Origin of the sequence: Streptomyces sp. NPDC058001 (genome assembly GCF_042886315.1) — a bacterium.
GTDB lineage: Bacteria > Actinomycetota > Actinomycetes > Streptomycetales > Streptomycetaceae > Streptomyces.
This window is the reverse complement of sequence record NZ_JBHVQT010000004.1, coordinates 1-56789: the sequence shown is the minus strand read 5'-3', so window position 1 is coordinate 56789 and position 56789 is coordinate 1. Positions and strand designations below refer to the sequence as shown.

Below are 56789 nucleotides of genomic sequence, written 5' to 3'. Positions count from 1 at the left end.
GCGACTGCACGGACCGAGCCATCCGCTGCCCGCGGAGGTCCAGCGGACACTGCACTGGCTGGGGCAGGTACGGGGGTAGGTGTGCGGTCCGGTACGGGATGCTGTGGGGGGCTGTGTCGGGCGTGCCCCGGATCGTCCCGCCTCGTTGGTGGGGTCAGTGTCGAAACTGTGCTGCCGAATCAGTGGCCGAGATCGCGGCCACTGCCTACCATCGATCACCGCAAGACTTTGTGCACCGACGCACAATCTCGCCGCCGGGAGGCTCCTTTGCACCGCCGCCGTCGCACCGCAGTCACCGTCTCCGCCGTCGCGCTGATCGCGGGGGCCCCACTGCTGACCGCCTGCGGCGGCGACGCGCATCCGGGCGCGGCGGCCGTCGTCGGCGGGCAGCGCATCACGGTCGCGCAGTTGGAGAGCCGCGTGGACGAGGTGCGGACCGCGCAGCGAAACGTCACGGCGAACCAGGAGCAGTACGACCAGGTGGTCGCCAAGTCCGGCGGGCTGACCCGGTCCACGCTGCACACGATGGTCCTCGACCAGGTGCTGGACCGCGCCGCCAAGGACGCAGGCGTCAGCGTCTCGCGCAAGGAGATCCAGGCGGTGCGCGGCAACCTGGAGAAGCAGGCGGGCGGCCTCAAGGCCCTGCAAACGGCCTGGTTGCAGCAGTACAACGTGCCGCCGTCGCGACTGGACGACAACCTGCGCACCGAGGTCGAGGCCCAGAAGCTCGCCCAGGCGCTCGGCATCGACATGAACACCACCGAGGGCCAGGCGGTCTTCTGGAACGCCCTGAGCAAGGCGTCCAAGCAACTCTCGATCGACCTGAACCCCCGCTACGGAGCGTGGGACGTCAAGAAGAGCGGCCGGGTGGACACGAAGACGCCATGGCTCCACGAGGTGACTGCGTCGCAGCCGACACAAGCGTGACGCCGGGGGCGCCCTGACCGGTTCCCCGGTCCGGGTGGGCTTGGCACCGCCGGTATGCCACGCGGTGGCTTGGCGCCGCCGCGGCGGATGTGAAGGGCGGGCCCTTCACACAACCCACCCGCAGGGGTCGTCCGTGGTGGTGGGTTGTACGTTCGAGCTGTGAATGTATCTGGTGCTGTTGGTCCCGGTGGGCGGGTTGTTCTGTTGACCACCAGTCATCGGGTTGCCCCCGGGCTGCTCTCCTGGGACGCCTGGCAGGTGTTGCACGGTGCCGATCAGGTGCTGTGTCGGGATCCCGGGCATCCTCAGCTTCCGTACCTTCGCGAGGCGGGCGTCACCGTCGACCTGGTCTCGCCGTCCGCGCAGGACCTCGCCGACATCGGCCCCCGGACCGTCGTCGTCCTGGCCGGTGCCGACGGTGAGTCCCGGCTCACCGATGGACTCGCCCGGCTCGCCGGTTCGGGGCGGGTCGCGATGCCCGATCTGGAGCTGCTGCCCGCCTCGTACGACCTGCCGGGCGCCCGGCTCCTCGACCTGGTCCAGGTCATGGACCGGATCCGCACCGAGTGCCCCTGGTCCTCGCGGCAGACGCACGAGGGCCTGGCGAAGTACGGGATCGAGGAGGCGTACGAACTGGTCGAGGCCATCGAGGACGGCGACCGCGACGAACTGCGCGAGGAACTGGGGGACGTCCTGCTCCAGGTCGTCTTCCACGCGCGGATCGCCGAGGAGGGCGGCCCGGACGAGGGCGACGAGCCCTTTTCCATCGACGACGTCGCCGCCGGTATCGTCGCCAAGCTGATCCACCGCCACCCGCACGTCTTCGGCGACGCCACCGCCGAGACCCCCGAGGACGTCAAGGAACACTGGCTGCGCACCAAGGCCGAGGAGAAGCAGCGCGACTCGGTGACCGACGGGGTGCCGCTGGGACAGCCAGGGCTCGCACTCGCCGCGAAGCTGGCGTCCCGCGTCCGTACCGCGGGCCTGGAGGTACCGGCGCCGGCCGGTGAGGGCATCGGGTACGACCTGCTCGCCATGGCGGTCCGCGCGGAGGCGGACGGCGTCGACCCCGAGGCCGCGCTGCGGGCCGCCGCCCGTGCCTACCGCGACGCGATCCGCGCCGCCGAGATCCCCCGGTGACCGACGCCGCACCGGAACTCTTCAGCTGGGAGTTCGCCACCGACCCGTACCCGGCGTACGCCTGGCTCAGGGAACACTCGCCCGTGCACCGCACCCGACTGCCCAGCGGAGTCGACGCGTGGCTCGTCACGCGGTACGCGGACGCCAGACAGGCGCTCGCGGACCAGCGGCTGTCGAAGAATCCCGTGCACCACGCCGAGGACGCCCCGGGCAAGAGCAGGACCGGCATCCCCGGTGAGCGCAGCGCCAATCTCATGACGCATCTGCTCAACATCGACCCGCCGGACCACACCCGGCTGCGGCGCCTGGTGTCGAAGGCGTTCACGCCGCGCCGGGTCGCCGAGTTCGCGCCCCGGGTACGGGAGTTGACGGATCAGCTGATCGACGGCTTCGCGGAGCGGGGCAGCGCCGACCTCATCCACGAGTTCGCCTTCCCGCTCCCCATCTACGCCATCTGCGATCTGCTCGGCGTCCCCCGCGAGGACCAGGACGACTTCCGCGACTGGGCGGGCATGATGATCCGTCACGGCGGCGGCCCGCGCGGCGGTGTCGCCCGGTCCGTGAAGAAGATGCGCGGCTATCTCGCCGACCTCATCCACCGCAAGCGGGAAGACCTGGGCGAGCAGGGCGACGACGACCTCATCTCCGGGCTCATCCGCGCCTCGGACCACGGCGAGCACCTCACCGAGGACGAGGCGGCGGCCCTGTGTTTCGTGCTGCTCTTCGCCGGTTTCGAAACGACGATCAACCTGATCGGCAACGGGGTCCATGCCCTGCTGCGCAACCCCCCGCAGAGGGCGCTGCTCCAGGAAAGCCTCGCGCACGGTGACACGGGACTCCTGGAGACCGGGATCGAGGAACTCCTGCGCTACGACGGGGCGGTGGAACTCGCCACCTGGCGGTACGCCACGCAGAGCCTGCGGATCGGGGGACAGGAGATTCCGCAGGGCGATCCCGTCCTGGTCGTCCTCGCGGCGGCCGACCGCGACCCCGAGCGCTTCGACGCACCGGACACCCTCGACCTCGCCCGCCGCGACAACCCGCACCTCGGATACGGGCACGGCATCCACTACTGTGTCGGCGCCCCGCTGGCCCGTCTGGAGGGCCGTACCGCCCTCGCGACCCTGCTGCGCCGCCTGCCCGATCTGCAACTCGCCGTGGAACCGGCCGACCTGAGATGGCGTGGGGGACTCATCATGCGCGGATTGCGTACCTTGCCCGTACATTTCACGCCCCGCGCGCCGGAACCCCCAGTGATCCCGTGAACCCACAGTGATCCCCGTGAACCCACCGTGAACTGACGATCCGTCACGTCTGTGACTTTCATGTGATCTGCGCTGCATCGACTTGTGACCAGCGTTCGAATCCGGCTACGTTCACGTCGACTCGGCGGTCCCCATGTGCCGCAGTCGGCCCAGTTGTCCCACGAAAGGCCACCGCATGCTCTCCGGGAACGGTCGTCACCGTCGCCCCCGCCAGGCGCCTGCCCTGGTCGTCGCGGCCGGAGTGACAGGCTCCGCCCTCGCCATCCCGCTGCTCGGCGCGACCGGCGCGCACGCCGCCGACGGCGCCGCCTGGGACCGGCTCGCGGAGTGCGAGAGCGGCGGCTCCTGGAGCGCCGATCACGGTAACGGGTACTACGGAGGATTCCAGTTCGCGCAGGAGACCTGGGAGGACTTCGGCGGTCTCGATTACGCGCCCCGCGCGGACCTGGCCAGCCGCTCCCAGCAGATCGCGGTCGCCGAGCGCGTCCTCGCGGTGCAGGGTCCGGACGCCTGGGTGAGCTGCGCCCCGATCGCCGGGCTCACCAAGGGCGGTGCGAAGGCGGACGTCGACCCGGGTGCGGCTCCCTCGGGGGCGCCGGGCAAGAGTTCCGGTTCGGCGAACGGCACCACGAAGCCGGGCAACTCGTCAGATGCGAAGAAATCGCCGGTTCCCTCCACCTCGCCCGATTCGTCCCCCACGTCCGACGGCTCCACTCCTTCCAAGGGGAAGAACCAGGACTCCACCGGCAAGACGGACAAGTCGACCGACCCCACCACCAACCCCACCAAGTTGGATGAAAACGCGGCCAGTTCCGGCAGTGGCGCGTCCGGCGACTCCTCGGCCACCGGCCGCCATCGCGGCGACGAGGCCGACGAGGGCACCGAGGACGCTGCCGCATCCCGCGCCGACGACTCCGCCGGCCGGCACGCCTCACGCGGCGAGGGTGAGCGCGGCGCGGCGGACGGCACCTACACCGTGCGGCCCGGCGACAGCCTCTGGGGCATCGCCGACAGCCATGACCTCAAGGGTGGATGGTCCGCTCTCTACGCCGGCAACAAGTCGACCGTCGGCACCGACCCGGACCTGATCCTGCCAGGCCAGAGCCTTGAACTTCTTCCCGAATCGGACACCGCACAGCGGTAGTTCGGGCCTAATGTCCGATTTGGCGAGAGTGAGAGATGGGTCTCACCGGCCTCGATCGGCTTTGAAAAAGGGCCGTTCGCATGTCTACCGTCAGGATCGCTCGCCACAGCGGGCACCGAGGGCCGTCACGCCGAATCCTGCCGACGGCCGTTCGGGAACAGTCGTCGCGTCAAGCGCCGTAGGCAGGAGCGGGGGACCCAAGGTAAGTGCCGGGCGAGGCCGCCGGCGGAGTCGCAGCAGCACCGCGACTCCGTGAGAGCGACCGCCGACCGGCTAGGGGTGAAGTCGTGCGCCAGGGGCGCACGGCCGGGCAACTCACACGGCCCGAACCCGACAGCTCACCTCGCAGGCGTCGGTGAGGGGATCTCTCATGCTGTTTTCCGGCAAGGGCAAGCACCGTCGCCCGACCACTCTCGACCGCACCACCCGTGCCGTCACGCTCGCCGGTGTCGCCGGCGCGGCCGTCGCCGCCCCGCTGATCGCGTCCGGCACCGCCTCCGCCGCCACGGCCTCCGAGTGGGACGCCGTCGCCCAGTGCGAGTCCGGCGGCAACTGGTCCATCAACACCGGCAACGGCTACTACGGCGGCGTCCAGTTCTCGGCCTCCACCTGGGCCGCGTACGGCGGCACCGCCTACGCGTCGACCGCCAACCTGGCGTCCAAGGCCCAGCAGATCGAGATAGCCGAGAAGGTACTCGCCGGACAGGGCAAGGGTGCCTGGCCGACCTGTGGCGTGGGCCTCTCCAACACCTCGTACAACGGCGGTTCGGGCAGCACGCAGCCCGCCCAGCCGGCAAAGCCCGCCCAGCCGTCGCAGGAGCAGAGCGCCCCGGCGCAGAGCCAGAGCGACCGCGCGTCCCGCTCGCAGGAGCGCACCGCCCCGAAGACCGTCGAGACCCCGACCGGCAAGACGGTCAAGAAGGGCAACGGCGAGTACAAGGTGAAGAAGGGCGACACGCTCAGCGGCATCGCCCAGGCGCACGGCGTCAAGGGCGGCTGGCAGGCGCTGTTCAAGGCGAACGACGACATCATCGACGACGCCGACCTGATCTACCCGGGCCAGCAGCTCCACCTGAGCTGACCCGAGACCGTACGGACCTCAAGGTCACACAGACCCGAGGTTCCGAGGTCCCTCACCGAAACCGCCCTCTCTCCCAGGGCCGCCCCGTTCCGGCGCGTGTACCCCCGTACGCGCCGGGGCGGGGCTCCGGTTTGTTTCGTTCAGAAACAATTTGCTCTCGGTTCTGTCCAGGAGGTGGGCGGCGGACTGGCCGATGCCCCCGGGCCCGTTAGGCTCATGTCCGCGAGGCCACGCGGCCCCGTGTACCCGCGTCACATCGTGTACCCGCGTCACATCCCATAAAAGGAGATGCTCGTGCCGTCCATCGACGTCGTCGTAGCCCGGGAAATCCTGGACTCCCGAGGCAATCCCACGGTCGAGGTCGAGGTCGGCCTCGACGACCTCAGCACGGGTCGTGCCGCCGTCCCCTCCGGTGCGTCGACCGGAGCGTTCGAGGCCCTGGAGCTTCGCGACGGAGACGCCAACCGCTACGGCGGCAAGGGTGTCGAGAAGGCCGTACTCGCCGTCATCGAGCAGATCGGCCCGGAGCTGGTCGGGTACGACGCCACCGAGCAGCGCCTCATCGACCAGGCGATGCTCGACCTGGACGCCACGCCGGACAAGTCCTCGCTCGGCGCCAACGCCATCCTCGGTGTCTCGCTCGCCGTCGCGCACGCCGCCGCCGAGGCGTCCGACCTGCCGCTCTTCCGCTACCTGGGCGGCCCCAACGCGCACCTGCTGCCGGTGCCGATGATGAACATCCTGAACGGCGGCTCGCACGCCGACTCCAATGTGGACATCCAGGAGTTCATGATCGCGCCGATCGGCGCGGAGTCCTTCTCGGAGGCGCTGCGCTGGGGCACCGAGGTCTACCACACCCTCAAGAAGGTGCTGAAGACCAAGGGCCTGGCCACCGGACTCGGCGACGAGGGCGGCTTCGCGCCGAACCTCGGCTCCAACCGTGAGGCGCTCGACCTCATCCTGGAAGCGATCAAGGAGGCCGGTTACGTACCCGGCCAGCAGATCGCCCTCGCGCTCGACGTCGCCGCCTCCGAGTTCTACAAGGAGGGCAAGTACCTCTTCGAGGGCAAGGAGCGCTCCGCCGCCGAGATGACGGAGTACTACGAGGAGCTGGTCGCGGCCTACCCGCTCATCTCCATCGAGGACCCGCTGTTCGAGGACGACTGGGCCGGCTGGCACGTCATCACCGAGAAGCTCGGCGACAAGGTGCAGCTCGTCGGCGACGACCTGTTCGTCACCAACCCGGAGCGCCTCGCCCGTGGCATCGAGGAGAACTCCGCGAACGCCTTGCTGGTCAAGGTCAACCAGATCGGTTCGCTGACCGAGACCCTGGACGCCGTCGAACTGGCCCAGCGCAGCGGCTTCAAGTGCATGATGTCGCACCGCTCCGGCGAGACCGAGGACGTCACCATCGCCGACCTCGCCGTCGCCACCAACTGCGGCCAGATCAAGACCGGCGCCCCGGCCCGCTCCGAGCGCGTCGCCAAGTACAACCAGCTCCTGCGCATCGAGGAGATCCTCGACGACGCGGCCGTGTACGCGGGCCGCAGCGCCTTCCCGCGCTACAAGGGCTGACCAAGGGCTGATCAGGGGCCGGCCCTCCTCCGGGCGCTGCTTCCCCGGTTGCTCACCCCGGCCTCCGTACGTCCCCGCACCCGGTCCCGTACCGTGTGCGGGGACGTACGTACATGACGGGGAGGCGGGACACGATGGCCGTCAAGGACCGGGACCGGTTCTCCACCGCGACCAGGCTGCGGCTGCTCGGTGAGCAGACCGCCGCGCGCGTGTACCGCTCCCAGACCAAGCGGCAGGCCCGCCGCTCCCGGCTCACCGGCCGGGCCGCGCTGCTCGCCCTGGTCCTGTGCTCCCTCGTGGTCGCGCTCGCGTACCCGATGCGGCAGTACGTGTCCCAGCGCGCCGAGATCGCCGATGTGCGGCGGCAGAAGGAGCAGGCCCGTGAGCGCGTCGAGCAGTTGCGCGACGCCAAGGCCCGCTGGCAGGACGACGCCTACGCCGAGCACCGCATCCGTGAGCGGCTGCATTATGTGATGCCCGGCGAGACCGGTTACACGGTGGTCGACCCGAGCGCCGCGGGACAGAAGCGCACCGACCGGGCCGCGGCCGACCGCCCCTGGTACACGAACGTCTGGGAGGGCGTCGACAAGGCGGACCGAACCCGCCGCTGACCGTCCGTCCCGCACTCCGAACCGATGGAAAGATCAAGACTTCAGGCATGGAAACGCCCCCGCCGACCACTCCGCGTACCGAGCCGACCGACGCCGATGTCGCGGCGTTCAGGGAACAGCTCGGCCGACCTCCGCGCGGGCTGCGGGCCATCGCGCACCGCTGCCCCTGCGGACAGCCGGACGTCGTGGAGACCGCGCCCCGGCTGCCCGACGGCACGCCCTTCCCGACGCTGTACTACCTGACCTGCCCGCGCGCCGCGTCCGCGATCGGCACGCTTGAGGCGGGCGGTGTCATGAAGGAGATGACGCAGCGCCTTGCCACCGATCCGGAGCTGGCCGCCGCGTACCGGGCGGCGCACGAGGACTACATCCGGCGCCGCGACACCATCGAGGAACTCACCGGGTTCCCCAGCGCCGGTGGAATGCCGGACCGGGTGAAATGCCTGCACGTCCTGGTCGCGCACTCGCTGGCCGCCGGGCCCGGGGTCAACCCGCTCGGTGACGAGGCCCTGGCGATGCTCCCCGAGTGGTGGGCGAAGGGCCCCTGCGTGACGGTCGAGGCCGGCGCGTGCGCGGCCGGGGAGAGCGGCCGGTGACCCGGGTCGCCGCCATCGACTGCGGTACGAACTCCATCCGGCTGCTCGTCGCCGACGCGGACCCCGTGACCGGTGAACTCACCGATCTGGACCGGCGGATGCGGATCGTCCGGCTCGGCCAGGGCGTCGACCGCACCGGACGGCTCGCCCCCGAGGCGCTGGAACGGACCTTCGCGGCCTGCCGTGAGTACGCGGACCTCATCAAGCAACACGGTGCGCGGCGGGTCCGCTTCGTCGCCACCTCCGCCTCGCGCGACGCCGAGAACCGCGATGTGTTCACGCGCGGCGTCCTCGACACGCTGGGGGTGGAGCCCGAGGTGATCTCGGGGGACCAGGAGGCCGCGTTCTCCTTCCACGGCGCGACCCGGGAACTGACCGGCCGCCAGGACCTGGCGACGCCCTATCTCGTCGTGGACATCGGCGGCGGCTCCACCGAGTTCGTGGTCGGCGACGGCGAGGTACGCGCCGCGCGGTCCGTCGACATCGGCTGCGTACGGATGACCGAGCGGCACCTCGTGCACGACGGTGTCGCGTCCGACCCGCCGACCGACGCCGAGATCGACGCCATACGCGCGGACGTCGAAGCGGCGCTCGACCTCGCCGAACGCAGGGTCCCGCTGCGCGAGGCCCACACCCTGGTCGGCCTGGCGGGCTCGGTCACCACGATCGCGGCCATCGCCCTGGACCTCACCGCGTACGACTCGACGGCGATCCACCACGCCCGTATCCCGTTCGCCAAGGTCCGCGAGATCACCACCCGCCTGCTCACCTCGACCCACGACGAACGCACGACGATCCCGGTCCTGCACCCTGGCCGGGTCGACGTCATCGCGGCAGGCGCCCTGATCCTCCAGTCCCTCATGGAACGCGTGAACGCCCAGGAGGTCGTGGTCAGCGAACACGACATCTTGGACGGCATCGCGTGGTCGATCACGTGACGGGGCCGGAGGAGGACCGGGACGCGACGCCCGTACTCGACCGGCTCGCGGCGGAAGGCCAAGTCAGGGCCGCGGCGCACCCTGGCCACCGGCCGCGGATGCGAGTCGGTGACGGCAGCGACCGGCTGGGCGACGCGCTGACCGCACTGCGCGCGGAAGAGCCCTGGTGAGCGTCCGCGCCGGCGGGATCAGAGGTTGCGGTACACCTCACGACGGTCGCCGATCTTGACGACCAGGACCAGGAGTTCGCCGTCATCGACCTGGTAGGCGATGCGGTAGGGGCCGACCCGGAGACGGTAGAGCCCGGACGGTCCGCTGAGCTTCTTGATGTCGGCGTCCTCCCGGTACGGGTCGTCGCCGAGCGCGGTCAGCGCCGTCAGGACGCGCATGGCCGCCGGGCGGTCGATGGCCCGCAGTTGGCGCTGCGCCGCCGTGGTGAAGCGGAACGCGTACTTCACGCCGCGCCCTCGGCGTGGTCCTCGCGCTCGGTGAACAGGTCCGCCAGCAACTCGGCCATCGTCACCGTCGGGCCACCGTCGGCCAGAACCGCCTCGGCCTCACGCGCCAGCAGTTCGTCGGCTGCTTCCTCCAGCGCGTCGAAGTCCGCAATGGGCACCAGGGCGGCCACCGGCTCCCCATTGCGCGTGATGACGGTCGCGGTGCCCTGCTCGGCACGGTTGATGTGGTCCGCGAGGTGCGCGCGGGCTTCGCGGACGGTCACGGGGTTCTCTGCCATACGGGCAGTGTACGCGCCCTTGTGTACACGCGTCAGGGGTCGCCTGAGCAGGCCCCCCGTCGTCCGAGCGGGCCTTTCGGGGGGTTCCTCGATCGGGCGGGGGTGCGTCGGCGGGAAAGTTCGTGAAGTTCTTCACAAGGAATTCGGTCCTCTTGGGCGAGGTTCCGTGGGGAAGGGTTCCTCGCCGGGGTTTCGCGGGGGGTTCCGGGGTGTGCGCGGGGGGTTCCGGGAGTGTTACGCCGGGGTGAATCAGGGGGTGGTCCACCCACCTGAATGACCCGGACGAGCAGCTCACAGGGGTGGTGCAACGTCCCGTTGACCGCTGTGGTTCCCGCCGTGAGACATGAACTGTGTCACCTGGGTCGCGCAGGGTAGCACAGGCCCGGAATGTGCTTGTGAAGGGGCGCACGAACGACCCCCCTGAGGCAGTGGATACTCGTTGCCATGAGCACCACGGAGCGTCCCAGGATCCTCGTAGTAGGCGGTGGGTACGTAGGTCTTTACGCGGCGCGTCGCATTCTGAAGAAGATGCGGTACGGCGAGGCGACCGTCACGGTCGTCGACCCGCGCTCGTACATGACGTACCAGCCCTTCCTCCCCGAAGCCGCCGCCGGCAGCATCTCGCCCCGGCATGTCGTCGTCCCGCTGCGACGCGTGCTGCCCAAGGCGGAGGTGCTCACCGGCCGGGTCACCACCATCGACCAGGACCGCAAGGTCGCCACCGTCGCGCCGCTCGTCGGCGAGGCGTACGAGCTGCCCTTCGACTACCTGATCGTCGCCCTCGGCGCCGTCTCGCGTACCTTCCCGATCCCCGGCCTCGCCGAGCAGGGCATCGGCATGAAGGGCATCGAGGAGGCCATCGGCCTGCGCAACCACGTGCTGGAGCAGCTCGACAAGGCCGACTCGACCACCGACGAGGACGTCCGGCGCCGCGCGCTCACCTTCGTCTTCGTCGGCGGCGGCTTCGCCGGCGCGGAGACCATCGGCGAGGTCGAGGACATGGCCCGGGACGCGGCCAAGTACTACAACAACGTGTCGCGCGAGGACATGCGCTTCGTCCTCGTGGACGCCGCGGACAAGATCCTCCCCGAGGTCGGCCCCAAGCTCGGCCAGTACGGCCGCGAGCACCTGGAGGGCCGCGGGGTCGAGGTCTACCTCTCCACCTCGCTCGACTCCTGCGTCGACGGCCATGTGGTGCTCAAGAACGGCCTGGAGGTCGACTCCAACACCATCGTGTGGACCGCCGGTGTGAAGCCGAACCCGGTCCTCGCCCGCTACGGCCTCCCGCTGGGCCCCCGCGGTCACGTCGACACCCGCACCACGCTCCAGGTGCAGGGCTCCGACTACATCTGGGCCGCCGGCGACAACGCCCAGGTGCCGGACCTCATCGGCCGCAAGGCGGGCAACCCGAACGCCTGGTGCCCGCCCAACGCCCAGCACGCGCTGCGTCAGGCGAAGACCCTCGGCGACAACGTCATCTCCGGCCTGCGGGGCTTCCCGCAGCGGGAGTACAGCCACGCCAACAAGGGTGCGGTCGCCGGGCTCGGCCTGCACAAGGGCGTCGCGATGATCGTCATGGGCAAGATGAAGATCAAGCTCAAGGGCCGGCTCGCGTGGTACATGCACCGCGGGTACCACGGTCTGGCGATGCCGACCTGGAACCGCAAGATCCGGGTGTTCGCGGACTGGACCCTCGCGATGTTCCTCAAGCGTGAGGTGGTCTCGCTCGGCGCGATGGAGACCCCGCGCGAGGAGTTCTACGAGGCCGCCCGGCCGACACCCGTACCGGTGGCCGCCGGTGCCGCGCCCGAGCAGGCCGCCGCCAAGGCCCCCGCCAGGACCGAGGAGAAGGCCAAGGCTCAGGCTCAGGCGTCCTGACCTCCGGTACCCCGTCACACCGAAGGGGCCGTCCGCCATCCGTGGTGCGGACGGCCCCTTCGGCGTTCCCGGGCGGCCCAATGTATGGCTCCTGCACGTATTTTGCGGAGTCGTAACGGGAAAACGGGACTGTGCGGCCGACCCGTTGGTGTTGACGAGGTGTTGGACCGTCACGGGATCTGTGATCACGGATCTGCCATCACGGAGGTGTGTGCCATGCAGGACGCCGCACTGCGGCTGAAGACCCTCGCCGAGCAACTCATGGGAGTCCGGCTCCCGGTGCGTATCCGCGCCTGGGACGGTTCGGAGGCGGGCCCTCCGGACGCTCCGACGCTGGTCGTACGCCACCGCCGGGCGCTGCGGCGGCTGTTGTGGAAGCCCGGCGAGCTGGGCCTGGCCCGCGCCTGGGTCGCCGGTGACCTCGACGTCGACGGGGATCTGTACGAGGCCCTCGACCTGATGTCCTCGCTGATCTGGGACCGGGGCGAGGACGCCCGAACCCTGCGCCAGGCCCTGCGCGACCCCGAGGTACGCGCCGCCGCCCGCTCGCTCGCCGTCCTCGCCGGCCCCTTCCCACCGCCGGCCCCGCCCCGCGAGGAGACGCGCCGCACCGGCCGCCTCCATCTGCACACCAAACGCACCGACAGACGCGCCATCAGCCACCACTACGACGTCGGCAACGACTTCTACGCCCTCGTCCTCGGCCCTTCGATGGTCTATTCGTGCGCCTATTGGGACACCCCGGACTCCACCCTGGAGGACGCCCAGCGCGACAAGCTCGACCTCATCAGCCGCAAGTTGGACCTGAAGCCCGGCATGCGGCTGCTCGATGTCGGGTGCGGCTGGGGCTCCATGGCGATCCACGCGGCCCGCGAGTACGGCGTCCGCGTCGTCGGCGTCACCCTCTCGCAGGAGCAGGCGGCCTTCGCCCGCAAGCGCGTCGCCGAGGAGGGCCTCACCGACAGGGTCGAGATCCGCGTCCAGGACTACCGGGACGTCGCCGACGGCCCGTACGACGCGATCTCCTCGATCGGGATGGCCGAGCACGTCGGATCGACCCGCTATCTGGAGTACGCCCAGGACCTGTACGCCCTGCTGAAGCCGGGCGGACGGCTGCTCAACCACCAGATCGCGCGCCGCCCTCGGGGCGACGAAGACGGCTACCAGGTCGACGAGTTCATCGACGCGTACGTCTTCCCGGACGGCGAGCTGGCACCCGTCGGCACCACCGTCGAGCTGCTCGAACAGGCCGGGTTCGAGGTCCGTGACCTGGAGGCCATCCGGGAGCACTACGGGCTCACGCTGCGCCGCTGGGTCGCCAACCTGGAGAAGCACTGGGCGAAGGCCGTCCGGCTGACCAGCCCCGGCCGGGCCCGTGTCTGGCGCCTCTACATGGCCGCGTCGGCCCTGTCCTTCGAGCGCAACCGCATCGGCGTGAACCAGGTCCTCGCGGTACGCGCCCCCGACGCGGGCACCTCGGGGATGGCGCTGCGGGCACGCGCCTGGGGCTGACGCCCCGGCACGCGCGTCCCGGCGCACGGAAGGGCCCGTACGGCGGAGTGTCGCCGTACGGGCCCTTCCGTGGGAGGCCGCGGCTACTCCGACTTGATCGCCGCGAGCATGTTCAGCCGCGCCGCGCGCCGCGCCGGCCAGAGCGCCGCGAGGATGCCGACCATGCCTGCGAGCAGCAGGAACAGCGCCATCCGGCCCCACGGCAGGACCAGCGAGTACGTCGCCATCCGGGCGCCGATCAGCTCACCGGCCGCCCAGCCGAAGAAGACGCCGAGCCCGAGCCCGAGCACCCCGCCGAACAGTGAGATCACCAGCGATTCGAGCCGGACCATCCGCTTGGTGCCCTTGCGGTCGAGGCCGATCGCGCGGAGCATCCCGATCTCCTGCTGGCGCTCGAAGACGGACATCGCCAGGGTGTTGATGACACCGAGCACCGCGACGATCACCGCCATGGCGAGCAGCCCGTACAGCATGTTCAGCATCAGCGTGAACAGCTGCGCGATCTCGTTGGACAGGTCCTTCTTGTCCTGGACCTTGATCGCCGGGTTGTCGCCGAGCGCCTTCTCCAGCTTGTCCTTCGTCGCCGCCGAAGTGCCGTCGGACGTCTTGACCATGACCTGCATGTCGGTGGTGTCCCGCTGGTGCGGCGCCAGCGTGTTCATGTCCATGATGATCCCGCGGATCATCTCGTTGCCCACATAGACCCCGGCGACGGTCAGCGTCTGCTTCTTGCCGTCCTCGTACGACGTGGCGAACCGCGAACCGACCTTCCAGCCGTGTTGCTTGGCGGTCTTGTCGTCCACGACGACATCGGTGCCGGCGACCTTGAACGTGCCGTTGTCGACCGGGAGATCGGTCAGCTCGCCGATCGTGGAGCCGTCGACACCGGTCAGATACTCGGTCTTCCCACCGATACGGGACTCCGCGTTGCGCAGCGGGCTGGTCGCGGTGACGCCCCCGACGTCCTTGAGCTTCTTCTCCACCTCGGGCGAGAGCGTCTTGAAGTTCGCCATGCTGACCGTGTAGTCGGCCTTGATGGCGGAGGTCGCCATCTTGTCGATCGCGTTCTGGAAGCTGCCCGCGATGACCGTCATACCGGTGATCAGGGTCAGCCCGATCATCAGCGCGGACGCGGTCGCGGCGGTACGGCGCGGGTTGCGCACCGAGTTCTGCCGGGCCAGCTTGCCCGAGACACCGAAGACCCGCAGGAGCGGGCCGGACGCGGCGATCAGCGGCCGGGACAGCAGCGGCGTCAGCACGAACACGCCGATGACCAGCAGACCCGCGCCCACACTCATCGGGACGTTGCCGTCCGAACCGCTCATTCCGGTGGCGGCCAGGACCAGCGCGGCACCGGCGGCGGCGAACACGGCGCCGATCGAGTTCCGTACCACCAGGGACTTCGTCGTCGCGGCGGCGTGCACGCTGCTCATCGCGGCGACCGGCGGGATCTTCGCGGCGCGGCGGCCGGGCAGCCAGGCGGCGAGCATGGTGATCACGACGCCGACGATCAGGGCGGTCAGGACGGTGCCCGAGGTGACGATCACCGGACCGGCCGGGACGGTGACGTCCAGCATGCCCATCAGGCCGCGCAGACCGACGCCGATCCCGATACCGGCGGCGAGACCGGTGATGGCGGCGACCGCGCCGACGAAGAACGCCTCAAGCAGCACGGAACGGGTCACCTGGCGGCGCGAGGCACCGACGGCCCGCATCAGCGCCAGCTCCTTGGTGCGCTGCGCGACGAGCATCGTGAACGTGTTGGCGATGATGAACACACCGACGAACAGGGAGATCCCGGCGAAGGCGAGCATGCCCGTCTTCATGCCGCTCATCCTGGCCTCGATGCTCTTGGCCTGGTCGGCTGCCAGCTTCTGACCGGTGGTGGTCTCCGTACGGTCGCCGGGCAGGATCTTGTCGAGTTCCGCCTTCAGCGCGGCCTGCGTGGTGCCGGGGGCGGCCTTCACGTCGATCTGGTCGTACTCGCCGACCTTGTTGTACAGCCGCTGCGCGGTCGCCGTGTCGAAGAGGGCGAGGCTGCCGCCCGCGGCGACATTGCCGTCGTCGGTGGTGAAGATGCCGGCGATGGTCGGCTTCAGGATGGGGCCGTCGATGGACATCCGGATGGTGTCGCCGACCTTGTAGCCGCCGCGCTCCGCGGTCCGCGCGTCGATGGCGATCTGGTCCTTGCCCTGCGGGGCCTTGCCCTCCTTCAGCGGGTAGCGGGGGTCCTTCGCGCCCCAGTAGTTGCCGCCCGCGGAGTCGAAGCCGCCGCCGATGAGCTTGCCGTCCTTGTCGGCGAGCGCGCTGAATCCTCCGACCACACCGATCGCGGACCCGGTGCCCGGAGCCTTGGTCACCGCGTCGAGCGTCGACCGCGTCAGCGGCTGCACCTTGGCGACGGTGTCGCCCTTGCTCTCGGGCGTCTTCGACTGGACGGCGACGTCGACCTGGTCGAAGCCCTTGGACGAACTCTTCTGGAGGGCGTCGGAGATGGTGTTGGTGAAGACCAGCGTGCCGGAGACAAACGCGACGCCAAGCATGACGGCGAGCACGGTCATCAACAACCGGGCCTTATGCGCAAAAACGTTGCGCAGGGCGGTACGGAACATGTGGGTGCGTCCTGGTGAGGAGGAGTATTGGGCCCCGTCAGGGGCGCGGGGAACTGCGCGACCAGCCACGGACGGCCGGCAGTTGGGCGACGTCCGGTCGACCCCCGATTAGGGGCGCGAGGAACTGCGCAATCAGCTGGTGCGTCCCTTGGCGTCGAACCGCTTCATCAGGTCCAGCACGGCATCCGCGGTAGGCGAGTACAACTCATCGACGATCCGCCCATCGGCGAGGAACACCACGCGATCGGCATACGCGGCGGCCACCGGATCATGCGTGACCATGACGACGGTCTGCCCCAACTCCCGTACCGAGTTCCGCAGGAACCCCAGCACCTCGGCGCCGGCCCGCGAGTCGAGGTTTCCGGTCGGCTCGTCACCGAAGATGATGTCGGGCCGGGCGGCGAGCGCGCGGGCCACGGCGACACGCTGCTGCTGACCGCCGGAGAGCTGCGCGGGACGGTGCTTGAGGCGGTCGCCGAGACCGACCATGCGGATCACGGTGTCCAGCCACTGCTGGTCCGGCTTGCGGCCCGCGATGTCCATCGGGAGGGTGATGTTCTCCAGCGCGTTCAGCGTCGGCAGCAGGTTGAACGCCTGGAAGATGAAGCCGATCTTGTCCCGGCGGAGCTTGGTGAGCTGCTTGTCCTTGAGGGACCCCAGTTCGACGTCGCCGATCCGGACGGAACCGCTGCTGAAGGAGTCGAGCCCGGCGACGCAGTGCATCAGCGTCGACTTGCCGGAGCCGGACGGGCCCATGATCGCGGTGAACTCGGCCTGCCGGAAGTCGATGGAGACCCGGTCCAGGGCGACCACCTTGGTCTCTCCCTGACCGTAGACCTTGCTCAGCTCAGTGGCTCGGGCGGCGGCCACGGTGGTGCTCGGGGCGAAGGGAGTGGTGGTCACGGGAGGGTGCTCCTGTCGGTGCGACGGATGAGGGCGACAAATGAGGGTGCCTACGGCTGCGGGCGCCATGCCCTCTCGAAGACATCTCCATCGTCGCGGCCGATTCGGGCCCTGGAGTCAACCGCTGTTCCGGTTCCGGGGGCAGCCTTCGGTCGGACCGAGAGGGCCGCTGTCATACCTGGGGATGACGTCCGACCCCGAGATGGGGATGACATGGGGTGTCCGTACGGGGCCGCGGGGGAGCGGGCGTCGGGACACCGTCTGGTTTTTGCCGTTGACGGTGAAATTCCGTCATTCCGCGTTCGTCGCGAGAGGCCCCGAGAAAGGTGATTTGCGGGTCTGAACGGCCCGGGACCTGGGCTGATGCTCCCTCAGACGGCAATAAAATAAGACAACATCGGACTGTCGTTCCGCTGTCCGGGGGACCGGTCCCGATAGGCTCGGACCCTCGTCGCGGAGCCCATGGCCTGCCCGGATGGTGGAATGCAGACACGGCGAGCTTAAACCTCGCTGCCCTTCTCGGGGCGTACCGGTTCAAGTCCGGTTCCGGGCACTACCGCTCACTCTGCGCTGCCGAGCGGTGACACGAGGTGTGCGAACCGAGATTTTACCGGGCCTTGAATCCCATCCGAGCGGGGTCGCTCTTAAGTTCTGCGAATTCCGCTAACCCCGTAACTCCGAGATCGCGCTCATGCGTGGCGACGATGTCCGAGAGGCGGTCGGGACAGCGGTGCCCTTCCTCCAGCCGTATGCCGTGCGGGACCGGTCGCCGGAATCGTCGGAATCGCCGGATTCGGGGCGCCCGTACCGTTTTGTTTTCTCCCTCGGAGAAGTCACCGTCATTGCGGCAAAGGGCTGTTCACCCATCAGATCGACGTGATGCTCCAGCGGTTACGCCCGCCGGCCGGGGTCCGGTTCGGTCAGGGACGTGAGTTCGGCGTCGAAGAGGAGTGCCGGGTTGAAGGTCATCCCCGTGAAGTGGCCCGCGAGTTCCAGTGAGAGGACGCCGTGCAGCCGGGTCCAGAAGGTCAGGGCGCGGTGGAGGACGGCGGGTGGGGCGGGGTGGTCGTTCGCCCACGCCCGGTGGTCCGTGAGGTGCGCCTCGAACGGTGTCTCGGGGCCGCCTCGCGCGGGCGTCGCCATGAAGGTGTCGAGCAGCGTCGCCATGATCTCGGACGAGATCGCGGTGATGTCGTCGGGCGCGTGGTAGCCGGGTACGGGTGTGCCGTAGATGAGGAAGTACCGCTGCGGGTCCTCCAGTGCCCAGCCGCGTAGGGCATGGGCCAGCGCGGGCAGGTCGGCGCCGGACTCCGCGGCGGTGTGGAAGGTGTCGGCCAGGCTTCGGTACGCGTCCCTGATGAGCGCGGTGATCAGCTCGTCGCGGCCGGCGAAGTACCGGTAGAGCGCGGGTCCGCTCATGCCCATCTGCTTGGCGATCGCGTTGAGGGAGAGCGCGGACGCGCCCGCCGTGGCGATCTGCTCCCAGGCACGCTCCTTGATCTCCTCGCGCACCTGGGCGCGGTAGCGCTCGCGTGGGGTCCTTGTGCCCGTCTCCGCCATCCGCCTGCCGCCTTCCGTCTCTGCAAAGCGATACTTTCAAGATTTAGTTAGAGGCTATCACGAAACCTCTTGACGCTTACCGCTCGCGGGAGTTACAACTTATAACGAACGCCAAGCCATCTAGGTAGGGGAAGTCTCATGACCACCTCCACGACCACCTCCACGTCATCGTCCACGTCATCCGAATCGCCCGCCCCCGCCCCCGCCGCCACCCGGCGCATCCCCCTCCCCCTGACCATCTCCGCCTGGGCGGTCCCGATCATGGTGCTCGCCCAGTTCGCCCTGGTGGCGATCGTGCCGGTCGTGATCGCGCTGGTCACCGGTCTCGGCCGCGTCCGTGACCGGGCGGTACGCCTGGCGGCCTCGCTTCTCGCCGTCGCGTTCGCGATCCCGCTCACCGTCTGGCTGGTGCGGCCCGATGGCGCGCCGAGCCTGTCCAAGGACATCCACCCCGCGTTCGTGGCACTGATCGTCGCCGCGTCCGCCGCGCTCCTCCTGACCCTGCGCCGCGCCCGCCGACTCCCCACGGCCGGATAGGTTCGTCGTAGTGAACGACCCGGTACGAGGGGGCGACGGTGAGGGAGATGCGGGCGGTTCCGCTGGTCGGTGGGCCGGTGGAGGTACGGGGCGCGCTGGCCCTGGAGACCACGCGCGCGGGGGTGATGCCGCGCCGGCTGCCCGCATGGACCAAGGAGCAGTACCAGGACCCGTCGGTCGAGGCATCCACCGTGATGCCCTCGGGGGTGCGCCTGGTGTTCCGTACCGACGCGCGTGAGCTGGAGTTCGACGTGCTGACCTCCACCGGGCAGTTGCCCGGCGACCCCGAGCCGCGCCCGACCGGGACGCTGGAACTCCTGGTGGACGGCGCCCCGGCCGGACGCGAACGGGCGCCGCTGGGTCAGGTGCTGCGGATGGCGCGGCCCGGGTCCGCGCAGCGGCTGATTCCGGGGGAGCCGGGGACCGTACGGTTCGCCGGGCTGGCGGCCGGAATGAAGACCGTCGAGTTGTGGCTCCCGCAGCAGACCCCCACGGAACTGGTCGCGCTGCGTGCCGACGGCGAGGTGCTGGCGCCGCTGCCGGACGGCCGCCGCCGCTGGGTGCACCACGGCAGTTCCATCAGCCACTGCATCGACGCCGACGGCCCCACCGGCACCTGGCCGGTGGTCGCCGCCGCGCTCGGGGGCGTCGAGGTGATCAACCTCAGCCAGGCAGGCAACGCGCTGCTCGACCCGTACGTCGCCCGGACGATCCGGGACCTGCCCGCCGATCTGATCAGCCTGAAGGTGGGCATCAACATCGTGGCGCTGGCCGCGTTCCGGCTGCGGACGTTCGGCCCGGCGGTGCACGGGTTCCTGGACACCGTCCGGGACGGGCACCCGGACACCCCGCTGTTGCTGGTGTCCCCGGTGAGCTGTCCGGCGGTCGAGGAGACCCCGGGCCCGGCCGCGGTGGGCCCGGACGGGATGGTCGCCGCGCTGGGTGACCCGGCCGATGTGGCCGCCGGGGCGCTGACGCTGGCCGTGGTCCGTGCCGAGTTGGCCCGGATCGTCGCGGCCCGGGGGGCGCGCGACCCCCATCTGCACTACCTCGACGGACGCGCGCTCCTCGGCCCGGACGAGGTGGACGACCTGCCCGACGGCCTCCACCCGGGCGCCGCCGCGTACCGCCGTATGGGCAAGCGCTTCGCCGCCCACGCCTTCGCGGACGACGGTCCCTTCGCATCCGACGAGGTGATCGAGGCCGTCAGGACACCCCGAACTCACTGAAGCGGGACGCCGTGTGCACGTCGTGCTCGATGGCGGCGGCCGTCCGCCGCAGCGCCGGGAGCAGCCGGTCCCGGGTCGTCGCCAGAGGTGTCGTACCGGAGTGCTGGGCGACGTTCAGGGCCGCGACGACCCGGCCCCGGGCGTCCCGCAGCGGTACCGCGACCGAGCGCAGCCCCTCCTCCAACTCCTCGTCGATCGTGGCGTATCCCTGCCGCGCCGTGGTCTCGACGGTCCGCGCCAGGGCCTCGGGCGAGGTGACCGTGTGCCGGGTCAGCGGCCGGGGATCGCTCGCCGCGAGCAGCGCCGCCCGCCGCTCATCGGGCAGGCCCGCCAGGAGTACGCGGCCCATCGCGGTCGCGTACGCGGGGAAGCGGGTGCCGGGCGCGATGTGCACGCTCATGACCCGTACGGTCGGCACGCGCGCCACGTACCGGATGTCCGTACCGTCCAGGACCGTCACCGACGCCGACTCGTGGACCTCCTCGACCAGGTCCCGCAGATGCGGCTCGGCCAATTCGGCGAAGGAGAGCCGGGAGAGGCGGGCGTAGCCCAGTTCCAGGACCCGGGGGAGCGGCCGGAAGAGCCGGCCCGTGTGGGTCGCGTACCCCTCCTGTTCGAGCGTCAGCAGACAGCGCCGCGCCGTCGCACGCGGCAGCCCGGTCGCCTCGGCGAGCGCGGTGAGCGGCACACCGTCGCCCCGGGCGGCCCCCAGCGCCCGCAGTACGGCGAGCCCACGCGCGAGCGACTGGAGGAATTCGGGACCGAGTTCGCCCTTGGCGTCAGGGGGCAGGAGGGACGAGTCGACCCCGACAGGACCCACGGCAGCCCCCGCGACTCCGCCGACCTTCGTCACCTCCTGACCCCCCGCCACTCCGCCGACCTCCGCGTCCTCCCGCCCCCCCGTGACTCCGCCACCCTCCGCGACTTCCCGACTCCCCGCGAACAGCCTCCCCAATTCGCCTGCCTCCGCCCGTAGTCGGCCCAGCACCGCGTCCGCCAGGTCTGTCGCGCTGTGGCGGCTGGTGTGGCTGACGGCGCTGAGGGCGGCCAAGGGGTGGCCGTCCGGGGTGTGGACCGGGACCGTGACCGCGATCAGGCCCGTTTCGATCAGCTGGTCGTCGGTGGCGTGGCCCGTCTCTGCCGCCAGGGCGACCCGGGCGGCGAAGTCGGATTCCCGGATCTCGCGCGGTGACACCACCGGGAACCCCGCGCCCAGCGGGTCGGCGAGGCGGCGGGCCCGCCACGCGTCCCACCGCGCCGGTGACCAGTCCGTCGCGAACACCGCGCCAGGGGCGCACCGTTCCGCCGGAAGCAGATCGCCGACATGGAACGCCACCGACATCGCGCGGCGCCGCGTGGCCTGCGCCACGAACCGGACCCCGTCCCCGTCGGGCACCGCGAGCGACACCGACTCGTCGAGTTCGTCGGCGAGCCGGGCCGTCCGTGCGGCGACCGCGTCCAGGGGCCCGCTCGCCGCCAAGTAGGCGTTGCCCAGCTCCATCAGACGGGGCGTCAGCCACAGCTCCTGACCCTGGCGGCGTACCAGACCGAGGTGGTGCAGGGTCGTCACGACCCGGTCGACGGTGGACCGCGCGAGCCCCGTCGTACGGACCAGGTCACCGGCCCGGGTCCGCTCACCGGCGGGCGCCGACGCCAGCGCGCGCAGCACGGCGAGCCCCCGCTCAAGAGGCCGTACCGACTCAACTCCGCGCGCCGTTCCGGTCGCCGATTCGGGCATAGCGCTCCCTCGATTTCGTTCAGCGGGCGTGCCGGGACCGTTGACAGCGGCCCGGACCGGGCAGACACTCCCGCTGAGCACATTATGAACAAAAGTTCACCAGGCGAACAAGTCGAACAAGAGGCTACTGCATGCGTACCACCGTCGGCATCATCGGAGCCGGTCCCGCCGGACTCCTCCTGGCCCGGCTGCTGCACAACGCGGGCATCGACTCCGTCGTCCTGGAGTCACGCGACCGCGCCTACGTGGAACAGCGCCAGCGCGCCGGAATCCTCGAACAGGGCACCGTGGACGTGCTGCGCGCGGCCGGCGCGGGCGAGCGCATGGACCGTGAGGGGCTGCCCCACGACGGCATCGAGCTGCGCTTCGACCGCCGCCGTCACCGCGTCGACTTCCCGGCCCTGACCGGCGGCCGGTCCGTGATGGTCTACGCCCAGACCGAGGTCGTGAAGGACCTCATCGCCCTCCAACTGGGGGACGGCGGCCCCCTGTTCTTCGAGACGGAGGCCCTGGAGGTCACCGGCGCGGAATCCGACCACCCGCGCATTCGCTTCCGGCAGACAGACGGCACCGAAGGCGTCCTCGACTGCCACTACGTCGTCGGCTGCGACGGCTTCTGGGGCGTCTCCCGTACCGCCGTCCCCGCCACCGTCTCCCGTGTCTCCGAACGCACGTACCCCTTCGGCTGGCTCGGCATCCTCGCCGACGTACCGCCCTCGCACGACGAACTCGTCTACGCCCGCCACGACCGCGGCTTCGCCCTGCTCAGCATGCGCTCACCCGTCGTCTCCCGGCTCTACCTCCAGGTCCCCGAGGGCACCGACGCCGCCGACTGGAGCGACAAGGAGATCTGGGACGAACTGGAACGGCGCCTGGAGACCGACGACGACTGGACCCTGCGCCGAGGCCCGGTCACCGCCAAGTCCGTTACCCCGATGCGCAGTTACGTCCACGAGCCGATGCGGCACGGCCGGCTCTTCCTCGCCGGTGACGCCGCCCATATCGTGCCGCCGACCGGCGCCAAGGGCCTCAACCTCGCCGTCGGCGACGTCGTCACCTTCGCCCGTGCCCTGATCCACCGGCGCGACACCGGCGACACCGCGCTCCTCGACGCGTACTCCGCGACCTGTCTGCGCCGGGTCTGGCAGGCCGAGCGGTTCTCGTACGCGATGACGACGATGCTGCACAGGCCCGAGGACGCGACCCCCTTCGACGACCGCGTCCAGCGTGCCGCTCTCGACCGGATCACCAGCTCCCGGTCCGCCGAGGCCGACCTCGCCGAGTCCTACACCGGCTTCCCGCTCGACCTCCCCACCGATCCCCCGCACGATCTCCCCGGCGCCTGACCCCAGGGCGCCCGGCCCCTCTGCCCCGTCGTACGTCCCCCATCCCCCCTCTACGACGAAGTGAGAGAACCGTGACCGCAGACCCCACCCCGAAAACCCCGGACCGCTCCTTCCGAGCCGTCGCCCTCGTGATGACCCTCTGCTGGGTCGCCGTCTTCTTCGACGGCATGGACGTCAACATCTACGGCGCCGTCATGCCGCACCTGCTCGACGACCCCGACCTCGGCTTCAGCCCCGGGCTCGCCGGCACCATCGGCAGCTGGACCACCTTCGGCATGCTGATCGGCGCGCTGACCGCGGGCACCCTCACCGACTGGCTGGGCCGCAAACCGCTGGTCACCGCCAGCGTCGTCCTGTTCTCGCTCGGCTCCGCGCTGTGCGCCCTCGCGCCGGGCGCCGCCCTGTTCGGCGCGGGCCGCTTCGTCTCCGGTCTGGGCCTCGGCGGCCTGATGCCGATCGGCCTGGCGATCGTCGCCGAGTTCGCGCCGCCGCGCCGGGCCGCACTCGCCACCGGCCTGATGATGACCTCGTACCACGCGGGCGGCATGGCGGCCACCGGCATCGGCCTTGCCGTCGCGCCCGAGCACGGCTGGCGCTGGGTGTTCTGGGCGGGTGTGCTGCCCGCCGTGATCGCCGTGCCGCTGGTCCTGAAGTGGCTGCCGGAGTCCCCGGGCGTCCTCTTCGCCAAGGGCCGCGTCCAGGAGGCGTACGCGACGGCCGACCGCTACCGTCTCGAACGGCCCGTGCCCGCCGAGGCGCCCGAGGCCGGTGTCAAGGGCCGCCTCGCCGCGATCGGCGCCCTCTTCGCGCCCCGCACCCGCTGGGCGACCCCGCTGCTGTGGATCGCGTCCTTCGCCGGACTGCTCCTCGTCTACGGCGTCTCCACCTGGCTGCCCGAGCTGATGCGCGCCTCCGGCTACTCCCTCTCCTCCTCCGTCACCTTCCTCATGGTGATCAACGCGGGCGGCATTGTCGGCATGCTCGTCGCGGGCCGCACCGCCGACCGGTTCGGGCCGGTCAAGGTCTCCGCGATCTGGTTCGTGCTCACCGCCGCGGGCACCTTCCTGCTCCGCGCCCACCTGCCCCTCGGCGTCGCCTACACGGTGGTCTTCCTCACCGGCGTCTGGCTCTTCAGCGCCCAGGTCATGGTCTACGCGGCCACCGCCCGGGTCTACGCGCCGGGCGAGCGTGCCACCGGGCTCGGCTGGGTCACCGGCGTCGGCCGCACCGGCGCGGTCGTCGGACCCACCCTCGGCGGCGCCGTCATCGTGGGCGGCAACGCGGGCCTCGGCTTCACCACCTTCGCCGGCGCCGCCGTCCTGGGCGCCGTCGCGATCACCCTGGTGCCGCTCGTCCGGCGTACCCGGCGCGAGGCGGCGGCGCCGGGCGGGGAGACGACGGCGTTCGCGAGCTGATCCGTTAAAACCCGTGAATCCCGGGGAGAAAAGCGGGGAACGCCCGGCGTCCGCCGGGCGTTGCCCGTAACAGATGGGGAAAGATCCTCCCTGAGCACTAGGCTAAGGTCTTTGCCCGCCTATTACTCTTGGAGCCGAGGTCACAACGGGTGGCCATGGAGGAATGCAATGAGGAGCAGTAACCCGGTCTTCTCGCGACGGGGGTTCAGCCGCGACAACGGTTATGCGGGCTTCAACGCCGCGCCGCAGGCCGGGGGACCAGCCGCAGTCGGTACCCAGGGCAGCCCTTACGCCCAGGGCAATCCCCAGGCCCAGGGCAACCCGTACGCGACAGCGCCCACCGCGCCCACCAACCCGTACGCACCGCAGGACCTTCAGTACGGCGCGCCCCCGCAGGCGCCCGCCACCACCGGCCGCATGACGATGGACGACGTCATCATGCGCACCGCCACCACGCTCGGCATTCTCATCGTCACGGCCTCGCTCTCCTGGGCGCTGCTGCCGGTCGACGACGCGAACATCAACCGTTCGTACGGCATCGCGATCGGCGCCGCGCTGCTCGCGATGGTCCTGGCGTTCGTCCAGTCCTTCAAGCGCAAGGCGTCCCCGGCGCTGATCGTGTCGTACGCCGCGCTGGAAGGTGTCTTCCTCGGCGTCATCTCCAGCGTCGTGGACAACCGCATCGCGAGCGGCGCGGCGATGCAGGCCGTCATCGGCACCCTGGCGGTCTTCGCGGCCGTCCTGGTGGCGTACAAGGCGGGCTGGATCCGCGTCAACCGCCGGTTCTACGGCTTCGTGATGGCCGCGGCCATGGGCTTCATCCTGCTGATGGCGGTGAACCTGCTGTTCTCCGTCTTCGGCGGCGGTGACGGCCTCGGCTTCCGCAGCGGCGGCCTCGGCATCGTCTTCGGCATCATCGGCGTGCTCCTCGGGGCCTGCTTCCTGGCGCTGGACTTCAAGCAGATCGAGGACGGCGTCGCCTATGGCGCGCCGCGTGAGGAGGCGTGGCTCGCCGCGTTCGGCCTGACGCTCACCCTCGTCTGGATCTACCTGGAGTTCCTGCGGCTGATCGCGATCCTCCAGGGCAACGACTGACGTAGGTCGTACGCCCACTGACGCGGAAGGGCCCGCGAACCGTCTCGGCGGTTCGCGGGCCCTTCCGCGGTTTCGGGGGTTTACGGGTGTGGTGCGCGCGTTGTCAGAGCAGTTTGCGCGCGGCCCTCCTCAGGTCGTACTCATGGATGATCGCCTTGGCATGGCCGTATGCGAGGTCGTGCTCGCTGCGGAGCCAGCTGACCTTCTCCTCGAAACGGAAGAGAGAGGGGCCTTCGTCGACGGTGCGCAGCCAGTCGGAGATCTCACGACCGGTGCAGTGCGGGATACGGGCGAGCAGATTTCGATGGGTCTCCGCGGAGAAGACTTGGGACATCGGCGCCTCCGGACGCGTGCTATGTGGTCCGTCCTTCACGCCACCGTGCCTGAGCGTTCGGGTGTTGGCAACAGTCCGGGTCGGACGCATAGGGTCACGGCGTGCTTGATACGACCCCCCTCACCGCCGCCGTGGACCGTTTCGCCGACCATTTGCGGGCCGCGCCGCAGAGCCGGCTCCAGCGTGGCGCGGCGGCCGAGGCACTCGCCCTGGCCAGAGAACTCGCCACGCGCGCCCAGCGGTTGGAGGCCCCGGACGCGCCGCCGCACGAGATGCCGGACGCGGGCATGTTCGCCGCCGCCGACCAGATCACCGTCGCGGCCCACGATCTTGCCGTCGCGCTGACGGATCCGGCGCAGTTGGCGGAAGCGGTGCTCCTGGTGGAGGAGGCACAGAAACGCGCCGGGGTGTGAATCCCGGCGCGCGATGGTCGCCTGTGCGCGGTGTGGTGCGTGTGGTGCGGTGCCGTGAGGTCCGGCTCAGATGGTTCAGATGGTTCAGCCGGCTCAGATGGACGCTATGACGCGGTCCGCGAGGACGTACACGCTCTCGGTGCCGCAGGAGAAGGTCAGCGCGTACGCGCCCGAGACTCCGGAGCCGCCGAGCAGGACCGGGGTGTCACCGGCGCGCAGGGCCCCGGCGAGCCGTTCCGCGGTCTCGCGGTGCCCCGGCGTCATGCACAGGGTCGTCCCGTCCTCGAAGACGTATACGTCCAGCGTGCCCAGCGGACCCGGCCGTACGTCGGTCAGCGCCGCGCGGGTCGCGGCCAGCTCCTCCAGACAGAGCACCGTGCGCTCGTGGTCGCCGCCGATCGGGGACCGCTCACGGGCGTGGGACGGGGACTGGGCCGGGACCGGCACGAAGTCCGGGTGCGAGGGGTGGCGGCGGCGGGCCGCGGCCAGCTCCGGTGAGTCACCCGCGTACCCGCCGTCCAGGGCGGTGGACTCGACGGCCTCGGCGACACCGGTCACGCCGGTGTACTCGACGGCCTCGGCGACCTCAGGGAACTCGGTGAGGGCGTCGCCCTCGTCCAGGTCCGTACCCGGCTCGGTCAGGGGTGTCAGGCCGACGAAATCGGCCTGGCGCGGCAGATACAGCTCGTCCGACGGCAGCGGCAGACCGAGCAGCGACGGCGCGTCCGAGGCGTCCCGCGCCTCCTGGGCGGCCCAGAACGCGCGGGCCTCGGCCATCTCGCGCTCCCGCTCCTCGGCCAGCGCCTCGGCGACGGCCGCGCGTATGTGCTCGGTGTCCGGAGTGGTGCGGGCGGCGGGCACGACGGCACGCGCGTCCATCGGTACGTGGCGTTCCGCCAGCTCGGATCGGAGTGCGGTGATCTGCCGACGCAGTCCGTGCACGGCATGCAGGGCGGCGGCGCCCACGGCCGTGGCAGCGGCGGTGGTGACCAGCAGGGCTAGGGGCATGGCGCTCACTGAAGTACTCCCGTGTCAGTCGACCCCCGACTTCCTACCTCAGCTTGAAGCCTGAACCCTCATCCTGTCAGTGCCTTACGTCACGATTTGAGTAGTTCTTTCTGGCCGGTGTTTACCGTGGATTCACCTGTGACCTGCGCAAATGAACTCCCCCAGGAGATAGATCACATCCTGGGGGAGATTGGGTCACGAATCGATCCGTGCGCCGGGGGCGCGTACGCCCGCGCTCGGGTCGGCCGCGGGCCGGTCGCGGGCTAGCTGAGGCGCTCGATGACCATGGCCATGCCCTGGCCGCCGCCGACGCACATGGTCTCCAGGCCGAACTGCTTGTCGTGGAACTGGAGGCTGTTGATCAGGGTGCCGGTGATCCGGGCGCCGGTCATGCCGAAGGGGTGCCCGACGGCGATGGCGCCACCGTTGACGTTCAGCCGGTCCAGGTCGACGCCCAGCTCACGGTAGGAGGGGATGACCTGGGCGGCGAACGCCTCGTTGATCTCGACCAGGTCGATGTCGCCGATTCCGAGACCGGCGCGGGTCAGGGCCTGCTTGGACGCCTCGACCGGGCCCAGGCCCATGATCTCCGGGGAGAGACCCGAGACACCGGTGGACACGATCCGCGCGAGCGGGGTCAGGCCCAGCTCCCGGGCCTTGGTGTCGCTCATGATGACCAGCGCGGCGGCGCCGTCGTTCAGCGGGCAGCAGTTGCCGGCCGTGACCAGCCCGTCCGGGCGGAACACCGGCTTCAGACCCGCGACGCCCTCCAGGGTGACGCCCGCGCGCGGACCGTCGTCCTGGCTGACGACGGTGCCGTCCGGGGTGGTCACGGGGGTGATCTCGCGCTGCCAGAAGCCCTTCTCGATGGCCGCTTCGGCGAGGTTTTGCGACCGTACGCCGAACTCGTCCATGTCCTGGCGGGTGACGCCCTTGATCCGGGCCAGGTTCTCGGCGGTCTGGCCCATCGCGATGTACGCGTCCGGGACCAGGCCGTCCTCGCGCGGGTCGTGCCAGGAGGCGCCGGTCGACTCGGCGACGGCGGCCGTACGGGCCTCGGCCTCGGCGAACAGCGGGTTGCGCGTGTCGGGCAGGCTGTCGGAGTTGCCCTTCACGAAGCGGGACACCATCTCGACGCCCGCCGAGATGAAGACATCGCCCTCGCCGGCCTTGATCGCGTGCAGGGCCATACGGCTCGTCTGGAGCGAGGAGGAGCAGTAGCGCGTGACCGTACAGCCCGGGAGGTGGTCCATGCCCATCTGTACGGCGACGATCCGGCCCAGGTTGTTGCCCTGCTCGCCGCCGGGGAGGCCGCAGCCGAGCATCAGGTCGTCGATGTCCCTCGGGTCCAGCTCGGGGATCTTGGCCAGCGCGGTCTGGATGATCGTGGCGGTGAGGTCGTCGGGGCGCAGGTCCTTGAGGGAGCCCTTGAAGGCGCGGCCGATGGGGGAGCGGGCGGCGGAGACGATCACGGCTTCGGGCATGTTCGACGGCTCCTTGGCAGGGGGCTTGACCGGTGTCCTCAGGTGTTCTTACGGGAAGTTAGCGGTCCGTACCGTCCCGGTCACCGGCGTGGGCGTGTGATACCTACCGCACTAGTCTAAGCGCTTGCTCAGGGGAACGGGGCCTGAGGTGCCGGGCTCTTCGTCCGGGGGCGAGGCAGGGGGCGAGGCAGGGGGCGAGGCAGGGGGCGAGGCAGGGGGCGAGGCAGGGGGCGAGCCAGGGGTCGAGGCAGCGGCCGGGGCAGGGGAGGGTTCCTGGATCTGCCGGCGACGGCGTCGCTTCAGGAGGGCCCACGGACCCCGAGGCCCGCTCGGCATCGCCGCTGTGACCTCGGTACCGCCCTCCGCCGCCGCCCGGACCGCCGCGCGGGCGACCGGCAGGAAGCCCTCGTCCCGGGAGACATCCGGACGCTCCTCCTCGGGCCAGAGGCCCAGGGACGCGCAGAGTGTGGGGAGGATCGCCATCGCCGCGGTGGCGTACCCCTCCGCAGAGGGGTGGTAGTTGTCGGGGCCGAACAGCTCCCGCGGATTCGCCGCGAACTCGGGCCCGAGCAGATCGCCGAGCGACACCGTACGGCCGCCCTGCTCCACCGCGCCGATCGTCTGCGCCGCCGCCAACTGGCGCGACGCCCGGCGCGCCAGCCAGCTCAGCGGCTGGTACACCGGCTCGATCGTGCCCAGATCCGGGCACGTACCCACGACCACCTCCGCGCCCGCCGTACGCAGCCGCCGTACCGCGGCCGACAGACAGCGCACCGACTCCGTGGCCGGCATCCGGTGCGTCACATCGTTCGCGCCGATCATGATCACGCAGACGTCCGGTACCCATGAGGTGTCCGCGACGACCAGGCCCACCTGGCGTTCCAGGTCGTCCGAGCGGGCGCCCGGCTGCGCCACGTTCCGCAGCTCCACCGGCTGTTCCGCGACCGCCGCGAGGCCCGACGCGAGCAGCGCTCCCGGTGTCTGGCGTGCCCTGCGCACGCCCTGGCCCGCCGCCGTCGAATCCCCGAGCATCACGAAGCGCAGCGGCTGCGCGCCGCCCGTACGCCCCGCGAGCCCCGCGCCGTAGAGGCCGTCGGCGCGGGGCGGCGGCGCGTTCCCGCCGTTCCCGTGGTTGCCCACCAGCCGTTTCGCCAACCGCACCTCGGCCACGACCACGCCGACCGCCGCCACACCCAGCAGACCGATCCCGCCGCCGCCGTACGCCGCTCCCGCGGCGATCCGCCGTGCCACCCTCGCCCTCGACATGCCTCGCAGTCACCTCCTTCGAGCCGTACACCCACTCCTTGCCCCGTCCGGACGGTCAGCCAATCGCACCGGAGAGTGAACACGGGCGGATGCGACGCGCCCCGGTGCTTCGGGCCGGGGCCTTAGGCTGGCGGCACCCATCCTGAAGCCCTTCTTGCAGCCCGGAGACAACGGTGCGATTCCACGACTCGATGATCAGCCTCGTCGGCAACACCCCGCTGGTACGGCTCAACAACGTCACCGGCGGGATCCAGGCGACGGTCCTGGCCAAGGTCGAGTACTTCAACCCCGGCGGCTCCGTGAAGGACCGCATCGCGCTGCGCATGATCGAGGCGGCCGAACAGAGCGGGGCGCTCAAGCCGGGCGGCACCATTGTCGAGCCGACCAGCGGAAACACCGGGGTCGGCCTGGCGATCGTGGCCCAGCAGAAGGGCTACCACTGCATTTTCGTCTGCCCGGACAAGGTGTCCACGGACAAGATCAACGTCCTGCGCGCCTACGGCGCCGACGTCGTCGTCTGCCCCACGGCCGTCGACCCGGAGCACCCGGACTCGTACTACAACGTCTCCGACCGGCTGGTCCGCGAGACGCCCGGCGCCTGGAAGCCCGACCAGTACAGCAACCCGAACAACCCGCTCTCGCACTACCACTCGACCGGCCCCGAACTGTGGGACCAGACCGAGGGAAAGATCACCCATTTCGTCGCGGGCGTCGGCACCGGCGGCACCATCTCCGGCACAGGGCGCTACCTCAAGGACGTCAGCGACGGCCGCGTCCAGGTGATCGGCGCCGACCCCGAGGGCTCCGTCTACTCCGGCGGCTCCGGACGCCCGTACCTGGTCGAGGGCGTCGGTGAGGACTTCTGGCCGACCGCCTACGACCGTACGGTCGCGGACGAGATCGTCGCCGTGTCCGACAAGGACTCCTTCCAGATGACGCGCCGGCTCGCCAAGGAGGAGGGGCTCCTCGTCGGCGGCTCCTGCGGCATGGCGGTCGTGGCCGCGCTGCGCGTCGCCGAGCGGCTCGGCCCCGACGACGTGGTGGTCGTGCTGCTGCCGGACAGCGGACGCGGCTATCTCTCCAAGATCTTCAACGACGAGTGGATGGCCGACTACGGCTTCCTCGCGGACACCGGCCCCTCCGCGCGCGTCGGTGACGTCCTGCGCGACAAGGAGGGCGCGATGCCCTCGCTCGTCCATATGCACCCGGACGAGACCGTCGGGCAGGCCATCGAGGTGCTGCGCGAGTACGGCGTCTCGCAGATGCCGATCGTCAAGCCGGGCGCCGGGCACCCCGATGTGATGGCCGCCGAGGTGATCGGCTCCGTCGTCGAACGGGACCTGCTGGACGCCCTGTTCGCGCAGCGCGCCTCGCTGGGCGACCCGCTGGACAAGCACATGTCGCGGCCGTTGCCGCAGGTCGGCTCCGGTGAGCCGGTCGCCGACCTGATGTCGGTACTCGGACGGGCGGACGCCGCGATCGTGCTGGTCGAGGGCAAGCCGACCGGGGTCGTCAGCCGGCAGGACCTGCTCGCGTTCCTCGCGCGGGGCGAGAAGCCGTAGCGGGTTCTCGCGGGCGGGAGAGGTTCCTTGAAGTGGTACGAGCACGTCACGTCCGCGCAGCACACGCTTAACACGGGTCCGGCAGATTAGTGGGTGTCGACAGGGGCGGGAGCGGCTCCCCGCCCCGGTCGGCGAAGAACGGCGCCAAGGACCTCCGGAGCGGCTCCCGGACCTCCATGGACGCCTGGACGCGGCCCGGCCTGACCCGGTCCGCGTCCCTCGCGGGGACCGCCGTCGTCCCGCCCCCCGTTCACGGGGGTGCGGCGGTCCCCGCGCATATCTTCTGTCGCCTCTAGTCCTCCCAGTCCGAGGACGACTTCTCCCTGCGGAAGAAGCGGGGGAGGCCGTGCATCGCGTGGACGCCGTTGACCCCCACGATGCCCACCCAGGTGATCAGCAGGCCAGGGATACCGGCATTGACCGCGCCGATCGCCGACAGGGGGATCGCGAGGATCAGCGAGACCATGCCGAAGCCGAAGCGCTCACCCCACGAGTCCGCGCTCTGCGGACTGCGGGCGCCGCGGGCGACGACCATCTGCTGTTCGGCGAGCTGGCGGCGCACCCGGCGGTCCACCGCTCCGTCCAGTCGCTGCTCGACCTTCTCAAGGAACGAGTCGACCAGCACCGAGTCGTAGTCCTCGCCGAGTTCCCTGCGGGCATGCAGGGTGGCGTCGAGTTCCTTCTTGAGTTCGGCGTCGCGGGGTTCCATGGCTCCTACGGTACGAAGGCCCTCGCGTCCGCACAGTGGGGCTACCCCCCCTTTTCCGACCGGACCCGTGCTGCATATCGTCATGCAGAGCACCGGGAACCTGAATAGGGTCCGGGGGAGAGGGGAGGAAGGCCACCATGACCGACAGTCCTGCCGCACGGCTGCAACAGCTCTTCGAGGGGCACCGGCTGACCCCCACCCAGCGGCGCATCGCGCACAGCATGGTGCGGCGGGCCGCCGAAGTACCGTTCCTGTCGAGCGTCGAGCTGGCCGAACTCGCCGGGGTCAGCCAGCCGTCCGTGACGCGCTTCGCGGTGGCGCTCGGCTTCGACGGGTACCCGGCGCTGCGGCGGCATCTGCGCGAGGTCGCGCCCCTCGACGTACCGGACGACACCGCCGAGCGCAACGAGTACCAGCAGGCCGTCGACGCCGAGATCGAGAACCTCCGGCACCTCGCCGACCTCCTCGCCGACCCCGCGCCGGTGCGCCGCGCGGGCCGGCTGCTCGCCGCGTCCCGCCCGCTGCCGGTGCTCGGTCTGCGCGCGGCGGCCTCACAGGCGTACGGCTTCGCGTACTTCGCGGCCAAGGTCCACCCCGATGTCCGGCTGCTCGACGAGGGCGGCACGATGCTCGCCGACCGGATCGACGCGGCGGTACGGGCCGGGGCCGGCGCGCTGCTCTGCTTCGCGCTGCCGCGCCATCCGCGCGAGGTCGTGGACGCGCTGGCGCACGCCCGGGAGGCCGGGCTGACCGTCGTCACCGTCGCCGACAGCGCGTTCGCGCCCGTCGCGAAGGTGTCCGACCTGCTGCTTCCCGCCGCCGTCGGCACAGGGCTCGCCTTCGACACGGCGTGCGCGCCGATGCTGCTCGGGCGGGTGCTCCTGGAGGCGATGTGCGACGACCTGCCGGACGCGCAGGCGCGGTTGGAGGACTTCGACGCCAGGGCCGCCGCGCGGGGCCTGTTCGTGGAGTGACCCGACGTCACCCCGCAGACTGCTTGCCCGTCCTCATCGGCTCCTCAGAAAATGACGCTAACGTGCCGCATCCGGCAGCGGAGGCGATGTGCTGAGGAGGAGTAGGACATGTCGCGCGGAGGGCAAGGACTGGCTCGGGTGGCGGTGGTCGTACGGGCGGGGGCGGCGCCCCTGTGGTGGCTGGGGGTGTGCGGCGCCGGGATCGGGGTCCTGGTGCCCGGGTTCACCGGACGCCGGATCGGGGTACTCGCCGGTGCCGCGCTGTTCCTCGTGACGGCGGCGGTCGTCGCGTACGGGCGGCGCAAGCGGTACGCGGCACTGGCCCGGGGCACGGCGCGGGCCGGCCGGAACGACATCCTCCAGGACCGGGCAGTCACCGTACGCGCCTGGCGGCGCGGGCACCGGTGGTGGCTGCTGCTCGCGTTCCTCGCGGCGGTCGGCAGCTCCTTCGCGGCGCCCGCGACGCTGGGCATGCTGTGCGCCGGAGCCGGGGCGGGCCTGTACCTGAAGTCGGCGTGGCTCGGCCGCCGCGAGCGGTCCGACGAGGCGTTGCTGTGGGTACGGGTGGACTGGCTGAACGGCCGCGGCGGTGACCCGGCGGGCAAGCCGGTGAAGGGATACCGCGCGACGGGTACGTCCGCCGGGGACGCCACACCGGGCGGCGCCCGCCGCAAGGTCACGGTCTAGCAGCCCGTACCGGGGCTGCTCATACCTCCAAGTCGCCCTCGACCCGGCGGAGTTGGTGGCGGGCCATGGCCAGGTTCGCCCGGTTCTTGTCCAGCGCGAGGTAGAGGAACAGGCCGCTGTGGCCACGGCCCTTGAGCAGGCGGATCAGGTGGTACTGGTCGCCCAGCGTGATCAGGATGTCCTCGATCTCGTCCTTGATGCCGAGGAGTTCCATGGCGCGGAGCTTGGCGCGGACCACATCCGTGTTGCCCGCGGCGGCGACCGTGAGGTCCAGGCCCTTGCCTCCGCCGAGTGTGCCGAGCGCCATGCCGCTCGTGTAGTCGACCAGGGCGATCCCGATGACCCCTTCGATCGATGTGGACGCGTCCTTCAGGGTGGTCTCGGTGTTCGTCATGACTCTTCTGCTCCCTTGGTGTGTGCCGTTCGGTCGTGCTCGTGATCGTTCGTGTGGGGGCGTTCGTGGTCGGCGGCCGGGTCGATCAGCTCGCCGACGCGGGTGCCCGCGCGGCGGGCCTCCAGATGCAGCCGGCCCACGTTCACGCGGGGCTCGGCCAGCAGGGTGAGGACGGCCGACGCGCCGGCCGCGTAGGTCGCGACATAGCCTCCGGAGCCGCGGATCAGCAGCTCGCGGAACGCGCCGTGCCCCGCCGCCTCGGTCAGCCGCAGGGACACGCCCAGCGCCGCGGCGGTCAGCGCCGCCAGCCCCTCGGGTTCGACGTCGGCGGTGTCCCGCGCGAGGACGAGCCCGTCGACGCTGGCCACGAGGCCGCCCGTGAGCTGGGGGATCCGGGTCCGCAAGCGCCTCAGCTCGGCCATGACCTCGGCTTCCGCTGCCATCCGTTGTCTCCTCTCGGCGCGCTGCCACAGTGCGAACAGCCTCATGAGGCCGGCCCGTTCACAGCGTGGCCTCCAGGGCGTCACGGAGGCGGCGCAGCAGGGCGACGTCCGGGTCGGCGGTCGGGTCGGTGATCGGGGTGGTGATCGGGGTGGGGAACGCGTCCGTGATCCAGGGCGGGACGGCCGGCGGCACCCCGCTCGCCGTCCCGACCCCCGCCGATGCCTCTGTCCCTGCCCCTGCTTCGGGCGCCGACTCGACCAGTCCCGCCGCCGCCAGTCGCCGTACCTCGATCAGGGTGTGGAAGGCGGGCCGCCCCAGCTCCCACGCGATGGCCGACGGCGTACGGACCCCGTCCGCGAGGCGCAGTACCGCCCGCAGCCGCTCGCCGACCGGCTGTTCCGGTGCCGGTGTGCGCGGCACCACGGGCGCGGTGTCCAGCCCTGTGCCGCCCGGCCACACCCCGTCGAGCAGGGCCCGCCGCCGCCGGGACTCGCGGTCCACGGCGCCCGCGTCGACCTGCTGGACCCGGCCGAGCCAGTGCGCGACCCCGTACCGGAACCTGGTCGGTCCCGAGGTCGGCCCGAGCACGAAGTACGCGGCGTCGAACAGGGCGCCGAGGTGGCACATCTGCAACGCGCCCTCGGCGAGCCGCCCGCTGTCGACCAGATGCCGGCCGACGGCGTTGCGGGCACCGGCCTCGGCGACGGCGTCCCACCAGCCCTCGGGGGGCAGGGTCCCGCCACGGGTCAGCAGGATGTCGAGGCCGGGGGCCGCGGGGCTCTCGGCGTGCACGATCCGGCCGTCGGCGAGGTAGAGGGTGCCCTGGTCGCGGATGAGGGCGCCGGTGGCGCGTTCGCGGGCCAGACGCAGCAGCATCGGTGAGACGGCCGACTTCTCCTCCGGGGACTTCCGCGCGGGGGCCTGTATGACGCCGCTCATCCGAGGACCAGCCGTTCGGACAGGTCCCGCAGGCGCATCCGGGCCAGGGCCAGATTGCCGGTCCTGCGGTCCAGCCAGAGATAGAGGAAGACGCTGCTGTCGAACGTCGTCTCCACGAAGTGCATCAGGTGGAAGGCGGCGCGCGTGGCGACCATCAGGTCCTCGACGGCGGGTCCATGGTCAGCGGGGTCGGAGGCACCGCGTTCGGCCGGGTCGGGTGCGAACACCGCGTACTCCGCCGCCGCCCGTGCCATCTCGGCGGTCTCGGCGGCGGTCGTCTCATGGTCGCCGCCCGCCGGATCGCCGACCGATCCGAGCGCGAGCCCGCTGGTCCAGTCGACGATCGCCGCTCCCCGCGCGCCGGGCAGCGTCATCGCCTCCAGCAGGCACTCGTCGATTCCGGGCACGCGGCTCCCCTCCCCATGGGCGCGTCCGGAGGCGGTGACCCGCCCCGGTGACCGGGACGCTACGCAACGCACACGGCGTTTCAGGGGCCTCTGGCATTTTCCAGAGGAACATGCCCGCGACTGAGGGCTTACGACCGTGGAATGTGGGATTCCTGGCCGAAGGCGACCGTTCTCCTTCGTTTCGGCCGCGCGGATTCGCGACGGGCGTCAGAGTCGGGGTGCCAGGGCCCGTGTATCAGCACTGGTGTGTCAGACCCGTATGTCAGAGCCCGTGCGTCAGGGCGTTCACCTGGGCGCCGCCCGACTCGGCCACGATCTCCTCGACCGTCTGTGCCGCCCGCACCAGCGCGAACCGCACCGCACGCCCGGCGCCCGCCGAGCCCCCGGTGCCCGCGGTGAACCCGTACACGGCCGGCCGCGCCAGCGAGTTGTACGCGTAGTGGTGCGCGAAGTAGTAGGCGCCGGTGTCGAGCGCCGCCGCGTAGTCGCCCTGGTCCAGCGGCGGCAGGGAGCGGTTCTCGGCGAGCAGGTCGCCGGCGAAGCACGCCGGTCCCGCCACGTCCTGGGCGACCTCGGGGCCCGATTTGGGCAGCCCCTTCGTGTCGTACGCGGCGATCCGCAGCGGCCAGGCGTCCGGCGCGTACACCGTGCGGGCCGCGATCTGGACGCCCGCGTGGGTGACCGCGATCCGGCGCCCGCCGGACGACTTCGCGTACTCGACGCGGGCCAGGACCGTGCCGTGCTTGGCGAGCAGCGAGCGGCCGAACTCGGTCACCAGCCCGTACCGCCCGTCGAACAGGCCCGGCACCCGCTCCGCGAGCAGCCGCGCGTACGCCGCGTAGGTCGGGGTCTGCTCGTCGGACGTGAAGTTGACCGGCAGTCCGCCGCCGATGTCGACGGTGTCGATCTGCCGGCGCCCGACAGCCGTGTTGATCTCCTCGGCCAGCGCGTATGTCTCCTCGATGCCCCGCGCCATCAGGTCGAGCGGCATCCCCTGCGAACCGGAGTGGGCGTGCAGCCGGGTCAGCCACGGCCGCTCGCGATAGGCGCGTACGACCCACTCGCGCGCCCCCTCGTCGCGCAGCGCGACCCCGAACTTCGAGGTCGGTGTGGCCGTCGAGAGCGCTCCGATGGACCCGCCGCCGACCTGCGGATTGACCCGTAGCCCGAGCGGTGAGCGGGTCGGCGCGGACGCCACCAGGGCGTCGATACGGGCGAGTTCCTGCGGGTTGTCCGCGTTGACCGCGATCCCCAGGGCGAGGGCCTCGCGCAGTTCGGCGGGCGTCTTGGCGGGGGAGTCCAGGACCGTGCGGTCCGCGCTCATGCCGGCCGCCCGGGTCAGCGCCAGTTCGCCGGGGCTCGCCGCCTCGGCGCCGATGCCCTCCGTGTGCAGCAGCCGCAGCACCGGTACGAGGGGCGCGGCCTTCACGGCGAACGCGTGCAGGACCGGGGTTCCCGGTGCCGTGACCGCGTCGAAGGCGGTGCGCAGTGCCGCTGCGCCCTCCCGGATGCCGGTCACGTCGAGCAGTCCGATGATGGGTGTCCCGGGCCCGACGAGGCCCTGTTCCACCGCGGCCCGAACGGCCTCGTCGCGGCGCGTCCCTGTCCGTGCTCCGCCCTCAGCCATGTGATCCCTCAGCTAGGTGATCCCTCAGTCGTGTGATCCAGCCAACCACTCGCCGCGCGCGGGCGCGGGGCCACCCCTGGCATCGACCAGGTCTTGACTAGTTCTATTCATCAGTTCAGGATGTGAATAGTCGATGGAATGATCGTTGCAGGACCCCGAGGAGGCAGACCATGTCAGGACCCCGGCCCGTACGAGCGCCGCGCGGTACGGAACTGAGCGCCCTGGGATGGCAGCAGGAGGCCGCGCTGCGGATGCTCCAGAACAACCTCGACCCGGAGGTCGCCGAGCACCCCGACCAGCTCGTCGTCTACGGCGGCACCGGCAAGGCGGCCCGCGACTGGCGTTCCTTCGACGCGATGGTCCGTACCCTGCGCACCCTGAAGCAGGACGAGACGATGCTCGTGCAGTCCGGGCGCCCGGTCGGTGTGATGCAGACCCACGAGTGGGCGCCGCGCGTGCTGCTCGCCAACTCCAACCTGGTCGGCGACTGGGCGAACTGGGAGGAGTTCCGGCGCCTCGAAGCCCTCGGTCTGACCATGTACGGGCAGATGACCGCCGGTTCCTGGATCTACATCGGCACCCAGGGCATCCTCCAGGGCACCTACGAGACCTTCGCCGCCGTCGCCGCCAAGAAGTTCGGCGGCACCCTCGCCGGGACCATCACGCTGACCGCCGGGCTCGGCGGCATGGGGGGCGCCCAGCCGCTCGCCGTCACCATGAACGACGGGGTCGTGATCTGTATCGACTGCGACCCGCGCGCCATCGAGCGCCGTATTGAGCACCGCTACCTGGACGTGAAGGCGGACTCGCCCGAGCACGCGCTCCAGCTCGCCGTCGACGCCCGCGACCGCCGTAAGCCTCTCTCCATCGGCCTGCTCGGCAACGCCGCCGAGCTGCTGCCCCGGCTCCTCGCCGAGGGCGCGCCCGTCGACATCGTCACCGACCAGACCTCCGCGCACGACCCCCTCGCGTATCTCCCGGTCGGCGTCGACTTCGACGACATGGCCGCGTACGCCGCCGAGAAGCCCGCCGACTTCACGGTGCGCGCCCGTGAGTCGATGGCCCGGCATGTCGAGGCGATGGTCGGCTTCCAGGACGCGGGCGCCGAGGTCTTCGACTACGGCAACTCGATCCGCGGCGAGGCCAAACTCGCGGGCTACGACCGGGCGTTCGCCTTCCCCGGCTTCGTCCCCGCCTATATCCGCCCGCTGTTCTGCGAGGGCAAGGGTCCCTTCCGCTGGGCCGCCCTGTCCGGCGAGGCGTCCGACATCCACAAGACGGACCGCGCGATCCTGGACCTCTTCCCGGAGAACGAGTCCCTGCACCGCTGGATCACGATGGCCTCCGAGCGCGTCCACTTCCAGGGTCTCCCCGCCCGTATCTGCTGGCTCGGCTACGGCGAGCGGGACCGCGCGGGTGAACGCTTCAACGACATGGTGGCGAGCGGTGAGTTGGCGGCGCCGCTGGCGATCGGCCGCGACCACCTGGACTGCGGCTCGGTCGCGTCCCCGTACCGCGAGACCGAGGCCATGCTCGACGGCTCCGACGCCATCGCCGACTGGCCCCTCCTGAACGCCATGGTGAATGTCGCGTCCGGCGCCTCCTGGGTCTCCATCCACCACGGCGGCGGCGTGGGCATGGGCCGCTCCATCCACGCGGGCCAGGTCACGGTCGCCGACGGCACGCCGCTCGCGGGCGAGAAGATCCGCCGCGTGCTGACCAACGACCCCGGCATGGGCGTCATCCGGCACGTCGACGCCGGCTACGACAGCGCCGAGGCCGTGGCGGCCGACAAGGGCGTCCGCGTCCCGATGCGCGAGGACTCGGAGTGACCCGCACGTTCCAGGAGATGTGGGCGGAGCTGCTGCCCATCGGGCGGAGCGCCACGAGCGGGGGCTATCGCCGGTACGCCTGGACGGGCGCGGACACCGACTGCCGTGCCTGGTTCCGCGCGCAGGCCGAGGCCCGGGGTCTGATGTACGAACTCGACCGCAACGGCAACCAGTGGGCCTGGTACGGCGATCCGGCCCAGGGGAACGCCGTGGTCACCGGCTCGCACCTCGACTCGGTCCCGGACGGCGGCGCGTACGACGGGCCCCTCGGCGTGGTCTCCGCCTTCGCCGCCCTCGACGAACTCCGCGCCCGGCAGGCCGCGTTCACCCGCCCGCTCGGGATCGTCAACTTCGGCGACGAGGAGGGCGCCCGCTTCGGACTCGCCTGCGTCGGCTCCCGCCTCACCGCCGGGCAACTGACCCGCGAGAAGGCGTACGCGCTGCGCGACGGGGACGGGGTCACGCTGCCGCGGGCGATGGAGGCGGCCGGACACGACCCGGAGACGATCGGCCCTGACCCGGAGCGCCTGGCCCGTATCGGCGCCTTCGTGGAACTCCACGTCGAACAGGGCCGTGCGCTCGACCTCACCGGCGACCGGGTCGGTATCGCCTCGGCGATCTGGCCGCACGGCCGCTGGCGGTTCGACTTCCGGGGCGAGGCCAACCACGCGGGCACCACCCGCCTCGCCGACCGACGCGACCCGATGCTGTCGTACGCGGAGACGGTGCTCGCCGCCCGCAGGGAAGCCGAACTCGCGGGCGCCGTCGCCACGTTCGGCAAGATCGCGGTCGAGCCCAACGGCGTCAACGCGATCCCCTCACTCGTCCGTGGCTGGCTCGACGCGCGCGCCGCCGACCAGAGCGCGCTGGACACCGTGGTCACCGCCATCGAGAAGGCGGCCGGGGACTACGCGGACCGCCATGGCATCGAACTCGCCGTGGACCGCGAGTCGTTCACGCCGGTGGTCGACTTCGAGGACGCGCTCCGGGACGAGCTGGCCCGGGTCCTCGGCCGCGCGGGCTCCCCGGTGCCGGTGCTCGGCACGGGCGCGGGACACGACGCGGGAATCCTGTCCGGCAGGGTTCCGACGGCCATGCTGTTCGTACGCAACCCGACGGGTGTCTCGCACTCCCCGGCCGAACACGCCGCCGAGGACGACTGCCTGGCCGGGGTGACCGCGCTCGCCGATGTCCTGGAGGGTCTCGCGTGCCGATGACGCCGATGAACCCGTCGTACTGGCTGGAGTACGCCTGGCTGGCTACCCATGTCGAGCCCGGCGTCCTGGTGACCACGGAAAACGGCCGTATCACCGAGGTCCGCAAGGATGTGGCCACTGCTCCGGACAGCGCCGTCCCCCTGCGCGGCCTGACGCTGCCGGGCCTCGCGAACACACACTCGCACGCGTTCCACCGGGCCCTGCGCGGCACGGTGCAGGTCGGCAGCGGCACCTTCTGGACCTGGCGCGAGGTCATGTACTCGGTCGCGGACCGGCTCACTCCGGAGACCTACCACCAGCTCGCGCGGGCCGTGTACGCGGAGATGGCGCTCGCCGGGATCACCGTCGTCGGCGAGTTCCACTACCTCCACCACGCCCCGGGCGGCACCCGCTACGCCGACCCGAACGCGATGGGCGAGGCACTCATCGCGGCGGCGGCCGACGCGGGCATCCGCATCACCCTCCTCGACACGGCGTACGTCTCCGCCGGCTTCGGCGAACCCCCGGGCCGCCATCAGCTCCGCTTCTCGGACGGCACCACCGACGCCTGGGCGGAGCGCGCCTCGGCCCTGAAGGGCGCCCCGCACGCCCGGATCGGCGCGGCGATCCACTCCGTACGGGCCGTCCCGGCACGGCAGCTGGGCACGGTGGCCCAGTGGGCCGAGGACCGTGCGGCGCCGCTCCATGTCCACCTCTCCGAACAGACGGCGGAGAACGAGGCGTGCGACCGCGCCCACGGCCGCACCCCGACCCGCCTCCTCGCCGACCACGGCGTCCTGGGCCCCCGCACGACCGGCGTCCACAACACCCACCTCACGGACGCGGACATCCACCTCATCGGCACATCCGGCACCGGCACCTGCATGTGCCCGACCACCGAACGGGACCTCGCCGACGGCATCGGCCCGGCGCCGGCGCTCCAGTCGGCGGGCTCCCCGCTCTCCCTCGGCACGGACAGCCACGCCATGATCGACCTCCTGGAGGAGGCGCGGGCCCTGGAGCTGAACGAACGCCTCCGCACCCACCGCCGGGGCCACTGGACGGCCGCCGCCCTGCTGCGGGCCGCGTCCCCGGACGGCTACGCGGCCCTCGGCTGGCCCGACGGCGGCCAGATCGCCCCCGGCGCCCTGGCCGACCTGACCACGGTCGCCCTCGACACGGTCCGCACGGCGGGCCCGGCCCCCCGCTTGGCGGCGGAGGCGGCCGTCTTCGCCGCCACATCGGCGGACATCCGCCATACCGTGGTGGCGGGCCGCCATGTGGTGAAGGACGGGACCCACACCACCGTCCCGCACCCCGCGAAAGACCTGACCACCGCCATCACCGCACTCAACGACTGACCCGGGCGCCCGGCGAGAGGACCCCATGAGCACCGCCACCCTGATCACCGACATCTCCGCCCTCGTCACCAACGATCCGGCGATGGGCGAAGGGCCGCTCGGGATCGTGCGGGACGCCGCCGTCGTCGTGCAGGGGGAGCGGGTGGTGTGGGTCGGGGCCGCTCAGGGGGCTCCGGAGGCCGATACCGTTCACCGGATCGGGGGGCGTGCAGTCATTCCCGGGTTCGTCGACTCGCACTCGCATCTCGTGTTCGCGGGCGACCGTACCGAGGAGTTCAACGCCCGGATGTCCGGGCGCCCCTACAGCGCCGGGGGCATCCGGACCACGGTGGCCGCCACGCGCGCCGCGTCCGACGAGGAGCTGGAGGCCGGTCTCGTACGGCATCTGCGGGAGGCGCTGCGGCAGGGGACCACCACCTTCGAGACCAAGTCGGGCTACGGGCTCACCGTCGAGGACGAGGCACGCGCCCTGCGGATCGCCGCCCGGCACACCGACGAGGTCACCTTCCTCGGCGCCCACATCGTCCCGCCGGATCACGCGGACGACCCGGCCGCGTACGTCGCCCTCGTCACCGGACCGATGCTCGACGCCTGCGCCCCGTACGCCCGTTGGGTCGACGTGTTCTGCGAGAAGGGCGCCTTCGACGGGGACCAGGCACGGGCCGTCCTCACGGCGGGCCTGGCCAAGGGGCTCCAGGCGCGGGTGCACGCCAACCAGCTCTCCTACGGGCCCGGCGTCCAGCTCGCCGTCGAACTCGGCGCCGCCAGCGCCGACCACTGCACCCGTCTCACCGACGAGGACGTGGCCGCGCTCGCGGCCGGCGACACCGTCGCCACGCTGCTGCCGGGCGCCGAGTTCTCCACCCGCGCCCCGTGGCCCGACGCCCGCCGCCTCCTCGACGCGGGCGCCACCGTAGCCCTGTCCACCGACTGCAACCCGGGCTCCTCGTACACGTCGTCCATGCCCTTCTGTATCGCCCTCGCCGTACGGGACATGGGCATGACCCCGGACGAGGCCCTCTGGTCGGCCACGGCCGGCGGCGCGGCGGCCCTGCGGCGCACCGACGTCGGGCGGCTCACCCCGGGCGCCTACGCCGACCTCGCCGTGCTCGACGCCCCCAGCCATGTTCACCTCGCCTACCGGCCCGGCGTACCGCTGGTGACGGAGGTCTGGCGGCGGGGCGCCCGCGTGACCGGCTAAGACCTCGGCCCCTGCTCAGCGTCCGCCACGTCCACGGTGACTGTGGCCGCCTCGGCGATGGCTGTCACCGTCGCCGTGCCGGTCGCTGCCGTGGTCGCCGTCCCTTCAAACCGGTGCCGCGCCCGCGACCCAGCGCTGCTCCCGGTTCCCGTTCACCCGGTCGAATTCGAGCCGCGCCCCCGTACGGCCCGAGTCCGGTGTGACCGCGTGGTCGAGGGCGATCTGCGGGCGGACGCGGCCCTCGGCGTCGATGAAGAACTGGAGATTGCGACCGTTGCGGCTGTGGACCGATGAGCAACTCCAGATGCCCACGCCCCGGTCCGTGTCGCCCCGGCTGTCCAGACAGAAGTCGTTGTCGGCCCAGGACTCCACGACTCCGCGCGCGGGATCCATGCGCCAGCGCTGGGTGTCGGTCGCCGAGCAGCGCGCCATCACGACATCGTTGCCGCTGAAGAAATCGCCGTCCGCCACGTCCAGACACAGGCCCGTGGCCGCGTTGACGAACTGCGTGAACGCGGTGCCCGGCGGCGAGGGCTCCTTCGAGGGCTTCTTCGGGGGCGGCTGCGGCGCGGGCGCCTTCGGTGCCTTCGAACTCGGCGTGGCGGAAGGCGACTTGGAGGGGGACGGGGAAGGAGACGCGGACGGGGACGCCGTCATCGTCGCGGTCACCGTGACGGCGGGCGGCAGCGGCGGCTGTGGCCGGTCCCCGGGGCCGCCCGCCGCGTCGCTGTCGGAACCGCCGCTGAGGAGGACGACGAGGAGCGGCGTCAGGGCGACGCCGACCGCGACGGCGACCAGGATGAACCGCTTCGAGGGGCGCCAGGTGAGCAGGTCGTCGTCGGATGACGACCCGCCTCCCGACCCGTCTCTCGACCGGACTCCTGACCCGCCTCCCGACCCGAGTCCCGGCCCGCGTCCCCGTCCCGGTCCCCCGGAGCCCGACCGGCGGCCGAACACGTCCGAGGCCACCGACGCGACCGCCGTCATCGCGGTCATAGTCGCCGCCGCCCCGGTCACACCCCCCGTGCGCCCGTGCGCGACGGGCGGCAGCACCGCGGTCGGCTCACCGTCGGGACCGTCCGCGCCGGCCGACGGCTTCGGGCCGCCCGACGCGTGCCGCCCGCGCGGCGACGGCAACTCGCCCGGAGGCAGCGCTTCCTGACGTGACGTCATATACGCGGCGCCGTCCCACGGCAACAGCCCACCGGCGAGCACGGGCCGAGGTGTCTCCCGCAGGGCGAGCAGCACCGCATGGGCCTCGCCGCAGCACGGACACGCCTCAAGATGCCGGTACAGGTCCTCGCTGTGCCGGGGTTCGCGCGGGCGCACGGACTCCTCGATCAGCCGCCGGAAGCCCTGACAGCGGGCGTCCCCGTACCGGGCCAGATGCGCCTTGAGGAACGCCCGCGCGAAGACCTCCACCGCCGCGCCCTTCGCCCAGGCGATCTCGTCCTCCTTCATGCCCAGGAAGAGCGCCGTTTCGGCGTCGGGCGCGTCGTCGACGACCCCGTACCAGAGCACGCCCTGGGTACGGGCCGGGAGGCTGTGGAAGGCCGCCGACATGGGCGGTTCGGCGGGCCGGGGCCGGGCGAAGGCGGGCAGGTCCCCGGCCTCGGCCTCCTCCTCGGCGAGGAGGTCCGCGAACCCGGGCCGCAGCCGTACGCGCCGGTCGTCACCGAGCCAGGACACGGCGACCCGGCGTACGAGCAGCATCACATGGTGCCGCCAGGCGCCCGCCGGATCGGCGCCCCGCTTGGCGTCCCTGGCGCCCAGCGCGAACGCCTGCGCCGTCAGCAGTTTCGCCGCCGCCTCGTCGGCCCCGCACAGCCGCGCGTACGCCAACGCCGACCCGTGATGACGGCGGCGCAGTTCGCGCAACGCCGGATACGCGGTGGCCGTGTCCGCGCGCAGGAGGTCCGTGAGGCGTGTGTCGGGCACGCGGGTGTGCGCACCGTCCGCTGCCTCAGCGCCGCTGTCCGTCCGGCCGCGCCCTGGCATCCGGCCACCTCCTCGACCAAGTGGCCATGGCCGCCCGGCATTTCTCCGCTCACCGACATACCAAGGGGTATGTGGGGGAGACCATAGTGGTGGAAGAGGCCCCTCCGGGAAAGGGGTTTCCGGCGGTAATGCGGGTGGGCTCAAAAGGAGTTCGTAAGAAAGCGATTGCGGGAGCGCTGCCACGGTCTCCGGTGACTCCGGTATCTCTCCGGTGTCTCCGATGTCCGGGGAAACGCTCCCGCGTCGCTGAGAGCCTTCGCCGTCAGGCGGCTGTCGGCCGGTCCCGCCGGGGTGTGCCGGGGGTGCCGCGGGGGCTGCCGGCCGGTCTACTGCTCGACCGTAAGTCCCTTGCGCAGGCGCACCAGTGTGCGGGAGAGCAGGCGCGAGACATGCATCTGCGAGATGCCCAGCTCGTCACCGATCTCCGATTGCGTCATATTCGCCACGAACCTCAGCGAGAGGATCTTCCGGTCCCGCTGCGGGAGTTCGGCGATGAGCGGCTTGAGCGACTCGACGTACTCGATGCCTTCGAGCCCGTGGTCCTCATAGCCGATCCGGTCCGCGAGCGCGCCCTCCGAGTCGTCCTCCTCGGGCTGGGCGTCCAGCGAGCTGGCCGTGTAGGCGTTGCTCGCGGCCATGCCCTCGACGACCTCGTCATGGGTGAGGTCGAGGCGCTCGGCGAGTTCGGCCACGGTGGGGGCGCGGTCGAGCTGCTGGGCCAGTTCGTCGCCCGCCTTGGCGAGGTCGAGGCGGAGTTCCTGGAGTCGGCGGGGGACCCGCACGGACCAACTGGTGTCCCGGAAGAAGCGCTTGATCTCACCGACGATGGTCGGCATCGCGAACGTCGGGAACTCCACGCCCCGGCTCAGCTCGAAGCGGTCGATGGCCTTGATCAGACCGATCGTGCCGACCTGGATGATGTCCTCCATCGGCTCGCTGCGGGAGCGGAAGCGCGAGGCGGCGAACTTGACCAGGGCCAGGTTGAGTTCCACGAGCGTGTTGCGGACGTACGCGTACTCGTGGGTGCCTTCCTCAAGGTCCTGAAGGCGGGCGAAGAGGGTCTTCGACAGCGCTCGCGCGTCCATCGGGCCCACCTCGTCGAACGGGGGGATGTACGGGAGGTCCGCCAGCGCGTCGGATGTCTGCGTCTGCGTTTCCGCGTGCGTCTGCGTCTGCGTCTGCGTGTACGGGTGCTCTGCGGGGGACGTCTCCGTCGGTGTCCCGGGCATCGCGTCCGTCGCGGTGTGCGCGCGGGGGCCCGGGATCTTGGTGTCGAGCGAGTGGGGGGTGGGTGTCGACGTCGCCTGCTCAGTGCGCGATTCGTCGAGCCGGGGTGACATGTAGTCCTCCATCGTTCTCGGCATATGGCTGCCGATGCCAATACGTGCACTGCGGTGTGCGGCGCCTCCAAAGCCGGCCGTTGCGATTGCTGTCTCTTCTACCCCTACCCGGTCCCGCGAACCTATGGCAAGTTCCGTTGCCAGTGAAATGTCCGATTTCATCGGGTTGTTCGGGTACCCGGCGGCGTAGGGAAGGCGTAGTGTTCGAGGGCGTCAGCCATGGACGAGGACGCTGGTGACAGGGCGTCCGTGAGCAGCTACAACACAGCCACGACATAGCCGGGACGGCGACAGTGGCGGTGACGGCGACGGTTGCGGCGGCCCTGGCGGTGGCCGGGACGGCAGCGATGACAGCAGCGATGACGGTCGGAGAGAGAGACGGCATGGACCGCGGGACGGTCGGCAGCGCACACCGGGGGCGGCTTCTGGTCGAGGTGCGGAAACAGGGCCCGAGTGCCGTGGTGACGGCGGTGGGTGAGCTGGATCACCACACCGCAGAGCTGCTGCGCGAGCCACTCGACGACTGCCTCGGCCAGGGCTTCGCCCGCTTGGTCGTGGACTGTTCGGAACTGGAATTCTGCGACTCCACCGGGCTGAACGTCCTGCTCGGCGCCCGGCTCAAGGCCGAGGCCGCCGGGGGCGGGGTCCATCTGGCCGGTATGCGACCGGTCGTCGCGCGGGTTTTCGAGATCACTGGAGCGGATGCCGTTTTCACGGTGCACGACACCGTCGCGGCGGCGCTGGCCGAATGAGACGGTGACGGGGGTGGCGGGGGCGGGGGATGGGCGGCGCGGGCGCCGGGTGGGGGGATCGGTGACGTGGTCCCGAGGGTGGCCCGGCTTGCGAGATGCCGTGAATATCCCTTTTGTCCGGCCTGGGGTGGCTGAGTTATGTGCCGGTTGCCGTGATGTGATGCACGCGTTACGCGCGTCACATCACCCGTGCCGAAAAAGTGGGTGTTCTCACGGATGGGCAGGGCAGGAGACATCCTGGATCCGTGACCACCGAAACGACAGGAATGTCCCGGGCCGTGAACAGGGCTCGGGTCCGACCCTGTCCGAACCGTGAAGATCATTGAAGTTGATCGAAGTTCATTGAAGATCGTTGAACTGAGTAGCTGAGTAACTGAGTACTGGTGAATCGGTGAGGTGAAGCGCTGATGAGCACCACCCGGCCTTGCTCGCCGGGCGACCGCGGCTCGGAGCCGGACGCCGACGGCGCCTCGGGGGTGCCCGTGGTGTCCGGGGGGCCCGAGGTGTCCGACGTGTCCGAGGCGTCCGAGACGTCCCCGGGCGACGAGGCTCTGGGCGACCCCGCCGTCGCCGCCCGGCCGGTCGGGCGCCAGGCGCGGCGGCTGAGCTTCGCCGACGCCAGTGGAATCGTCCCGCTCGCACGGGACTTCGCCCGTCAGGCGCTGTACGCGTGGGGCTGGCTGCCCGCGTCGAGCGCCGACCGGCGGGCCGCCGCCGAGGATGTCCTGCTGGTCGTCTCCGAACTGGTCACCAACGCCTGTCTGCACGCCGACGGTCCCGAGGAGATGTGGATCGCCTGCGAGGGCAAGGTCCTCCGGGTGGAGGTGTCCGACCGGGGCACCGGGGCGCCGGCACCCCGAACCCCGCATCGGGCCGGGCGCCCCGGGGGGCACGGCATGTTCATCGTGCAACGGCTGTGTCTGGACTGGGGGGTGACCCGTACGGCGGGTGTGGCGGGGAAGACGGTATGGGCGGAACTGGGGGCTGCGCCGGCTTGACCGGTTCTTCGTGTACGGGGGTGATTTGCCGGCGAGTGGGTTCTGTCCGGTACCTCGGTACGGCCGGTTCTTTGCGAGGGGTACTCCCGCCCACCCACCCGTAGGTTTGGGTGACCTGATGCCTGTGCGGTAAGTCGGTTCTGCCCGGGGGCGCTTCCGGCATCGGCCCGTATGTGCCGCTGCCGAGTGGCTTCCGTCCGGTACTTCGGTGCTGCCCGGTCCGCTGCGCGGGGTACTCCCGCCCACCCACCCATGGGTGTGGGTGGACTGGTGCCTGTCCGGTCCTTCGGTACTGCTTGGGGCGCTTCCGTCACCCGCCCGTATGTGCCGCCGCCGAATGGCCTCCGTCCGGTACCTCGGTACGGCCCGGATCCGTGCTCGCGGCACTCCCGCCCACCCACCCGTGGCGTGGGTTTGGGTGGTCTGATGCTTATGCGGTACATCGGTTCTGCCCGGGGTGCGTCTGGCCCCCGCTCGTATGTGCCGCTGGCGGGTGGCTTCTGTCCGGTACTTCGGTACCGCCTGGTTCGCTGCTCGGAAATTCCGGGCCACCCGCCCGTGGGTTCGGGTGGTCTGATGTCTGTCCGGTACGTCGGTTCTGCCTGGGGTGCGTCCGGTGCCCGCCCGTATGTGCCGCTGGCGAGTGACCTCCGTCCGGTACTTCGGTACGGCCCGGTTCCGTGCTCGCGGCACGCCCGCCCGCCCACCGTGGGTTCGGGTGGCCTGATGCCTGCGCGGTCCTTCGGTGCTGCCCGGGTGTTTCCGGGACCCGTCCGTATGTGCCGCCGCCGAGTGGCTTCTGTCCGGTACTTCGGTACTGCCCGGTCCGCTGCGCGGGGCACTCCCGCCCACCCACCCATAGGCTCGCCTGGCCTGACACTCGTTTCGCCCGGGGTGGATGTGTGGGTTGGAGTGCCGGTGAGTTGCTGGAGCGATCCGGGCGCGCGAGGCCCGGATCACGGGCGATGCGACGTGAACCCCCAAGGGTGCCGGGTTGCCGGTCAAGCGCGATCCGGCGTGCATCTATGGGCGGGTGGGCGGGAGTTCCGGGGCGTCGGACGGGACAGTACTGAGGTTCCGGACCGAGGTGATGTGGCGGTATCTCCGTGGGTGGGTGTGAGAGGTGCCAGTTACGCGGGGTCCGGCGTGAACCCATCGGCGGTGGGCGGGAGTTCCCGGGTGTGGGACGGGCAGTGCCGAGGTTCCGGGCGGTGGGGATGGGGCGGCGACTCGGAGTGCCGGTCAGGTGGATCCGGCGTGCGCCTATGGGCGGGTGGGCGGGAGTTCCGGGGCCTGGGATGGGGCAGTGCTGAGGTTCCGGACCGAGGGGATGTGGCGGTGACCCCGTAGGGGGGAGTGCCGGTCCGGTGGATTCGGCGTGACGTATGGGCGGGTGGGCGGGAGCTCCAGAGCCGGGATGCGGCAGTGCTGAGGTTCCGGACCGAAGGGATGTGCCGGTAACCCCGTAGGGCGGAGTGCCGGTCCGGTCGATTCGGCGGGAGTTCCAGGCCCCCGGGACGAAACAGCCCTGAGGTTCCGGACAGAGCCCCAGGCACCCCCCGCCCCCTACCCCCGCAAGGATCCACCCGCCCCCGTCTCTTCCCTCAACACCCTCCCCGGCGTACCTTGAGCGCCCAATCTGATGCGCCGTCAGCAAATTCGCGTGCGCGGAGCCGACGGCGGCGTACAACGGCAAGAGGGGAACCCGTGGTGTCGTACCGGACGTACCAGAAACGAACGGCCGCGCTCGCGCTCGGCGCGGCCCTGGCCGGCTCGGCGGTGCTGATGGCCGCCCCCGCGGCCCACGCCGAGGTGGTCGACGTCAACTACCAGTGCAAGACGCCCATCGGCGACAAGGCAGCGGTCTCACCGATCGACATCAAGGCCGTGAAGAGCGGCAGCGGATACTCCGTGACGATGTCCTTCCAGAAGGGCGTCTCGTCCAGCCCGGTCGAGCTGGGCAAGGGCGCGATGAACCCGAGCGCGGTCATCAAACTCGGCGGCGCCGACACCGGCACCGTCGCGGTGAAGGGACCCGCGAACGCCGAGGCCATTCCCGCCGACACCCCCATCAAAATCAGTGACTTGACGGGCACGTACACACCGAAGAAGTCGGGAACGGTCACGTTCACCGCCGGGGTGCTCACCATCAAGGCGCTGGGTACGACGACCACCTGCACCCCCTCCAACAACCCCAAACCGTCCCTGTCCCTGGCCGTCACGGCCGCCGGCGGCTCCGGAGGATCGGGCGGCTCGGGCGGATCGTCCAGCACCGGCGGCTCCTCCAGCGGCGGCGGTACGTCGGACGGCGGCAGCGGCGGCGACCAACTCCCGCAGACCGGCCCCGCCGACTCCGCCCTCGCCCTCGGCACCCTCGGCGGCACCGTCTTCCTCGCCGGCGCGGCGGGCGTGCTGTGGCTGACCCGCAGGAACCAGGCGGCGTCCCGGTAACCCGCCGCCCCGACTCCGTACGTGCCGAAGACTCCGTACGCGCCGAAGACCAGGAGCCGCCGATGTCGCCGCACCCCCGAAGGGACCGCCCACGCGCCCCGGCCGTCGCGTGCGTCCTGGCCACGACGCTCCTCCTCCTTGCCGTGACACCCGCGACACCCGCGACCGCCGCACCGCCCCGGGCACCGGAACCCACCGGCTCCTGGTCCGTCGCCCCCTCCCCCGGAGGCGGCTCCCGCCCCGGTGACCAGGACGGACGCGCGTACATCTACGCCGAAGGCGCCCCCGGCACCGTCCTGGAGGACTCCGTGGCCGTCAGTAACACCGGCACCCGCGCCCTGACGGTACGGCTGCGCGGCGCGGACGCCGACAACACTGACACCGGCGGCTTCTCGGTACGGGACAAGGCGGTGGACACCGGCGCCTGGATCACCTTCGCCGAGCGGACCGTACGGATCCCGGCCCGTACCCGCGCCGAGGTCCCGTTCACGGTGACCGTCCCCGCCGGTGCGACGCCCGGTGACCACCCGGGCGCCGTCGTGGTCAGCGCGGCCGGACGTGACGCGGGCGTACGGGTCCATCTACGCGTCAGCGGCCCCACGCTCTCGGCGCTCACCGTCGAGAACGTACGCGCGGACGGCGACCGTATCTCCTACGACCTGGTCAACCGGGGCAACACCGTCCTGTCCCCGAAGCTCGCGGTGCGCGCCGACGGGGTGTTCGGCGCGCTGCTCGACCGGCCGGCCCGCGCGCTGCCCGTCGAACTGCTGCCCGGCCGCCGGGTGACGCTGCGCGAACCGTGGGACCCGCCCACCTTCGACTCCGTCGACGTACGGCTCACGGTCACCGCGGCCGGCGGCGCCCGGGACACCGCGACCGCCACGGCCCGCTTCGTGCCCTGGGTCCCGCTGACCGGCGCCGCCCTCCTCCTGGCAGCGGCGGCGGCCGTCGTTGCCCGGGTCGTACGGGTACGGAGGCGGGGACCCGAGGGAGTACGCGATACGGAGGAACCGCCTCCCAGGCAACCGGCCCTGGCCGGATCGAGGACCGGATCGAGGACAGGCACGAGGACCGGCACCGGCACCGGGACAGGAGACGCACTGTGAACCGCAGGCCCAGGACGACCAGGACCGCCGTACTCCTCGCGGCCCTCGCCGCACTCGTCACCACGCTGCTGCCCGCCATCGCGGCCCACCCCGCGTCCGCCGCCCCCGCCGCTGACCCGACCGTCGCCGTCTCCAACTCCCAGGCGGGCGTGGGTGGTTCGATCACCGTCACCGGCAAGGGCTGGCGGCCCGACACCCTGCTGATGATGCTGATCTGCGGTCAGAACATGATCGGCGGCACCAACTCCTGCGCCAACGCCGACGGCCGCGCCGTCACCACCGACGGCACCGGCGCCTTCAGCAAGAAACTCCCCGTGGCCGCGCCCCCGAAGCCCTGCCCCTGTGTCGTGCACGTGGCCGCCGTGACCGGTGAACAGGCCGTCGCCGACGCCGAGTTCAAGGTCGCGGGCCACCCCACGGCACCGCTGCCCGAGCCGAGCGGCGACGGCCGGCTCGCGATCCTCACGGACACCCGGCTCGACGGATCAAGCGGCGTCCTGACCTGGTTCGGCGCCCCACCGTCCCGCACCCTCGTGTTCACCGTCGGCAACCTCGGCGCGTCCCCGGTGAAGGACCCCGTCTTCCAGGTCGGCACCGCGCACGGCGTGTTCGCCCCGCAGTGGGAGGACCAGCAGTGGCGGGGCACGGTCGCACCGGGTCGCAAGGCGCAGATCCGGCTCCCCGTCGAACTCTCCGCGGGCGCGCACGGCGGCTATCTCGTCTCCGTCCGCTACGGCGGCAAGGTCCTCGCCGAACAGCCCTGGGGCGTGGGCCGACCGTGGGGCGTCACCCTGTTCTGGGTGCTGCTCTGTGTCGTCGTACCGGCGGCCGTGTTCCGTATCGGCATGGCCGTCGTCGACCGGGTGCGCCCGCGCGGCTCCCGGCACCCCGCCGGACCCGCCCGCACCGGACGGCACCGTGGCGTGAGCCTGCCCGACCTCACCGTACGGCTGCCGAAACTGTCCTCCGCGACGCCGAAGCCCAAGGCCACTCCGGCGACCGCGACCGCTACGACGTCGACCGCTACGACTCCGACCCTCCCGTGGTTCACACCGGACACCGATCCGGGACCACCGACGGGTCGGCTCTCCGCACCGTCCACACCATCCGAGGAACCACCGACGAACACGACGAACACTCAGTCAAAAAGGGGTACCACGTGAGCACGCAAGTGAGGGTGAGCGCACGGCGGAGAGCGGGCGCGGCCGGTGTCGCGATGATGCTCGGCGGCGCCGGGCTCCTGCTGGCCGCCGGACCCGCGCAGGCCGCCGAGGTCTCGTACGCGACCGAGTGCATACCGCCCGCGATCTCCGGACTGCCACCCGTGCACGGGACGACCAAGGTGGACATCTCGGCGCCCGCCGAAGCGAAGGTCGGCGACGAGGTCGACATCGTGTGGAAGACCACGCAGGCCGCGTCCAAGAACCCGGACGTCCTCGACCTGGAGAAGGACACCGTCAAACCGACCGGGACCCTCAAGGTCACGGGCGCGCAGACCGGTGACCTCGCGATGGCGGGCCCGCGCCAGAACCCGCCCATCCCCAAGAACAGCGCGATGATCCTGCCCGACATGACGGCCAAACTGAAGCTGACGGCACCGGGCGAGGTGACGCTCACGCCGGGCGCGTACGCCATCAACGTCAGCAAGCCGATCTCCACCGACACCAAGTGCACCCCCAAGGAGACGGTGAACCCGGCGGCGACCATCAAGGTGACGGAGGGCGGCGCCAGTTCGGGCGGCACGACGACCGGCACCACATCCGGCACGACGACCAACGGCGGTACGACGAGCGGCACTACAAGCGGCACTACAAGCGGCACGACGAGTGGCAACACCAGTGGCAGCACCGGCGGCAATACGGGCGGCGGTGGCGACGGTCAGACCGACTTCACCGGCAAGGAGGTGCAGGTCCCGTACGCCTGCAAGACCCCCATCGGTGACAAGGACGCGACGTCGCCCGTGCAGATCAACGCCAAGAAGAACGGCGGCTCCTTCGATCTGACGGTCCAGTTCAAGAAGTCCGTGATGGACAGCCCGGCCGAGATCCCGGCGGACTCCGTGAAACCGTCGATGGAGGTCAAGCTCGGCGGCGCCGACAAGGGCACCGTGCATGTCGAGGGCCCGACCAACAAGGACCCGATCAAGTCCGGCGCACCGATCGCGATCCCCGATCTGACGGGTACGTACAAGCCGGGCGCCGACGGCAAGTCGACGCTCTCGCCGGGTGTCCTCACGGTCAAGGCACTCGGCACGACGACGACCTGTACGCCCACCAAGTCCGAGGTGTCCCTGGAGATCGACACGACGGCGCAGCCGGGCGGCGCGTCCGGCGGTTCGGGCTCGGCGGGCGGTTCGGCGGGCGGCTCCGCCTCCGGCTCCGGTGGCACCGGCGGCGGCCTCGCGGAGACCGGCGCCGACGACCACGGCGCGCTCAGGGCGCTCGGCCTGGTCGCGGGCACGGTGATCCTGCTCGGTGGCGCGGTGTTCACGTTCCTGCCGAGGCGCCGCACACACTGAGCGACCAGGCAGTGGTACGAGGAAGGGCCGCCGCACCCGACGGTGCGGCGGCCCTCTCTCGTACTGGGGGAACTACAGGCTGACGACGTGTCAGTGCACGTCGCCCATGAGCGACTTGACCTTCTTCCGGTACATGAACACCGCGGCGCCGGCGGCGATGGCGAGCGCGGCCTCCATGCCGACGATGCCGGTCTTGTTGAGGTCGACTCCCGCGAGGGACAGCAGGCTCGTGGTGCAGTCGCCCGCGGTGACGGCGAGGAACCAGACACCCATCATCTGGGAGCCGTACTTCACCGGCGCCATCTTGGTGGTGACGGACAGCCCGACCGGCGAGATGCACAGCTCACCGACGGTCTGCACGAAGTAGATCGCGACCATCCACCAGGCGGCGACCTTCGCGCCGTCCCCGGCCATGCTGAGCGGGATCAGGAAGACCAGGAAGGACGCGCCGACCAGGAACAGGCCGGACGCGAACTTCACGACCGTGCTGGGTTCCTTGCCGCGCCGGTTGAGCGCCAGCCAGATCCAGGCGACGACCGGGGCCAGCGCCATGATGAGTACCGGGTTGATCGACTGGTACCAGGAGACCGGGAAGTCGAAGCCCAGGACGGTGGTGTTGGTGGACTTGTCGCCGAACAGGGCCAGCGTGGAGCCACCCTGGTCGTAGATCATCCAGAACACGGCGGCGGCCACGAAGAACCAGATGTATCCGGTCATCTTGGACTGCTCGGCGACGGAGAGTTCCTTGTCCCGCTTGATCCTGGTGAGCACCATGATCGGGATGATCAGACCCGCGAGGGTGATCGGTACGAGGGCCCAGTTGAGGGTGTAGTTGCCGGTGACGACGACGAACCCGTAGAAGACGACGGCGACGGACAGCCAGATGAGCCCCTTGCGCAGCGTGGTCTGACGCTCCTGCGCGCTCAGCGGCTTCGGTACGACGCTGGACCGCGCGCTCAGATGCCGCGTACCCATGAGGAACTGGGCCAGACCCAGGGCCATGCCGAGTGCGGCGAGGGCGAAGCCGAGGTGCCAGTTGACGTTCTCGCCTACGGTGCCGATGACGAGGGGCGCGGCGAAGGCGCCGAGGTTGATGCCCATGTAGAAGACGGTGAAGCCACCGTCGCGGCGCGGGTCCTCGGGGCCGTCGTAGAGCTGGCCGACCATCGTGGAGATGTTGGCCTTCAGCAGCCCCGAGCCGAGGGCGACGAGCGCCAGACCCGCGAAGAAGGTGCCCTGGCCGGGCAGGGCCAGCGTCAGATGGCCGAGCATGATGACCGCGGCCGAGACGGTGACGGTCTTACGGGGACCCCAGACACGGTCGCCGAACCAGCCGCCGGGCATGGCGAGCAGGTAGACCATCGCCAGGTAGATCGAGTAGATCGCGGTGGCGGTGGCCACGGGCATGTGCAGGCCGCCGGGGGCGACGAGATACAGCGGGAGCAGCGCCCGCATGCCGTAGAAGCTGAAGCGCTCCCACATCTCGGTCATGAAGAGAGTGGCCAGGCCGCGGGGGTGGCCGAAGAAGGTCTTCTCGCTGCCAGGCGTACTGGCGGAGTCCTTCGTCAGGCTGGACGCCATGGATGGATCCTCGTGAGTTCGGGACGCGCCGCACGAAGGGGTACGGGCGCCCGGTGGGGGGCGGGCCATATCGGGGCCGGTGGGTGGCCGACCCGGCACACAAAAGGACCCTCGGCGCGCAATAACGGGCCAAAGGTCCATCAATAGTGCTACAGGCGTCTTCCACCATAAGACACGACAGCACCCTATATGGAAGGACTTGAGACACGGATCACAGGAACCAGGGGAACAACACAACCACTTTCCAAGGCCCCACCCCAAACCACCCACCCCTTCGAACCCACCACGAAGGCGCCAAGCCGAGACGACGCATCCCGGCGACGCCAAGCCGCTCCGCGGGTCCAGGCGCCAAAGCTGCCCGGCACCTTG

At 71.0% G+C, this 56789-nt stretch carries 51 protein-coding genes, 1 tRNA gene and 1 riboswitch (1 of these 53 running past the window's edge); of the genes, 33 read left to right on the top strand and 19 right to left on the bottom strand.

All coding sequences use genetic code 11. The features are described 5' to 3' along the window. The 11 genes from ACFVT5_RS10035 to ACFVT5_RS09985 form a co-directional block, all read left to right on the top strand. Positions 1–79: the end of a protein kinase gene (locus ACFVT5_RS10035; protein ID WP_389885211.1), read on the top strand. 1433 nt of this gene lie to the left of the window's left edge; 79 of the gene's 1512 nt are visible here — the last part of the coding sequence; its start codon lies off the left edge, out of view; it ends in the stop codon at positions 77–79. A 188-nt stretch (positions 80–267) separates the two neighbouring features. Next, on the top strand, positions 268–927 hold the full coding sequence (locus ACFVT5_RS10030) for a SurA N-terminal domain-containing protein (RefSeq protein WP_389883770.1): 660 nt from the start codon (positions 268–270) through the stop codon (positions 925–927). A 159-nt stretch (positions 928–1086) separates the two neighbouring features. Continuing rightward, complete coding sequence (locus ACFVT5_RS10025; protein ID WP_389883767.1) at positions 1087–2067, top strand: nucleoside triphosphate pyrophosphohydrolase; 981 nt, start codon at positions 1087–1089, stop codon at positions 2065–2067. Further along, positions 2064–3332, top strand: coding sequence for a cytochrome P450 (locus tag ACFVT5_RS10020; protein WP_389883765.1), 1269 nt, complete (start codon positions 2064–2066; stop codon positions 3330–3332). Before ACFVT5_RS10025 ends, ACFVT5_RS10020 begins: the two co-directional genes overlap by 4 nt. 175 nt (positions 3333–3507) lie before the next feature. After that, the gene (locus tag ACFVT5_RS10015) at positions 3508–4476 is read left to right on the top strand and encodes a transglycosylase family protein (protein WP_389883762.1); all 969 of its coding nucleotides are present in this window, start codon (positions 3508–3510) and stop codon (positions 4474–4476) included. A gap of 164 nt (positions 4477–4640) precedes the next feature. Beyond that, positions 4641–4843, top strand: a riboswitch (cyclic di-AMP (ydaO/yuaA leader). A gap of 3 nt (positions 4844–4846) precedes the next feature. Next, positions 4847–5557, top strand: a complete 711-nt coding sequence (locus ACFVT5_RS10010) for a transglycosylase family protein (RefSeq protein WP_389883759.1) — start codon at positions 4847–4849, stop codon at positions 5555–5557. Positions 5558–5851: 294 nt separating this feature from the next. Next, positions 5852–7132: a phosphopyruvate hydratase gene (eno, locus tag ACFVT5_RS10005; protein WP_389883756.1), complete on the top strand. Its 1281-nt coding sequence runs from the start codon at positions 5852–5854 to the stop codon at positions 7130–7132. Between the two features lie 134 nt (positions 7133–7266). Next, a complete protein-coding gene (locus ACFVT5_RS10000; protein WP_389885208.1) occupies positions 7267–7743 on the top strand; it encodes a septum formation initiator family protein in 477 nt (158 codons plus the stop codon). Positions 7744–7790: 47 nt separating this feature from the next. Next, entirely contained in the window at positions 7791–8339 is a 549-nt protein-coding gene (locus tag ACFVT5_RS09995) for a DUF501 domain-containing protein (RefSeq protein ID WP_389883753.1), read from the top strand. Continuing rightward, positions 8336–9277 (top strand): exopolyphosphatase, encoded by a 942-nt coding sequence (locus tag ACFVT5_RS09990; protein ID WP_389883750.1) that lies wholly within the window; start codon positions 8336–8338, stop codon positions 9275–9277. The genes ACFVT5_RS09995 and ACFVT5_RS09990 overlap by 4 nt, the downstream gene beginning before the upstream one ends. Next, on the top strand, positions 9274–9447 hold the full coding sequence (locus ACFVT5_RS09985) for a hypothetical protein (protein ID WP_389883747.1): 174 nt from the start codon (positions 9274–9276) through the stop codon (positions 9445–9447). Before ACFVT5_RS09990 ends, ACFVT5_RS09985 begins: the two co-directional genes overlap by 4 nt. Before the next feature lie 18 nt (positions 9448–9465). Here the strand turns inward: ACFVT5_RS09985 and ACFVT5_RS09980 are convergent, their stop codons facing one another. Further along, positions 9466–9735 (bottom strand): type II toxin-antitoxin system RelE/ParE family toxin, encoded by a 270-nt coding sequence (locus tag ACFVT5_RS09980; RefSeq protein ID WP_389883744.1) that lies wholly within the window; start codon positions 9733–9735, stop codon positions 9466–9468. Continuing rightward, positions 9732–10013 carry a type II toxin-antitoxin system Phd/YefM family antitoxin gene (locus ACFVT5_RS09975; RefSeq protein WP_389883741.1) on the bottom strand — a complete coding sequence of 94 codons (282 nt, stop codon included), beginning with the start codon at positions 10011–10013 and terminating at the stop codon, positions 9732–9734. Before ACFVT5_RS09975 ends, ACFVT5_RS09980 begins: the two co-directional genes overlap by 4 nt. Before the next feature lie 444 nt (positions 10014–10457). Here ACFVT5_RS09975 and ACFVT5_RS09970 point away from each other — a divergent pair, with 444 nt between their 5' ends. Together ACFVT5_RS09970 and ACFVT5_RS09965 are read left to right on the top strand one after the other, a co-directional pair. Continuing rightward, positions 10458–11891 carry an NAD(P)/FAD-dependent oxidoreductase gene (locus ACFVT5_RS09970; RefSeq protein WP_389883739.1) on the top strand — a complete coding sequence of 478 codons (1434 nt, stop codon included), beginning with the start codon at positions 10458–10460 and terminating at the stop codon, positions 11889–11891. A 216-nt stretch (positions 11892–12107) separates the two neighbouring features. After that, on the top strand, positions 12108–13403 hold the full coding sequence (locus ACFVT5_RS09965; RefSeq protein WP_389883736.1) for a class I SAM-dependent methyltransferase: 1296 nt from the start codon (positions 12108–12110) through the stop codon (positions 13401–13403). 83 nt (positions 13404–13486) lie between these two features. Here the strand turns inward: ACFVT5_RS09965 and ACFVT5_RS09960 are convergent, their stop codons facing one another. Continuing rightward, positions 13487–16015, bottom strand: coding sequence for an ABC transporter permease (locus ACFVT5_RS09960; protein ID WP_389883733.1), 2529 nt, complete (start codon positions 16013–16015; stop codon positions 13487–13489). A 132-nt stretch (positions 16016–16147) separates the two neighbouring features. Then, positions 16148–16918 (bottom strand): ABC transporter ATP-binding protein, encoded by a 771-nt coding sequence (locus tag ACFVT5_RS09955; RefSeq protein ID WP_389883730.1) that lies wholly within the window; start codon positions 16916–16918, stop codon positions 16148–16150. 469 nt (positions 16919–17387) lie between these two features. Between ACFVT5_RS09955 and ACFVT5_RS09950 the strand changes: the two genes are divergently transcribed. Next, positions 17388–17471: transfer RNA gene (locus ACFVT5_RS09950), tRNA-Leu, on the top strand. Between the two features lie 338 nt (positions 17472–17809). Here ACFVT5_RS09950 and ACFVT5_RS09945 read toward each other — a convergent pair. Further along, positions 17810–18478, bottom strand: coding sequence for a TetR/AcrR family transcriptional regulator (locus ACFVT5_RS09945; RefSeq protein ID WP_389883727.1), 669 nt, complete (start codon positions 18476–18478; stop codon positions 17810–17812). A gap of 138 nt (positions 18479–18616) precedes the next feature. Here ACFVT5_RS09945 and ACFVT5_RS09940 point away from each other — a divergent pair, with 138 nt between their 5' ends. Further along, on the top strand, positions 18617–19015 hold the full coding sequence (locus ACFVT5_RS09940; RefSeq protein WP_389883724.1) for a hypothetical protein: 399 nt from the start codon (positions 18617–18619) through the stop codon (positions 19013–19015). Between the two features lie 47 nt (positions 19016–19062). Further along, positions 19063–20244 carry a GDSL-type esterase/lipase family protein gene (locus tag ACFVT5_RS09935; protein WP_389883721.1) on the top strand — a complete coding sequence of 394 codons (1182 nt, stop codon included), beginning with the start codon at positions 19063–19065 and terminating at the stop codon, positions 20242–20244. Here the strand turns inward: ACFVT5_RS09935 and ACFVT5_RS09930 are convergent. Further along, on the bottom strand, positions 20222–21982 hold the full coding sequence (locus tag ACFVT5_RS09930; protein WP_389883718.1) for an IclR family transcriptional regulator C-terminal domain-containing protein: 1761 nt from the start codon (positions 21980–21982) through the stop codon (positions 20222–20224). The two genes, ACFVT5_RS09935 and ACFVT5_RS09930, sit on opposite strands and share 23 nt — an antisense overlap. Positions 21983–22113: 131 nt before the next feature. Between ACFVT5_RS09930 and ACFVT5_RS09925 the strand changes: the two genes are divergently transcribed. The 3 genes from ACFVT5_RS09925 (at position 22114) to ACFVT5_RS09915 (ending at position 25838) form a co-directional block, all read left to right on the top strand. Then, positions 22114–23328 (top strand): 4-hydroxybenzoate 3-monooxygenase, encoded by a 1215-nt coding sequence (locus tag ACFVT5_RS09925; RefSeq protein WP_389883716.1) that lies wholly within the window; start codon positions 22114–22116, stop codon positions 23326–23328. Next, the gene (locus ACFVT5_RS09920) at positions 23325–24743 is read left to right on the top strand and encodes an MFS transporter (protein WP_389885205.1); all 1419 of its coding nucleotides are present in this window, start codon (positions 23325–23327) and stop codon (positions 24741–24743) included. Before ACFVT5_RS09925 ends, ACFVT5_RS09920 begins: the two co-directional genes overlap by 4 nt. A 168-nt stretch (positions 24744–24911) precedes the next feature. Continuing rightward, positions 24912–25838, top strand: coding sequence for a Bax inhibitor-1/YccA family protein (locus ACFVT5_RS09915; protein ID WP_389883713.1), 927 nt, complete (start codon positions 24912–24914; stop codon positions 25836–25838). Positions 25839–25941: 103 nt separating this feature from the next. Here ACFVT5_RS09915 and ACFVT5_RS09910 read toward each other — a convergent pair whose 3' ends face one another. Continuing rightward, positions 25942–26172: a DUF4287 domain-containing protein gene (locus ACFVT5_RS09910; RefSeq protein WP_389883710.1), complete on the bottom strand. Its 231-nt coding sequence runs from the start codon at positions 26170–26172 to the stop codon at positions 25942–25944. A 101-nt stretch (positions 26173–26273) separates the two neighbouring features. Here ACFVT5_RS09910 and ACFVT5_RS09905 point away from each other — a divergent pair, with 101 nt between their 5' ends. Continuing rightward, positions 26274–26585, top strand: coding sequence for a hypothetical protein (locus ACFVT5_RS09905; protein ID WP_389883708.1), 312 nt, complete (start codon positions 26274–26276; stop codon positions 26583–26585). Positions 26586–26678: 93 nt separating this feature from the next. Here ACFVT5_RS09905 and ACFVT5_RS09900 read toward each other — a convergent pair whose 3' ends face one another. From ACFVT5_RS09900 to ACFVT5_RS09890, 3 genes are all read right to left on the bottom strand, one after another. Beyond that, positions 26679–27602 carry a hypothetical protein gene (locus ACFVT5_RS09900; RefSeq protein ID WP_389883705.1) on the bottom strand — a complete coding sequence of 308 codons (924 nt, stop codon included), beginning with the start codon at positions 27600–27602 and terminating at the stop codon, positions 26679–26681. Between the two features lie 254 nt (positions 27603–27856). Beyond that, positions 27857–29077, bottom strand: coding sequence for an acetyl-CoA C-acetyltransferase (locus tag ACFVT5_RS09895; protein WP_389883703.1), 1221 nt, complete (start codon positions 29075–29077; stop codon positions 27857–27859). A gap of 111 nt (positions 29078–29188) precedes the next feature. Next, the gene (locus ACFVT5_RS09890) at positions 29189–30328 is read right to left on the bottom strand and encodes an SGNH/GDSL hydrolase family protein (RefSeq protein ID WP_389885202.1); all 1140 of its coding nucleotides are present in this window, start codon (positions 30326–30328) and stop codon (positions 29189–29191) included. A gap of 188 nt (positions 30329–30516) precedes the next feature. Between ACFVT5_RS09890 and ACFVT5_RS09885 the strand changes: the two genes are divergently transcribed. Continuing rightward, complete coding sequence (locus ACFVT5_RS09885) at positions 30517–31905, top strand: cystathionine beta-synthase (protein WP_389883700.1); 1389 nt, start codon at positions 30517–30519, stop codon at positions 31903–31905. Positions 31906–32197: 292 nt separating this feature from the next. Here the strand turns inward: ACFVT5_RS09885 and ACFVT5_RS09880 are convergent, their stop codons facing one another. After that, complete coding sequence (locus ACFVT5_RS09880) at positions 32198–32614, bottom strand: hypothetical protein (protein ID WP_389883697.1); 417 nt, start codon at positions 32612–32614, stop codon at positions 32198–32200. Positions 32615–32751: 137 nt separating this feature from the next. Between ACFVT5_RS09880 and ACFVT5_RS09875 the strand changes: the two genes are divergently transcribed. Together ACFVT5_RS09875 and ACFVT5_RS09870 are read left to right on the top strand one after the other, a co-directional pair. Continuing rightward, a complete protein-coding gene (locus tag ACFVT5_RS09875) occupies positions 32752–33588 on the top strand; it encodes a MurR/RpiR family transcriptional regulator (RefSeq protein WP_389883694.1) in 837 nt (278 codons plus the stop codon). Between the two features lie 108 nt (positions 33589–33696). Then, positions 33697–34275, top strand: a complete 579-nt coding sequence (locus ACFVT5_RS09870) for a hypothetical protein (protein ID WP_389883691.1) — start codon at positions 33697–33699, stop codon at positions 34273–34275. 19 nt (positions 34276–34294) lie between these two features. Here ACFVT5_RS09870 and ACFVT5_RS09865 read toward each other — a convergent pair whose 3' ends face one another. The 5 genes from ACFVT5_RS09865 to ACFVT5_RS09845 all read right to left on the bottom strand — a co-directional run bounded on the left by ACFVT5_RS09865 (position 34295) and on the right by ACFVT5_RS09845 (position 38086). Continuing rightward, positions 34295–34669: a hypothetical protein gene (locus ACFVT5_RS09865; protein WP_389883688.1), complete on the bottom strand. Its 375-nt coding sequence runs from the start codon at positions 34667–34669 to the stop codon at positions 34295–34297. After that, the gene (locus tag ACFVT5_RS09860) at positions 34666–35112 is read right to left on the bottom strand and encodes a roadblock/LC7 domain-containing protein (RefSeq protein ID WP_389883685.1); all 447 of its coding nucleotides are present in this window, start codon (positions 35110–35112) and stop codon (positions 34666–34668) included. Before ACFVT5_RS09860 ends, ACFVT5_RS09865 begins: the two co-directional genes overlap by 4 nt. Before the next feature lie 58 nt (positions 35113–35170). After that, positions 35171–36052 carry a transcriptional regulator gene (locus tag ACFVT5_RS09855; RefSeq protein ID WP_389883682.1) on the bottom strand — a complete coding sequence of 294 codons (882 nt, stop codon included), beginning with the start codon at positions 36050–36052 and terminating at the stop codon, positions 35171–35173. Then, positions 36049–36459 (bottom strand): hypothetical protein, encoded by a 411-nt coding sequence (locus ACFVT5_RS09850; protein ID WP_389883679.1) that lies wholly within the window; start codon positions 36457–36459, stop codon positions 36049–36051. Before ACFVT5_RS09850 ends, ACFVT5_RS09855 begins: the two co-directional genes overlap by 4 nt. A 262-nt stretch (positions 36460–36721) precedes the next feature. Then, on the bottom strand, positions 36722–38086 hold the full coding sequence (locus ACFVT5_RS09845) for a diaminopimelate decarboxylase (protein ID WP_389883676.1): 1365 nt from the start codon (positions 38084–38086) through the stop codon (positions 36722–36724). Positions 38087–38256: 170 nt separating this feature from the next. Between ACFVT5_RS09845 and hutU the strand changes: the two genes are divergently transcribed. From hutU to hutI, 4 genes are read left to right on the top strand one after another with little or no spacing between them, the layout of a single operon-like run. After that, positions 38257–39918, top strand: a complete 1662-nt coding sequence (gene hutU / locus ACFVT5_RS09840) for a urocanate hydratase (RefSeq protein WP_389883673.1) — start codon at positions 38257–38259, stop codon at positions 39916–39918. Between the two features lie 17 nt (positions 39919–39935). Beyond that, a complete protein-coding gene (locus tag ACFVT5_RS09835) occupies positions 39936–41135 on the top strand; it encodes an allantoate amidohydrolase (protein ID WP_389885200.1) in 1200 nt (399 codons plus the stop codon). After that, complete coding sequence (locus ACFVT5_RS09830) at positions 41132–42475, top strand: formimidoylglutamate deiminase (RefSeq protein ID WP_389885198.1); 1344 nt, start codon at positions 41132–41134, stop codon at positions 42473–42475. The genes ACFVT5_RS09835 and ACFVT5_RS09830 overlap by 4 nt, the downstream gene beginning before the upstream one ends. A gap of 25 nt (positions 42476–42500) precedes the next feature. Continuing rightward, the gene (gene hutI / locus ACFVT5_RS09825; protein ID WP_389883670.1) at positions 42501–43676 is read left to right on the top strand and encodes an imidazolonepropionase; all 1176 of its coding nucleotides are present in this window, start codon (positions 42501–42503) and stop codon (positions 43674–43676) included. Between the two features lie 105 nt (positions 43677–43781). Here hutI and ACFVT5_RS09820 read toward each other — a convergent pair whose 3' ends face one another. Beyond that, positions 43782–45614, bottom strand: coding sequence for a ricin-type beta-trefoil lectin domain protein (locus ACFVT5_RS09820; RefSeq protein WP_389883667.1), 1833 nt, complete (start codon positions 45612–45614; stop codon positions 43782–43784). A gap of 386 nt (positions 45615–46000) precedes the next feature. After that, positions 46001–47026 (bottom strand): RNA polymerase sigma factor SigF, encoded by a 1026-nt coding sequence (locus ACFVT5_RS09815; protein ID WP_389883664.1) that lies wholly within the window; start codon positions 47024–47026, stop codon positions 46001–46003. 371 nt (positions 47027–47397) lie between these two features. Here ACFVT5_RS09815 and ACFVT5_RS09810 point away from each other — a divergent pair, with 371 nt between their 5' ends. From ACFVT5_RS09810 to ACFVT5_RS09785, 6 genes are all read left to right on the top strand, one after another. Further along, complete coding sequence (locus ACFVT5_RS09810) at positions 47398–47766, top strand: STAS domain-containing protein (RefSeq protein ID WP_389885195.1); 369 nt, start codon at positions 47398–47400, stop codon at positions 47764–47766. Between the two features lie 407 nt (positions 47767–48173). Then, complete coding sequence (locus tag ACFVT5_RS09805; RefSeq protein ID WP_389883662.1) at positions 48174–48764, top strand: ATP-binding protein; 591 nt, start codon at positions 48174–48176, stop codon at positions 48762–48764. A gap of 1710 nt (positions 48765–50474) precedes the next feature. Then, positions 50475–51215, top strand: a complete 741-nt coding sequence (locus ACFVT5_RS09800; protein ID WP_389883659.1) for an LPXTG cell wall anchor domain-containing protein — start codon at positions 50475–50477, stop codon at positions 51213–51215. A 62-nt stretch (positions 51216–51277) separates the two neighbouring features. After that, positions 51278–52321 (top strand): hypothetical protein, encoded by a 1044-nt coding sequence (locus ACFVT5_RS09795; protein ID WP_389883656.1) that lies wholly within the window; start codon positions 51278–51280, stop codon positions 52319–52321. After that, positions 52318–53484, top strand: coding sequence for a hypothetical protein (locus tag ACFVT5_RS09790; RefSeq protein WP_389883653.1), 1167 nt, complete (start codon positions 52318–52320; stop codon positions 53482–53484). Before ACFVT5_RS09795 ends, ACFVT5_RS09790 begins: the two co-directional genes overlap by 4 nt. A 56-nt stretch (positions 53485–53540) precedes the next feature. Continuing rightward, entirely contained in the window at positions 53541–54839 is a 1299-nt protein-coding gene (locus tag ACFVT5_RS09785; protein WP_389885192.1) for a hypothetical protein, read from the top strand. A 90-nt stretch (positions 54840–54929) separates the two neighbouring features. Here ACFVT5_RS09785 and ACFVT5_RS09780 read toward each other — a convergent pair whose 3' ends face one another. Then, positions 54930–56420: an oligopeptide:H+ symporter gene (locus ACFVT5_RS09780; protein ID WP_389883650.1), complete on the bottom strand. Its 1491-nt coding sequence runs from the start codon at positions 56418–56420 to the stop codon at positions 54930–54932. Between the last annotated feature and the right edge of the window lie 369 nt (positions 56421–56789).

Coding starts and splice junctions, on each gene's coding strand:
- ACFVT5_RS10015 (WP_389883762.1), top strand. CDS start 3,508: ATGCTCTCCGGGAACGGTCGTCACCGTCGCCCCCGCCAGGCGCCTGCC.
- ACFVT5_RS10010 (WP_389883759.1), top strand. CDS start 4,847: ATGCTGTTTTCCGGCAAGGGCAAGCACCGTCGCCCGACCACTCTCGAC.
- ACFVT5_RS10000 (WP_389885208.1), top strand. CDS start 7,267: ATGGCCGTCAAGGACCGGGACCGGTTCTCCACCGCGACCAGGCTGCGG.
- ACFVT5_RS09995 (WP_389883753.1), top strand. CDS start 7,791: ATGGAAACGCCCCCGCCGACCACTCCGCGTACCGAGCCGACCGACGCC.
- ACFVT5_RS09975 (WP_389883741.1), bottom strand. CDS start 10,013: ATGGCAGAGAACCCCGTGACCGTCCGCGAAGCCCGCGCGCACCTCGCG.
- ACFVT5_RS09970 (WP_389883739.1), top strand. CDS start 10,458: ATGAGCACCACGGAGCGTCCCAGGATCCTCGTAGTAGGCGGTGGGTAC.
- ACFVT5_RS09965 (WP_389883736.1), top strand. CDS start 12,108: ATGCAGGACGCCGCACTGCGGCTGAAGACCCTCGCCGAGCAACTCATG.
- ACFVT5_RS09960 (WP_389883733.1), bottom strand. CDS start 16,015: ATGTTCCGTACCGCCCTGCGCAACGTTTTTGCGCATAAGGCCCGGTTG.
- ACFVT5_RS09945 (WP_389883727.1), bottom strand. CDS start 18,478: ATGGCGGAGACGGGCACAAGGACCCCACGCGAGCGCTACCGCGCCCAG.
- ACFVT5_RS09940 (WP_389883724.1), top strand. CDS start 18,617: ATGACCACCTCCACGACCACCTCCACGTCATCGTCCACGTCATCCGAA.
- ACFVT5_RS09935 (WP_389883721.1), top strand. CDS start 19,063: ATGCGGGCGGTTCCGCTGGTCGGTGGGCCGGTGGAGGTACGGGGCGCG.
- ACFVT5_RS09930 (WP_389883718.1), bottom strand. CDS start 21,982: ATGCCCGAATCGGCGACCGGAACGGCGCGCGGAGTTGAGTCGGTACGG.
- ACFVT5_RS09925 (WP_389883716.1), top strand. CDS start 22,114: ATGCGTACCACCGTCGGCATCATCGGAGCCGGTCCCGCCGGACTCCTC.
- ACFVT5_RS09915 (WP_389883713.1), top strand. CDS start 24,912: ATGAGGAGCAGTAACCCGGTCTTCTCGCGACGGGGGTTCAGCCGCGAC.
- ACFVT5_RS09910 (WP_389883710.1), bottom strand. CDS start 26,172: ATGTCCCAAGTCTTCTCCGCGGAGACCCATCGAAATCTGCTCGCCCGT.
- ACFVT5_RS09895 (WP_389883703.1), bottom strand. CDS start 29,077: ATGCCCGAAGCCGTGATCGTCTCCGCCGCCCGCTCCCCCATCGGCCGC.
- ACFVT5_RS09880 (WP_389883697.1), bottom strand. CDS start 32,614: ATGGAACCCCGCGACGCCGAACTCAAGAAGGAACTCGACGCCACCCTG.
- ACFVT5_RS09875 (WP_389883694.1), top strand. CDS start 32,752: ATGACCGACAGTCCTGCCGCACGGCTGCAACAGCTCTTCGAGGGGCAC.
- ACFVT5_RS09870 (WP_389883691.1), top strand. CDS start 33,697: ATGTCGCGCGGAGGGCAAGGACTGGCTCGGGTGGCGGTGGTCGTACGG.
- ACFVT5_RS09865 (WP_389883688.1), bottom strand. CDS start 34,669: ATGACGAACACCGAGACCACCCTGAAGGACGCGTCCACATCGATCGAA.
- ACFVT5_RS09860 (WP_389883685.1), bottom strand. CDS start 35,112: ATGGCAGCGGAAGCCGAGGTCATGGCCGAGCTGAGGCGCTTGCGGACC.
- ACFVT5_RS09855 (WP_389883682.1), bottom strand. CDS start 36,052: ATGAGCGGCGTCATACAGGCCCCCGCGCGGAAGTCCCCGGAGGAGAAG.
- ACFVT5_RS09845 (WP_389883676.1), bottom strand. CDS start 38,086: ATGGCTGAGGGCGGAGCACGGACAGGGACGCGCCGCGACGAGGCCGTT.
- hutU (WP_389883673.1), top strand. CDS start 38,257: ATGTCAGGACCCCGGCCCGTACGAGCGCCGCGCGGTACGGAACTGAGC.
- ACFVT5_RS09835 (WP_389885200.1), top strand. CDS start 39,936: ATGTGGGCGGAGCTGCTGCCCATCGGGCGGAGCGCCACGAGCGGGGGC.
- ACFVT5_RS09830 (WP_389885198.1), top strand. CDS start 41,132: ATGACGCCGATGAACCCGTCGTACTGGCTGGAGTACGCCTGGCTGGCT.
- hutI (WP_389883670.1), top strand. CDS start 42,501: ATGAGCACCGCCACCCTGATCACCGACATCTCCGCCCTCGTCACCAAC.
- ACFVT5_RS09815 (WP_389883664.1), bottom strand. CDS start 47,026: ATGGAGGACTACATGTCACCCCGGCTCGACGAATCGCGCACTGAGCAG.
- ACFVT5_RS09810 (WP_389885195.1), top strand. CDS start 47,398: ATGGACCGCGGGACGGTCGGCAGCGCACACCGGGGGCGGCTTCTGGTC.
- ACFVT5_RS09805 (WP_389883662.1), top strand. CDS start 48,174: ATGAGCACCACCCGGCCTTGCTCGCCGGGCGACCGCGGCTCGGAGCCG.
- ACFVT5_RS09795 (WP_389883656.1), top strand. CDS start 51,278: ATGTCGCCGCACCCCCGAAGGGACCGCCCACGCGCCCCGGCCGTCGCG.
- ACFVT5_RS09785 (WP_389885192.1), top strand. CDS start 53,541: ATGCTCGGCGGCGCCGGGCTCCTGCTGGCCGCCGGACCCGCGCAGGCC.
- ACFVT5_RS09780 (WP_389883650.1), bottom strand. CDS start 56,420: ATGGCGTCCAGCCTGACGAAGGACTCCGCCAGTACGCCTGGCAGCGAG.